The 42,656-nt window shown below is 65.0% G+C and carries 44 protein-coding genes and 2 pseudogenes; 27 read left to right on the plus strand and 19 right to left on the minus strand.

Annotated features, from left to right (window positions below; all coding sequences use genetic code 11):
* The 4 genes from istA to ACN0SE_RS19085 all read right to left on the minus strand — a co-directional run.
* Positions 1-658: IS21 family transposase (gene istA / locus ACN0SE_RS19070; RefSeq protein WP_417526121.1), on the minus strand; the 658-nt coding region annotated here is incomplete at its 3' end.
* Positions 659-1,130: 472 nt separating this feature from the next.
* Complete coding sequence (locus tag ACN0SE_RS19075) at positions 1,131-1,526, minus strand: c-type cytochrome (RefSeq protein ID WP_417526122.1); 396 nt, start codon at positions 1,524-1,526, stop codon at positions 1,131-1,133.
* 367 nt (positions 1,527-1,893) lie between these two features.
* Entirely contained in the window at positions 1,894-2,280 is a 387-nt protein-coding gene (locus tag ACN0SE_RS19080; protein ID WP_417526123.1) for a hypothetical protein, read from the minus strand.
* A gap of 195 nt (positions 2,281-2,475) precedes the next feature.
* A complete protein-coding gene (locus ACN0SE_RS19085) occupies positions 2,476-3,078 on the minus strand; it encodes a hypothetical protein (RefSeq protein ID WP_417526124.1) in 603 nt (200 codons plus the stop codon).
* 56 nt (positions 3,079-3,134) lie between these two features.
* On the opposite strand from ACN0SE_RS19085, the gene ACN0SE_RS19090 reads away from it, so the two are divergent.
* On the plus strand, positions 3,135-3,773 hold the full coding sequence (locus tag ACN0SE_RS19090; protein WP_417526125.1) for a GntR family transcriptional regulator: 639 nt from the start codon (positions 3,135-3,137) through the stop codon (positions 3,771-3,773).
* 221 nt (positions 3,774-3,994) lie between these two features.
* Here ACN0SE_RS19090 and ACN0SE_RS19095 read toward each other — a convergent pair whose 3' ends face one another.
* Both ACN0SE_RS19095 and ACN0SE_RS19100 read right to left on the minus strand, forming a co-directional pair.
* The gene (locus ACN0SE_RS19095; protein WP_417526126.1) at positions 3,995-4,828 is read right to left on the minus strand and encodes a universal stress protein; all 834 of its coding nucleotides are present in this window, start codon (positions 4,826-4,828) and stop codon (positions 3,995-3,997) included.
* Between the two features lie 88 nt (positions 4,829-4,916).
* Positions 4,917-5,969 carry a cytochrome C gene (locus ACN0SE_RS19100; RefSeq protein ID WP_417526127.1) on the minus strand — a complete coding sequence of 351 codons (1,053 nt, stop codon included), beginning with the start codon at positions 5,967-5,969 and terminating at the stop codon, positions 4,917-4,919.
* A gap of 215 nt (positions 5,970-6,184) precedes the next feature.
* Here ACN0SE_RS19100 and ACN0SE_RS19105 point away from each other — a divergent pair, with 215 nt between their 5' ends.
* From ACN0SE_RS19105 to ACN0SE_RS19135, 7 genes are all read left to right on the plus strand, one after another.
* Positions 6,185-7,501: a Na(+)-translocating NADH-quinone reductase subunit A gene (locus ACN0SE_RS19105; RefSeq protein WP_417526128.1), complete on the plus strand. Its 1,317-nt coding sequence runs from the start codon at positions 6,185-6,187 to the stop codon at positions 7,499-7,501.
* Positions 7,498-8,280 carry an RnfABCDGE type electron transport complex subunit D gene (locus ACN0SE_RS19110; RefSeq protein WP_417526129.1) on the plus strand — a complete coding sequence of 261 codons (783 nt, stop codon included), beginning with the start codon at positions 7,498-7,500 and terminating at the stop codon, positions 8,278-8,280. The genes ACN0SE_RS19105 and ACN0SE_RS19110 overlap by 4 nt, the downstream gene beginning before the upstream one ends.
* Positions 8,267-9,061, plus strand: coding sequence for an FMN-binding protein (locus ACN0SE_RS19115; protein WP_417526130.1), 795 nt, complete (start codon positions 8,267-8,269; stop codon positions 9,059-9,061). The genes ACN0SE_RS19110 and ACN0SE_RS19115 overlap by 14 nt, the downstream gene beginning before the upstream one ends.
* Positions 9,062-9,064: 3 nt before the next feature.
* Positions 9,065-9,730 carry an NADH:ubiquinone reductase (Na(+)-transporting) subunit D gene (locus ACN0SE_RS19120; protein ID WP_417526131.1) on the plus strand — a complete coding sequence of 222 codons (666 nt, stop codon included), beginning with the start codon at positions 9,065-9,067 and terminating at the stop codon, positions 9,728-9,730.
* Positions 9,727-10,341 carry an NADH:ubiquinone reductase (Na(+)-transporting) subunit E gene (gene nqrE, locus ACN0SE_RS19125; protein WP_417526163.1) on the plus strand — a complete coding sequence of 205 codons (615 nt, stop codon included), beginning with the start codon at positions 9,727-9,729 and terminating at the stop codon, positions 10,339-10,341. Before ACN0SE_RS19120 ends, nqrE begins: the two co-directional genes overlap by 4 nt.
* Positions 10,338-11,561: an NADH:ubiquinone reductase (Na(+)-transporting) subunit F gene (nqrF, locus tag ACN0SE_RS19130; RefSeq protein ID WP_417526132.1), complete on the plus strand. Its 1,224-nt coding sequence runs from the start codon at positions 10,338-10,340 to the stop codon at positions 11,559-11,561. Before nqrE ends, nqrF begins: the two co-directional genes overlap by 4 nt.
* 77 nt (positions 11,562-11,638) lie before the next feature.
* Entirely contained in the window at positions 11,639-12,031 is a 393-nt protein-coding gene (locus ACN0SE_RS19135) for a CBS domain-containing protein (RefSeq protein WP_417526133.1), read from the plus strand.
* A gap of 54 nt (positions 12,032-12,085) precedes the next feature.
* Here the strand turns inward: ACN0SE_RS19135 and ACN0SE_RS19140 are convergent, their stop codons facing one another.
* The 7 genes from ACN0SE_RS19140 to ACN0SE_RS19170 all read right to left on the minus strand — a co-directional run bounded on the left by ACN0SE_RS19140 (position 12,086) and on the right by ACN0SE_RS19170 (position 18,320).
* A complete protein-coding gene (locus tag ACN0SE_RS19140) occupies positions 12,086-12,493 on the minus strand; it encodes a universal stress protein (protein ID WP_417526134.1) in 408 nt (135 codons plus the stop codon).
* A gap of 115 nt (positions 12,494-12,608) precedes the next feature.
* The gene (locus tag ACN0SE_RS19145) at positions 12,609-13,202 is read right to left on the minus strand and encodes a cation transporting ATPase C-terminal domain-containing protein (RefSeq protein ID WP_417526135.1); all 594 of its coding nucleotides are present in this window, start codon (positions 13,200-13,202) and stop codon (positions 12,609-12,611) included.
* A 12-nt stretch (positions 13,203-13,214) separates the two neighbouring features.
* Positions 13,215-15,263: a cation-translocating P-type ATPase gene (locus ACN0SE_RS19150; RefSeq protein ID WP_417526136.1), complete on the minus strand. Its 2,049-nt coding sequence runs from the start codon at positions 15,261-15,263 to the stop codon at positions 13,215-13,217.
* 126 nt (positions 15,264-15,389) lie between these two features.
* Complete coding sequence (locus tag ACN0SE_RS19155) at positions 15,390-15,767, minus strand: SnoaL-like domain-containing protein (RefSeq protein ID WP_417526137.1); 378 nt, start codon at positions 15,765-15,767, stop codon at positions 15,390-15,392.
* A gap of 82 nt (positions 15,768-15,849) precedes the next feature.
* Positions 15,850-16,599, minus strand: coding sequence for a formylglycine-generating enzyme family protein (locus ACN0SE_RS19160; protein WP_417526138.1), 750 nt, complete (start codon positions 16,597-16,599; stop codon positions 15,850-15,852).
* A gap of 13 nt (positions 16,600-16,612) precedes the next feature.
* Positions 16,613-17,830: a copper-containing nitrite reductase gene (nirK, locus tag ACN0SE_RS19165; protein ID WP_417526139.1), complete on the minus strand. Its 1,218-nt coding sequence runs from the start codon at positions 17,828-17,830 to the stop codon at positions 16,613-16,615.
* 58 nt (positions 17,831-17,888) lie between these two features.
* On the minus strand, positions 17,889-18,320 hold the full coding sequence (locus ACN0SE_RS19170; RefSeq protein ID WP_417526140.1) for a pseudoazurin: 432 nt from the start codon (positions 18,318-18,320) through the stop codon (positions 17,889-17,891).
* A gap of 171 nt (positions 18,321-18,491) precedes the next feature.
* Here ACN0SE_RS19170 and ACN0SE_RS19175 point away from each other — a divergent pair, with 171 nt between their 5' ends.
* Positions 18,492-19,205 (plus strand): Crp/Fnr family transcriptional regulator, encoded by a 714-nt coding sequence (locus ACN0SE_RS19175; protein ID WP_417526141.1) that lies wholly within the window; start codon positions 18,492-18,494, stop codon positions 19,203-19,205.
* Here ACN0SE_RS19175 and ACN0SE_RS19180 read toward each other — a convergent pair.
* Positions 19,159-19,422, minus strand: coding sequence for a DUF1858 domain-containing protein (locus ACN0SE_RS19180; RefSeq protein ID WP_417526142.1), 264 nt, complete (start codon positions 19,420-19,422; stop codon positions 19,159-19,161). The genes ACN0SE_RS19175 and ACN0SE_RS19180 overlap by 47 nt on opposite strands.
* A gap of 121 nt (positions 19,423-19,543) precedes the next feature.
* Here ACN0SE_RS19180 and ACN0SE_RS19185 point away from each other — a divergent pair, with 121 nt between their 5' ends.
* From ACN0SE_RS19185 to ACN0SE_RS19220, 8 genes are read left to right on the plus strand one after another with little or no spacing between them, the layout of a single operon-like run.
* Positions 19,544-19,996 (plus strand): c-type cytochrome, encoded by a 453-nt coding sequence (locus ACN0SE_RS19185; protein ID WP_417526143.1) that lies wholly within the window; start codon positions 19,544-19,546, stop codon positions 19,994-19,996.
* A 24-nt stretch (positions 19,997-20,020) separates the two neighbouring features.
* Positions 20,021-21,370: a cbb3-type cytochrome c oxidase subunit I gene (locus tag ACN0SE_RS19190; protein ID WP_417526144.1), complete on the plus strand. Its 1,350-nt coding sequence runs from the start codon at positions 20,021-20,023 to the stop codon at positions 21,368-21,370.
* A 2-nt stretch (positions 21,371-21,372) separates the two neighbouring features.
* Positions 21,373-22,167 (plus strand): CbbQ/NirQ/NorQ/GpvN family protein, encoded by a 795-nt coding sequence (locus ACN0SE_RS19195; RefSeq protein WP_417526145.1) that lies wholly within the window; start codon positions 21,373-21,375, stop codon positions 22,165-22,167.
* 4 nt (positions 22,168-22,171) lie between these two features.
* Positions 22,172-24,058 (plus strand): nitric oxide reductase activation protein NorD, encoded by a 1,887-nt coding sequence (locus ACN0SE_RS19200; protein ID WP_417526146.1) that lies wholly within the window; start codon positions 22,172-22,174, stop codon positions 24,056-24,058.
* Between the two features lies 1 nt (position 24,059).
* Positions 24,060-24,233 carry a protein NnrT gene (locus ACN0SE_RS19205; RefSeq protein WP_417526147.1) on the plus strand — a complete coding sequence of 58 codons (174 nt, stop codon included), beginning with the start codon at positions 24,060-24,062 and terminating at the stop codon, positions 24,231-24,233.
* Positions 24,230-24,487, plus strand: coding sequence for an NnrT protein (locus tag ACN0SE_RS19210; protein ID WP_417526148.1), 258 nt, complete (start codon positions 24,230-24,232; stop codon positions 24,485-24,487). The genes ACN0SE_RS19205 and ACN0SE_RS19210 overlap by 4 nt, the downstream gene beginning before the upstream one ends.
* The gene (locus ACN0SE_RS19215) at positions 24,484-25,671 is read left to right on the plus strand and encodes an NnrS family protein (protein ID WP_417526149.1); all 1,188 of its coding nucleotides are present in this window, start codon (positions 24,484-24,486) and stop codon (positions 25,669-25,671) included. The genes ACN0SE_RS19210 and ACN0SE_RS19215 overlap by 4 nt, the downstream gene beginning before the upstream one ends.
* Before the next feature lie 3 nt (positions 25,672-25,674).
* The gene (locus ACN0SE_RS19220; RefSeq protein ID WP_417526150.1) at positions 25,675-26,343 is read left to right on the plus strand and encodes an NnrU family protein; all 669 of its coding nucleotides are present in this window, start codon (positions 25,675-25,677) and stop codon (positions 26,341-26,343) included.
* 102 nt (positions 26,344-26,445) lie between these two features.
* On the opposite strand, the gene rimK is transcribed toward ACN0SE_RS19220, so the two are convergent.
* Positions 26,446-27,351 (minus strand): 30S ribosomal protein S6--L-glutamate ligase, encoded by a 906-nt coding sequence (gene rimK / locus ACN0SE_RS19225; RefSeq protein ID WP_417526151.1) that lies wholly within the window; start codon positions 27,349-27,351, stop codon positions 26,446-26,448.
* Between the two features lie 655 nt (positions 27,352-28,006).
* Between rimK and ACN0SE_RS19230 the strand changes: the two genes are divergently transcribed.
* The 5 genes and pseudogenes from ACN0SE_RS19230 to murJ all read left to right on the plus strand — a co-directional run bounded on the left by ACN0SE_RS19230 (position 28,007) and on the right by murJ (position 33,817).
* A complete protein-coding gene (locus ACN0SE_RS19230) occupies positions 28,007-28,354 on the plus strand; it encodes a hypothetical protein (protein WP_417526152.1) in 348 nt (115 codons plus the stop codon).
* Between the two features lie 414 nt (positions 28,355-28,768).
* A complete protein-coding gene (locus tag ACN0SE_RS19235) occupies positions 28,769-29,734 on the plus strand; it encodes an endonuclease/exonuclease/phosphatase family protein (RefSeq protein ID WP_417526153.1) in 966 nt (321 codons plus the stop codon).
* A gap of 33 nt (positions 29,735-29,767) precedes the next feature.
* Positions 29,768-30,766, plus strand: coding sequence for a phosphatase PAP2 family protein (locus ACN0SE_RS19240; protein ID WP_417526154.1), 999 nt, complete (start codon positions 29,768-29,770; stop codon positions 30,764-30,766).
* Entirely contained in the window at positions 30,712-32,487 is a 1,776-nt protein-coding gene (locus ACN0SE_RS19245; protein WP_417526155.1) for an SLC13 family permease, read from the plus strand. Before ACN0SE_RS19240 ends, ACN0SE_RS19245 begins: the two co-directional genes overlap by 55 nt.
* 106 nt (positions 32,488-32,593) lie before the next feature.
* Positions 32,594-33,817 (plus strand): annotated as a pseudogene (gene murJ / locus ACN0SE_RS19250) (murein biosynthesis integral membrane protein MurJ).
* A gap of 453 nt (positions 33,818-34,270) precedes the next feature.
* Here the strand turns inward: murJ and ACN0SE_RS19255 are convergent.
* From ACN0SE_RS19255 to ACN0SE_RS19270, 4 genes are all read right to left on the minus strand, one after another.
* The gene (locus ACN0SE_RS19255) at positions 34,271-35,026 is read right to left on the minus strand and encodes an Asp/Glu racemase (protein ID WP_417526156.1); all 756 of its coding nucleotides are present in this window, start codon (positions 35,024-35,026) and stop codon (positions 34,271-34,273) included.
* 9 nt (positions 35,027-35,035) lie between these two features.
* Complete coding sequence (locus ACN0SE_RS19260) at positions 35,036-36,199, minus strand: M24 family metallopeptidase (RefSeq protein WP_417526157.1); 1,164 nt, start codon at positions 36,197-36,199, stop codon at positions 35,036-35,038.
* Positions 36,199-37,350, minus strand: coding sequence for an amidohydrolase (locus ACN0SE_RS19265; protein WP_417526158.1), 1,152 nt, complete (start codon positions 37,348-37,350; stop codon positions 36,199-36,201). Before ACN0SE_RS19265 ends, ACN0SE_RS19260 begins: the two co-directional genes overlap by 1 nt.
* Before the next feature lie 159 nt (positions 37,351-37,509).
* Positions 37,510-37,974 (minus strand): Lrp/AsnC family transcriptional regulator, encoded by a 465-nt coding sequence (locus ACN0SE_RS19270; protein WP_417526159.1) that lies wholly within the window; start codon positions 37,972-37,974, stop codon positions 37,510-37,512.
* A gap of 125 nt (positions 37,975-38,099) precedes the next feature.
* On the opposite strand from ACN0SE_RS19270, the gene ACN0SE_RS19275 reads away from it, so the two are divergent.
* From ACN0SE_RS19275 to ACN0SE_RS19295, 5 genes and pseudogenes are all read left to right on the plus strand, one after another.
* Positions 38,100-39,149, plus strand: a complete 1,050-nt coding sequence (locus ACN0SE_RS19275; RefSeq protein WP_417526160.1) for a pyridoxal-phosphate dependent enzyme — start codon at positions 38,100-38,102, stop codon at positions 39,147-39,149.
* Between the two features lie 22 nt (positions 39,150-39,171).
* Positions 39,172-40,221: a TRAP transporter substrate-binding protein DctP gene (dctP, locus tag ACN0SE_RS19280; protein WP_417526161.1), complete on the plus strand. Its 1,050-nt coding sequence runs from the start codon at positions 39,172-39,174 to the stop codon at positions 40,219-40,221.
* Positions 40,222-40,308: 87 nt separating this feature from the next.
* Complete coding sequence (locus ACN0SE_RS19285; RefSeq protein WP_417526162.1) at positions 40,309-40,845, plus strand: TRAP transporter small permease; 537 nt, start codon at positions 40,309-40,311, stop codon at positions 40,843-40,845.
* 61 nt (positions 40,846-40,906) lie between these two features.
* Positions 40,907-42,190, plus strand: a complete 1,284-nt coding sequence (locus tag ACN0SE_RS19290) for a TRAP transporter large permease (RefSeq protein ID WP_417526164.1) — start codon at positions 40,907-40,909, stop codon at positions 42,188-42,190.
* Between the two features lie 269 nt (positions 42,191-42,459).
* A pseudogene (locus ACN0SE_RS19295) lies at positions 42,460-42,656 on the plus strand (IS110 family transposase); the annotation flags it as partial.

Raw genomic sequence — 42,656 nt, forward strand, 5'->3', positions numbered from 1 at the left:
CCTGGAAGCCCCAGTGCCGGGCGAAGGCATGGAGCTTCGGGTTCACCACGACTTCGCGGCTGGCGACGTCATGGCTCAGGATCAGCGCGCGGGCATTGTCGAGCAACACCTCCTCCGGCACACCGCCGAATGCCGCGAAGGCGCTTTCCATTCCCTCGAACCAGTGCTCCTGGCGCTCGCCGGTGAAAGCCCGCACGTGGATGCGACGGGAATAGCCAAGCGTCGCCACGAAGAACGACACCAGCCGCGGCGCGCCGCCGATTTCGACCCGTCGCTGCCCGAAGTCGATCTGCAATTGTTGACCCGGTCGGGTCTCGAACCGCACCGTCGCCCGGGCCTCCGCCCGCAGTTCCTGACGCAGATGCGCCACCGCCCGCTCGACTGTGCGCAAGCTCACCTTTATGCCCTTCTCGGCCGCAAGTTCCTGACGGACCACATCGGCATTGCCGGCATGGCGCCGGAACCGAACTTCGATCCAGCTCTCCAGCCCGTCCAGGGCCTTCGGGCGCGAGGGCGGCAGGGGCCTGTGCCATCCCCCTTCCTTCAGCCAGCGCCGAGCGGTCGTTCGTGAACAGCCGAGCTCCGCTGCGATCCGGCGGGAACCCCAGCCGAGCGACTTCAGCCGCAACATCGCCGACACGTCGTCCGGCTCCTTCATATCGTCTCTCCGCAAACCTTCGGTCTGCGGAAGCTTCTCAGTCGTCGGAAAGGCCATCCAGTATTCCCTCGTGGCTCAGCGAGGGGACCAGTTCCTCGTGTCGCCAGAGGGCCAGTTTGTCATGTCGCCTGACACGACGTCCCCAAGATCGCCCACCAGGGCCAGAATTTCTTGGAACTTGCGTTCCGGAACGAGGGCCGCGAGGTGCATCGTGCGATCCAGCCTGTCCAGCACTGCTGGAAGGGCCGGGTCTTTGAGGGCTTGGTCCTGAGCGGCCGGCGTGAGGCAGGCACCGGGTCCAGCGACGAATTTCACCATTTCGTTTTCGCCGTGTCCGAATTCGATACGGACGACCTTCCGGGCGTTGGCTTGGCACCAGATTGTGAGCCCGGGTGGACGCTTCCGAAAATCTGCGGACGACAATCCGACCCCTTTATCCTGTCCATACAGCGAGCCCGCTGGCGCCAGCATATCACTTCTGGATGCTCTGCAAATAGGCGACCAAATCGACAATCGCTTGGCTCGTCATCACAAGAATTCCGTTCTCATCACGAACCGTGACTCCCTTCCCTTCGAAGAAATCACCATAGACCGGCATCGGGCTGCCATGGGCCACCAAAGGGTCACGCCCATCTATGCGCGCGATCACGTCAAATATCGGAAAGACGCCTTTGTTCAGGGCTGACAATTCGGTCAGGTCCGGCGGCGGGAGCATCGGGGCAAGAGTCATCGGACCATCGCCCGTCGCATCCTGTCCATGGCAGGCGGCACAATAATGAAGGTAGTCTTCTCGCCCCATGCCCACATCCTGAGCCGATATTGGGCCTGCAAGCACGCAAAGAGCGGTGAGTGCGGTTCTCGACAGCATGTCTAGGCCTCCTTTCCTGTCATTGTGAACAGGTCCAAAGTCCATCCATTTTAAGGTTCGCGCCATGATCAAGGTCAAGTTCGGCCAAGACACACACTGTGTGCGCCTGCAGCGTCTGACTCGCCGGGGTCCGTCGAAGCGTCCTGACCTGCGGCTCCGTTCGCCGCCAAGAACATCCCCTGACAAGGAACAGGACGCCTATTCCGGGATCGGTATCCTGGTGAGGTCGATGCGCTCACGCTGCGCCGCCGCCATTAGTTTTTCGAAGAATAGGCACACTGGCGGAGCAATGCGATCTTAGGCGATTTGGATTCAGGACATCTGGCGGGCTACGTCTACTCCCGTTCGACGTAACCGCTCAAGAATGTCACGCTGCCCTCAATTGCCCTTCTCGATCGGAGCGGTGCATCAACACCGCGAGACGCATGGCACTGTCGATCAACCTCTGGCGAAGATCCTGCGCCTCTTGGGCACAGGAACACGGCACGCTGGTCAAAAGCCTTTCGGTGCGCGGCGGCAAGGAAGGATGGTACTGGAATGTTACCGTGACAACGGCTTCGACGCGGCAATAATCCCGGTGTCGGCGAACTTGGTCAAACCGTGCTGCAAGGATCTTGCTTGAGGCCCCCCGGCGGGTCGCGACTTGGGCGTCCATCAGGGACACGCATTTCGACGTCTGCGACCCCGGTTGCGTCTTCTCTTCAGTCTTGCTGAACCACGTCGCTTTTTTGAAGCTTTTGCTTTCCGTGAACATTGCCATCTCCCTGCCCCGCAACCGCGGCGATTGTCGCCCAGTTGACCTGTATACATGTTGTGCAGGTAAATTGTGGTCGAAATGTGGCGAAAACATGGCACACCTGTGGCGCGACCGGACGCAGGGCGTTGATTTCCATATGAATTGTGACGCCCGCCAATGTTCTGCGGCCGCCCGATCAGATTTCACGCCGAATTACCCGAGGTTGTAGAGCCAGTTTTCCTGATCGTCATTCTCAATGGCTTCGTCGAAATGCTGCCGCACAAGTGCGATGGCGTCACCGGGTGTCATCCCCGCTTCGACCAGAAGCATGGCAGCCACCAGGCCGCTGCGCCCCGCCCCGTACTGGCAGCACAAAGCCAACGTGGAACCAGATGCGAGAACCCTGTGGTTCTCTTGCTGACGCTCACGCCAGGCCGCCATGAAGGTGCTGCTTGGCACTGAATAATCCTCGATGGACATGAAGACGAGAGAGAGGCCGGCCTCCTTGGCGATGTCGGACACGATCGGAAACGCGTCCTTCGGCAACTCGCTTTCTTCCGTCAGAATGATGACCGTGTCGGCACCAACGTCTTTCAACCCGGTCAAGGTCTCATGCGCGTGGCTTGGATCAATGCAGGGCGTGCCATCCAAGTCGGAGACCAATCCGGGAAACCCGGACATCCCGATATGCCCCCCCATGGGCGTGGGAATGACGGCCCGGATCGACGTGGCATCTCTGTCGAATCGGACAAGGGGCATGACAGTCATGACGAATTCGCTTGCAATGGTTACATCAAGAACAGTACTTGTATACATGTTCCCCGGAGGCTTCAAGTGCCCTCACAACAAAGAAAAATTGGAACCCAGCCTCAATGCAAGCAAACGAGAAATCCAGCGAAAGCATCGCCAACGTCTTGCGCGCCGATATCTGTCTGGGTGTCAGTGCCGATGCTGGCATGTTGCATGAAGGCCAACTGGCAAAACGCTTTGGTGTCTCCCGCACCCCGGTTCGACAAGCCCTTCAGCGCTTGGGCTACGAGCGCCTGATCACGGTGAAATCCGGGGTCGGGTCCATCATCGTTCCCCTGAACCCGCCGGAGCGCACAGGAGATGTTCTGGCCGCCACGGCCCTTCTGGAAGCCATCGCCAAATGCGCGAGCCGCGCGGCCGCGCCGAAACAGCACTTCATGGCACTCGCGGGCCTTTCTGGCATCCTGGATATGGACGACGTGACCAATGTCGAGGACTTCTTCGAGGTGCGAGCGCGGTTCCTCGCAGCGCTGTCGGATATGGTCGAAAACCCGATCCTCGACGATGCCTTCCGTGCAGCCTATTGGCGGCTGATACGATGGTCGGTGAAGGACTTCGCAAACGACCCTGAGGGCACGACCGAGCATCTCAGACGACTCTTGCGCGAAACGACCAAGAGCCTGCACGGCGGATCGGTCGCAGACGCGATGAGCAAGGTGGCGGCGATCGAGAGCGAGATGGCGGCCCCCACCGGGAGCTGATCTGGTCAATCTTGTTTGCGATGCTTGACCGATCATCGAAGGCCTATTTCACAGCCGTTCGTCTCAGGACCAAGCGAACCCGCTCTCTCCTCGATAATTTAAGGTTGTCTCGGACGCAGGGCTCACGACGCAGCAGTTGCCTTTTTGCACGCTCACCATGGCCCCTGGATACGGCGCGCCATTCCAAAAGGTTTCGACCTTAGCCGGGCGTTGCCTCTCGGTCAGTCGCCCGCTGCCTCTGTCGCCCCTGCGATCAACAAATCCACTCCCGGGTCACGGACCATCTCCGCCGCAAAGCTGCCCAATCCGGTGAAGGACAGGCTGCGGGCATGAGCACCAACCGCAATCAGGTCGGGGCTCCATTTCCGGCTCTGCCCGTCCAGGGCGTTTCGCACGCCGCCATGGACAAGCTCCACAGGTGGCAGATCTGCAGTGCCCAGAGCCGACCAGGCGGCGGACAGGTTGCGGGTTTCCCGCTCGACGGCGCGCGCCATGTCGGAATGTCTGCCACCGGTCAGCCCTTCGAACGGCGCCATCCAAGCATAGAACAGATGGAACTCGGCATCAGGCGCAATCTCGAAAGCCGTGTCGACAGAGCGCCGACAGGCACGAGAGAAAGCCACCGGTGCAAGGACACGTTGATAAGGCCCCTCTCCGGGCGTCACAACAAGCAGCACCGGCGTCAAGGCGTGCGCAACAACCCGTTCGACCGTGGTCGGGCGCCATTGGTCCAGAAGGCCACGGTGTCTGTGCCGACCGACAACAACCAAGTCAAACCGACCGTCTGTAACCATCTCGACGAGACGTTGGGTTGGGTCGCCGATCTCCACTTGGACATCGCAGGAGCGCCCTTCCCCGTAGGTCGCGACTGATGCCAGGTGATTGCGGCATTTGGTCAAGAGATCCTCGGCGATATGCGCTGGAAAGGCATCGTCGACAACTGACACCAAGGTGACCTCGGAATCCAGTTCAGCCGCAAGTGTCAGGCCCCGACGCAGCGCTCGGTCGGATCGTTCCGAAAGGTCCGAGGCAATCATGATCTTCTTGATGGTCATTCCGTTTCTTCCTTGTCTTTGATTGCGTCGCCAAGGCGGGACCATACCGATCCGCTTTTGCTCCGGGACGGATCGTCAGCGACCTCGACTATCGCAGGATCCCCAGCGCCTCGACATCGGTTCCCAGAGGGCCGCTCAGGTCTGCGATTGAATCGTACAGAAGTTCAAGCACATAGGCCGGATTGTGGGCGTAGTTGCCGGGATCGGCTGTCACCAGTTTCCAGTTATAGGCCGCGCGCAGGCTGCGCGGCGTCCAGCCGGTATAGGCGATCCGGGACCCATCGGCTTCGTCGGCAAAACCGTCCCCATTGGCATCGAGGAAGAAATAGGGGTAGCGCGTGCCGTCGTAGACGACCGGAGCGCCGGCCACGTCCGCAGCGTAGGAGCTGATCATCTCGAGCAGCAGCGCGGCGTTCGCCTGAATGTCGCTGTGGATACCGACCGAGGTATCGCCGCTGCCGTCATAGCTTTGGCGCGCGATGCGGATGTCCTGAGGAGTGTCGGCCTGATGGCAGGTCAGGCAGGGCTCGAAGGCCACCTCCAACGTGTGCGGTTCATGGCAGGAATTGCAGGTCGAGACCGGTCGCGCATGGAAGAACCGGCAGGAATAGGCCTGTGTGTCATAATGATACCCGGCCCCGCCATACTCTCCGAGCCAGGTCGCGGCGGCGGTGGCATAGTGCGAATTGATGAAGCGAAGCTCCGGGTTCGGCGTATCGATCTCCTGGTCGGCGATGGCCTTGCCGACGGTGACCCCGGCCGTTCTGCCCTGATGGCAGGTCAGGCAGGAGGCTTCGACGCCCTGAACCGGGTGGACCAGCCCGCTCGGGAAGGTGATCTCCTTGATCTCGGCCAGACCGACGTTGTGGCAGGTGCCACAATCCACGACGCCGCCCGGCTGGATAGGCCCGTCAACCACGCCGGCGGGGGTGCCGTCCAGCCCGTGGAAATCGCGGAATCCCGCGCCGGAGTGGCAGGTCGCACAGGCTGGCCGGATCGCCTCGTCTTCATCCCAATGGGTAAAGGCCTCGGCGGCCGCATCTGCATGGGCCGAACGAAACCAGTCCGAGATCGCCTTGTCGTTGCCGATCTTGATGTCGGCCGGTGTGAAGGGGCCGGCCTTGGGAAGGACAAAGGGCACCTCCGTCTGCGCATCCTCCGCAGCGGCCGACTGCGTTTGCTCTTGTCCGAGGGCCACTCCCGGAAAAAGCGCAATCGCCACGGCAAATCCGGCGGCGATCGTTGCAAGGCGACGGTGTTCAGGGGCAGGTCTCATGAGGTCAGCTCCATTTGCGGGGCCGGTCGGTGCCAGCCCTCCGGTTCGGGTCAAACTACCACTGGGCCGGGCGGTGCGATTTGTTCCAGATCAAGTCTCCCTCTCAGGAAACCGGCTACTGCAGGGGTATGTTTCTGTTTCATCCTGATCCCGGCCTCAGCCCGCGCGTCCCGTCGCCTCCCCTCAGTGATGCCTCGATTGAAACCGAGGTCACGGCGGAAGCCGGCATCACCCCCGGGGCGGGCCAGACGCTGCGAGTGACACCCCTCGTGGACGAGGGTGCGATCCTTGCACAGGGAGCGCCGGTCGCCTGCCTGCAGCAGGCACCAGATGTGCATTTCGTGGCGCCGATGGCTGGGCTCGTCGCCCGTCTAAGTATGCGGCCCGGGCGGAAATTGTCGGAAATCGTGCTGTTTCGGGAGGCCTTGGGGGATGTAGTGCGCCACGAAACGGCCCCGGCAGGTACAGAGGCCGGCCTGCGAAGGCTGATGCAGAGGGCCGGCGTCTGGCCCTGTATCCAGCGACGCCCTTTCGGCGGCATGCCGACACCCGGCGAGCGACCCGCCGCCATCATGGTGATGGCCGCAGACACGCGGCCCCTCGCGCCAGTTCCACGCCTGGCCCTGGCGCACCGCGAAGAGGCGTTGGACCGGGGGATTGCCGCGCTGACGCAGCTGACCGATGGCCCGGTGCTGCTGTGCGCCGAGGCCGGAGCCCCGCTCATCTCACCGAAGCCAGGCGGGCGCGTTCAGCTTGTCACCTGCGGCGGGCGTCACCCGCAGGGCTCTGGCGGCATCCGCATCCACCAAACCTTTCCGGCCACTCATGGGGCGCCGGTCTGGGAGATTCACGCCGAAGATGTCGCCTCGCTTGGAGACCTGCTGGCCACGGGCATCCTGCCGCAGAGCCGGCTGGTCAGTATCACCGGCGGTGCGCTGCGGCAGGCGCGGCTGGTCCACACCCAGCCCGGGGCCGATCTGCGGGAGCTGACGCAGCAGCACCTCAGGCCGGGGCAGCACAGGCTGCTTTCGGGCTCGGCGATCGACGGCCACAGGTCCCATTGGCTCGCGCCACGCGCCCGGCAGGTCACTGCCCTGACCGAACGCCCCGCCCCTGCCCCGCGCCACTGGTTGCTCCAGGCTCTGACACGCTCTGCAGGGCCCGGACCGGTCATTCCGACCGCAGCGCTTGACCAGGCCTTCGGCGGGGCGCTGCCCGCCGTACCCTTTGTCCGCGCTCTCAGCGCCGGAGATACAGAGACCGCCACCCGGATGGGCCTTCTGTCGCTGTTGGAAGACGACGTGGCCATGGCCGACTACGTCCTGGGCGGCGAAGCGGGTCTGGCCAGCCTTCTGCGCGGGATGCTCGATGACATCCAGCGGGAGGTCGCGGCATGATCAAGGGGTTGTGGGATCGCGAAACCGTGGCCTTGGTGCTCGTGGCGGCACATCTGCCGCTGGCAGGCTTCTGGTTGGTCTATGCGGCACCGGGCTCTCTTGCTCGATTGGCTCTGGTGATCCTCGTGCTTGCCATCTGGCAATTGGTCTTCCTTCTGGCCCGGGCCCAGCCGGCAACGCTGGCGTCAGGGGTGACCGCGCTGGTCATCGCGATGCTGGCCCCCGAAGACCTCGGGACCTTTCAACTCATCCTCGGCATCAGCTTCGGCACGGTGGTGGGAGAGCTGATCTTTGGCGGTTGGGGCCGCAACCTCGTCCCTCCAGCCACCGTGGCGCTGTCGTTTCTGGGCTTCGGATTTCCCGGCCTCGACTGGCCCGAGTTCGTCGCCCCCGTCGCCTGGGCGGCCCTGCCGGCTGCCGCGATCGGGCTGCTCTTTGGCGTGATGAGACCCGGTGTTCTGCTCGGCGCGGCGCTGCCGCTGGCTGCCGGCGTCGCCGCGGGGCTGCTGCCGCTGGCCACGGCCCAGACCGCGGGCCTGGTGCTGGTGCTCCTGGTCGCCGATCCCGCGACCAGCGGTGCGACGCCGCTGGGGCGCTGGTTGAACGGCCTGCTCTACGCCGGCCTTGTCACCCTGTTCGCCACGGGCTGGACCGGCGCCGCCGACGTGCAGCTCTGCGTCGCTGCCGCCCTTCTGACCGCGCTGACCGTGCCCCTGCTCGACGAAGCAGCATTGTCGCTCTGGTATGCCCAACGCAGGAGGCGTCATGGCCGGAACTGACAGAAACCCCTGGCGCCGCTTGCTGGCCCTGCCCAACGAGAGCCGCGCCAAGACGCTGCTGGTGGCCTTCCTCGTCTCGGCAATCTGCGCCGCGCTGGTCAGCACGGCCACGGTGACGCTGCGCCCGATCAAGGCGGCGAACCGGGCCGCCGAGGAACAGGCGCAGATCGCCGGGCTGGTGGCCGGCATTCCCGGAATGGCCGCCCTGCTCGAGCAACCGGGCGGCCAGCTGTCGCGCGTGGTGATCGCGCTGGACCGGGGGCGCGCAGCATCGGATGTCACGCCGGCGACGCTGGAGTCCGCCTTGGCCGATCCGGCCAATTGGACCGCGCTCGAGGCTGGCGAAGACCTCGCAGGGCTGGGCCAGCGGCCCGACTATGCCCAGGTCTTCCTGCGGCGCCAGGACGACCGCGTCGCCCTGCTGCTTCTGCCGATTGCCGGCCAAGGCTATGGCGGGCGGATCGACGCGATCCTTGCGCTCGACGGCGACATGAACACCATCGCCGGTCTGGTCGTCACCCGCCATTCCGAGACCCCGGGCCTCGGCGCCCGCATCGACGAGGCGTCGTGGCAGGCGTCCTTTCCCGGCACCGAGATCCGCGACCCTGGCGGCGCGCTCCGCTTTGGCGTTGCCCGCGGCACAGCCACCAGCAGCTACGAGGTCGACGGCATCACAGGCGTGACGCGCACCAGCACGGCGATAACCCGCATCGTGCGCTTCTGGGTCGGGCCCAGGGGCTATGGCCCCTTGCTCAGCGCGATTGCCAGAGGGGAGTTCTGAGAGATGGCCGGGCCTCAATCGCTGACATCCGCGCTCACCGCGCCCTTGATCCGGCAGAACCCGGTAACGCTGCAGATCCTCGGCATCTGTTCGGCGCTGGCGGTGACCACCACGCTGGCCACCGCGCTGACCATGTCGATCTCGCTGACCCTGGTGCTGACCCTTGCCGCCGGCATCGTCAGCCTGATCCGCCGCCACCTGCCTGATACCATCCGCCTGATCGTGCAGATCGTGATCATTGCCTCGCTGGTGATCGTCATTGACGAGGTGCTGCAGGCCTATTTCGCCGAGATCAGCCGCGCCCTGTCGGTCTATGTCGGGCTGATCACCACCAACTGCCTCGTCCTTGGCCGGACCGAGGCCTTTGCCCGCCGCAACCCGCCGCTGACCGCCATGGCCGACGCATTGGGCAATGGTCTGGGCTATTCTCTGGTGCTGATCACGATCGGCAGCCTGCGCGAATTGCTTGGCAAGGGGGAACTCCTGGGCCGCGAGGTGCTGCCGCTGGCCGAGACCGGTGGATGGTTCACGCCGCTCAGCCTGATGCTGCTGGCGCCCTCGGCCTTTTTCCTGCTGGGCGGGCTGGTCTGGGCGATCCGCACCGTTCTGCCGGAACAGGCCGAAGCGCCCGAGCACAGCCCGCCAGCCAGACCGGAGCCGGCGGACTGAGCGACGCCCTGAGCCTCTTTCTCTTTGCCGCGCTGGTCGACAACATGCCGTTGACGCTGTTTCTCGGGCTTTGCACCTTTCTCGCCCTGTCGCGCCGCACCGAAAGCGCGATTGGGCTCGGCCTTGCAATGATCGCCGTGCTGGGCGGCACCGCGCCGCTCAATCACCTTGTCTATCACGGCCTGCTTGCGCCGGGCGCATGGGCTTGGGCCGGGATGCCGGAGGTCGACCTGTCCTACCTCGCGCTGATCGCCTTCATCGGGGTGATCGCCGCGACCGTGCAGCTGGTCGAGATGCTGATCGACCGGTTCCTTCCCGCGCTGCATGCGGCCTTCGGGGTCTTCCTGCCGCTGCTGACGGTGCAATGCGCCATTCTCGCCGGCAGCCTGTTCATGGTCGAGCGCAACTACACGCTCGGCCAGACGACGGTCTATGGTCTGGGCAGCGGCACAGGCTTCGCGCTGGCCGTGGTGATGCTGGGCGCGCTGCGCCGCCGGCTCGCCTATGCCAACCTGCCCGCCGGGCTCAGGGGGCTCGGCGCGGCCTTCCTTCTGACTGGGCTGCTGTCACTCGGGTTTGCCGCATTCTCGCAGATGGCAGCGGCCCGATGACCGAGATCGTGCTGGCCAGCGGCGTGGTCGTGGCGCTTGTGATCCTGCTGACCTTCGGGCTTCTGACCGCCCGGCGTCGCCTGATCCCCGAGGGGGGCGTCGATGTCACCGTCAACGGGGCGGTGCACCTCGTGGCCCGCCGCAGCAGCACCTTGCTCGAGGCCCTCCATGGCAGCGGCCTCCTGATCCCGGCGGCCTGCGGCGGAAGCGGCACCTGCGGGCTCTGCCGGGTCACGGTCACCGGAGCAGGCGCCGGCACTCCCGGCGCCACCGAGCGTGGCACCCTCTCGCCGCAAGAGCGCCGCGCCCATGTGCGACTGGCCTGCCAGACCCGGCTGCGCGGCGATTGCACGGTGACCCTGCCCGAAGCCATCATGACGTCTGGCGGCGGGTTCACCTGCACGGTCGCCTCCACGCGCATGCTCGCCCCGCTGATCCGCGAGATCGTTCTGCGGTTGCCAGAGGACCGGCCGTTGAACTTCGAGGCCGGAGATTTCCTGCAGGTCACCGCCCCGCCCTTCCAGCTCGATTTCGCCGCCATCGACCTGCCCGACCGCTATCGCGAGGCTTGGGAGTTCGCAGGACTGCGGACGCTCAAGGCCAGATCGGACTCGGACGTCACCCGGGCCTATTCCCTCGCCAGCAGACCCGAGGACCAGGGACAAGCGGTCCTGAACATCCGTCTCGCCGTGCCGCCAGCCGGGCGCGAAGAGAACATTCCGCCGGGCATCGTGTCCTCCTGGCTGTTCTCGCTGTCACCCGGCGACCAAGTCACCACCTCAGGGCCTTTCGGTGAGTTCCATGTCCATCCAGGCGAACAAGAGATGGTCTTTGTCGGCGGCGGCGTCGGCATGGCGCCTCTGCGTGCGATGATCCACCAGACCTTCGGCCGTGGTACCAAGCGGCGGGTGCGCTATCTCTACGGCGCGCGCTCTGCGATCGATCTGTTCTATGCCGAGGAGTTCGACGCGCTCGCCGAGGCGCACCCGAATTTCACCTGGACCCCGGCCCTCTCTGATCCGGCGCCCGGTGACCGCTGGACCGGCGCCACCGGCTTCATCCACGAGGTTCTGGCGGCCGAGATGCGCGCACACCCGGCACCGGAAAGCTGCGAATACTACCTCTGCGGCCCGCCGGTGATGATCTCGGCCGTTCTCGCCACGCTCGACCGGCTTGGTGTCGAGCGAAGGTCGGTCTTCTTCGACGACTTCGGAAGCTGAAAGGAAATCCAGCCAATGGAAATTCAGAAAGAACGCAACTGCCCTGCCCGGCTCACAGCCTTCGAAGAGAGCGCATCATGACCGCCCACAAGGTCGGGTCGATCCTGCGCCGAGATGCGCCCACTCTGACACCTCTGACACCGATCAGAACGGCGGTTTCGGTGCTGGTCGAGGCTCAGGCGGATGGCGCAGCGGTTCTGGGGGAAGGCGGTGACCTCCAGGGCATCCTGACCCAGAAGGATTGCTTCCGACCGGCGCTGCATGCCGCTTATTATCAGAAATGGACAGGCGTGGTCGGCCATCAGATGACACGCGATGTCGTCACGGTGGATATCCACGACGAGGTCATCGAGGCCGCCGACATGTTCCTGAACCATCCGCACCGTCTTTTCCCGGTGATGGATGGTCCTCGGGTGGCCGGGCTTCTGTACCGGCTGGATGTGCTGGCACTGCTGGCGCGCCTTGGCTGAGGCACTGGTCCGGGTTATCGCGACCAGCGCCTTCGGTCCTGGGCGGCGTACAAGCTACCGGACGACATGCACCGAGCATTCTGCGTGGCGCACCACCCGCCCGGCGGTCGAGCCGATCAGGTAGTCCGCGAATTCGGGCCGGTGCGAGGCGACGACGATGCAGTCCACGTTGTTCTGCCCCGCGTACTCCAGGATCGTCCGGGCTGCATGACCGACCACGACAACCGGCTCGGCCTTCTCGATGCCCTTGATGACGTCCGAAAGCTCCACCAGCGCCTGAGCGCTCGCCTTTTCCAGGTGCTGCTCTCCGAGATAGGTTTCGACATAGGGTGAGACTTCCTCGACCACGTGCAAGGCGACGATCCGCCCTCCGGGGCTGCAGAGCGCCCGCGCTGCTTCCAGGGCCCTCTGTGCCGGCCGTGACTGATCCGGAACGAGTGCGACCAAAATTCGATTGTACATGACGGTTTCTCCCTTTTGAGACCTCCATCATGGCACGGCCTTGCTGTCTCTGCGTTGACCCGTGTCAAGGACTTTCAGGAAGCTCTTGCCCGGCGGAACACCTCCCAACATGCTATCAGGCAGGCGATCGAAGGGGAGCCGCTTCCCTCGGACCTACCCGCCCGCCAGCAAACGCCTGCCCAAGCACCAGTGGCAGGAAACTCATTAACAACGCAAACAGCAAACCGCTGGTGCCCGGCGTGGGCAGGCGCAGGATTTCGGAAAGCGCTGGCAACCAGAGTGCGAGGCCGATCAGCATCAGGCACAAAGCCAGCGCCCCCCAGACAGAGGGATTGCGCGTCACATCGTTGCGCAGCATCCCGGTGCCCCGGTCGCGAACGTTAAAGACATTCCAGAGCTGCGCCAGAGCCAAAGTCAGGAACGACACCGTGACCGCCTCTGGCGCGGCGAGTTCCAGCCAGAACAGGGCGATGGCAAAGGCCAGGAGCGTCGCCACCGTCAGCAGCCCACCGAGCACCGCGATCCGCGTCCACTCTTTCCTGCCGACGATGGGCTCGCTCGGCTCTCGCGGGGGGCGCGTCATTTCCTGCCCGTCGCCCTGCCCGAGGCCCAGCGCGAAGGCAGGAAAGACATCTGTCACCAGGTTCAAAAACAAGATCTGCAAAGGCAGGAGCGGCGCCGGCAGCCCGGCCCCCACGGCCAGCGCCACGACCAGCACTTCTCACAGGTTGCAGGACATCAGGTAGATGATGAACTTGCGAATATTCCCGAAAATCACCCGTCCTTGGCGCACGGCCTCGACGATGGTGGCAAAGTCATCATCCTTGAGCACCATATGCGCCGCTTCGCGCGCGACCTGCGTGCCCCTTTGCCCCATGGCCACCCCGATATCGGCCTTCCGCAAGGCCGGTGCATCATTCACCCCGTCCCCGGTCATGGCGACGATCTGGCCCCCCCGCTGGTGCAGAGCCACCAGCGCAAGCTTGGTATCCGGCGCCACGCGGGCAACGACATCGGCGGCCCGCAGACGTGTCAGCAGGTCGTCCCCAGCGGACTCGAGCCCAAGGATCTCCCGGCCTTCGACGACGCCTGAATCCTCCTGCGCAATACCGGCATCGCGGGCGATCCGGGACGCCGTGGCCGCATGGTCCCCAGTTACCATGACAACGCGGATCCCGGCGGCCCGGCAAGCCGCAATGGCCGACGGAATTTCCGGCCGCAGGGGATCGGCGAGACAGACGATGCCGAGGAGCACCAGATCGGTATAGGGATCAGCATCGGCCGCCGTGGCCTGCTTCATCGCGAGGCCCAAGGTGCGGAGACCCGACGCCGCCTCGTCCTGATTGCGACGGAGCCACTGCGCGCGCGCCGCATCATCAAGCGGGCTTATCCCCGTCGGAGCAAGAACCTGGGTACAAGCTGCAAGCACCGCTTCCGGGGCACCTTTCACGGCAACCAAAACGCCTTCTGGCGCATCGTGGACCGTCGCCATCATGCGGCGCTGTGGATCGAAGGCATGTTGGGCGAGCTGCTTCAGAGATATGCGCTCGCCCTGTCCGGTGGCCTCGGCCGCTTTCAGCAGAGCCAGCTCCATCGGGTCGCCGTTGTCCTCGCCGCCGTCGCGGCCCAATTCGGCCGTGTTGCACAGCGCGCCGATCTTCAGGGCCAGCTGAAAGGCTTCCGAAGGGTTCGGCACCGCGCCTTCTTCCAGATCGACCTCTCCGCCTTCCAGCAGATAGTGCACCGCTGTCATGCGGTTCTCGGTCAGGGTGCCGGTCTTGTCGGTGAGGATGAGTGTCGTGGCGCCCAGCGTCTCGACCGCCGAGAGCCGTCGGATCATCGCATTGCGGCGCGCCATCCGCCACATGCCCCGGGCCAGCGACAAGGTGGCGACCACCGGCAACCCTTCGGGGATCGCCGCAACGGCGAGCGCGATCCCGGTGCGTACCATTTCGGCAAATTCGTGCCCTCGGTAGAGCCCTGCCGCGACGGTGCCTGCGGCCATTACCAGGGTCAGCCAGATCAGCGTGCGCCCAAGCCGCTCGAGCCGCACCTCCAGCGGCGAGGCTTCGGCTGTTGCGCTCTCTGCCAAACGGCTGATCCGCCCCAGTTCGGTGTTCATGCCGGTGCCGACCACGATCGCCTCGCAAGCCCCTTGTGTAATGGACGTGCCCTTGAACACCATTGAAGGACGTTCGTTCGCCGCAAGGTCGCTTGATACCGTATACGACTTTTCGACCGGCGCCGATTCACCGGTCAGAACGGATTCATCGGCTTGCAGGTTGGACGCCGAAACCAGGCGAAGATCAGCCGTGACCACATCGCCGCCCTCAAGGAGCACGACGTCTCCGGGAACCAGGTCGCGCGCGTCGATGGTCTGCTCCTGGCCATCCCGCCGCACCCGTGTCCGGACGTCGGCCATCTTCTGCAGCGCCTCCATCGACCGTGCGGCACGCAGCTCGGTGAAAAAGCCGATCGCCGCGTTCAAAGCCAGGACCGTGCCAATCGCTGCTGCCTCGACATTGTCGCCGACCAGCAGCGAAAAGACGGCCGCGGCCGCCAGCAGCCAGACGATCACGGAACGGAACTGATGCCCCAGAAGGACCAGGGCGCTCACCGGCTTCTGTTCGCGCAATCGGTTGGGCCCGAAGCGCTCGCGGCGGCGTGCGGCTTCGCTCCGCGATAGCCCCGTACCCGGCGTCACGGACAGACGCGCTGCGACCTCTGCCGAGGTCAGGGCGTGGGATTGGTCAAGCTTGGGGTCCTGCATCGCGGCAAGCCTCCGGGACAAGATTGGTTGTCGGGAACGTCCCCTTTGCGGCGGGACAGATCGGAGGCCACAACACTGTCGAATTGCGCGACGAGACGATGGCTATCGCATGATGGACACGCAAATTCACTTCGGCAGCATGAAAAACTCTTCGCGGACGATCCGGTCATCCTCGACCGAGTAGATCGCGATCTCGCGCAAGGTCATCGATTTGCCGGAGGCTTTCTGGGTAACCTGGGCTTCATATTGCACGGCGAAGCGATCGGGCGGATGCACATAGGGGCCGTCGACATCGAGCTTCTGGATGTCATGGGTGGCAACCCAGTCCTCGCGTTTCGCCTTGATCGCATCGCGACCCTTGGCGATGCGGACGTCCCGTCCGGGCGGCACCACCGCTTCGACGGACTCGGCCCTGTCGGCGTAGATTTCCTCTACATGTCCAAGCCCCCGGCGATCTCGCATCGCCTGCACGAACTCCCGTCCTAATTTGACCAATTCTTCCATCTGTCATCCTCCCTGTTGAGGGCGATCATGGACGGGTTCAACCGCGGCGGCATTGACAGGGATCAAGGCAGACCCGTCGTATCTACAAAGGGTCGTCGGACACCAGGCGCATCCCCAGGTGCGCCGGGGGAACGCCGACAGCGCAGCCGCCGCGGGCGGGATCTCTGACGAGGTAGAACATCGCCGCGATGTGTTCGCCGCCGACGAAAAACGCCGGGCAGCGCGTGGGGTCCAGACCTTCAGCCGAACCGGCGTAGCAGTCATGCGTCCATTCCCAGACGCTGCCGTCGAGGTCGGCGATGCCTTCGGGCGAGGCGGCGAAGCTGCCCTGTGGGCGCAAGGCGCGGGGCGCCAGACCCTCCGTCAGGTAGGCGGACGCCCAGGTCAGGGCCGGGTCGGTGAACAGGGGATCGGCCTTGTCCGGCAGCACCGTGCGTGCCATCTGCTGCCATTCCTCGAGCGACGGCAAGCGAAAGGCCTGTCCGGTCGCGGAGTTGATCCAGCGGAGATATTCCTGCGTGTCGGCGTGGCTCAGCCCGGTGGCCGGCGTGATCGCCGGATCGAGGCCCTCGCGCGTGTGGATGGCGAGGCTGCATCCGTCCGCTGCGTGACAGCGGTTCCACTCGGCGACCGTGACCTCGTAGCGCTGGACATGAAGCACCGCGCCCGACGCGAGCAGGACCGGCACCTCGGCCATTTCCGGCAGTGGCACGGGCACGGAAGCGGGGCCGCGCTGTGTCAGCGCAGCCCCGAGGATCAAGGCCGCCGCGACGGCCAGTCCCGACGCCAGGGGTGTGATCCGGAGACGGTCAGGCAGGGTCGCGGCGGTCATCTCTCCCTCCCTGTCAGGTTGCGAAGGGACGCGGGGCCACGACCTGTTCCATCAGGTCGTTGTTCCACTCGCCGTCGACGATGAAGTGCGCGGTGGCCCCCAGCAGCGCCGCTTCGATCAGGTTGTGGTTCACATAGGCGTAAACCCCGGGCTGCTCGAAGGTGTACATCGCCGCCACCGCGCAGCCGCCACGCACGAACCAGGTCTCCACCCCGGTCTGAGGTGTGTCGGTGAAGGAGGTCTCCCAGACGAAGTTGCCATGCCCGCCGATCAGGTGCGGACGGGTGTCGCGGTTGGCCTGGTTGTGGATCATCAGCACCGTCTCGCCGACATTGAAGCGCAGGGCGTTCTCGCCGGTGAGCGCGCCCACCGCGCCGTTGAAGACCGAATGCGTCGGCGTCAGGGTGCGCATCGCGTCGAGGCTGTCGGCATAATCGTCGCCGGCCGACTCGTAGGTCTTGAAGGCGCCGGTTTCGTCCTGCGGCAGATAGTAGTCCTGCTCGCCGATATAGGCGATCTTGTCGTATTTCAGCGGGTTGCCCTGCGCGTCCTTCAGCCCGTCGCGCGGCAGCACCATCACCGCGCCGTTCATGCCGTGGGCCACGTGATAGGGGATCATCGCGCCGCCGGGGGCGCAGTGATAGGTGAAACACCCGGGCTTGGTGGCCTTCCAGCGCAACACCGCTTCTTCCCCGGGATAAACATGGGTCAGCCCCCCACCGCCCAGCGCGCCGGTCGAGGCGTGAAAGTCGATGTTGTGCTCCATCATGCTGTCGGCAGGGTTGCGCAGGGTCAGCTCGACCATGTCGCCTTCGTGGCAGATGATCAGCGGGCCGGGGACGGAACCGTTGTAGGTCAGCGCCCAAACCTCGGCGCCGGTGTCCTCGTCCACCACCATCAGGCGTTCGGTGGTGTCCATCGTGATCTCGATGATCTTGGGACCACCTGTCGCCACCTGCTCGTGTTCGGGGGCAAAGGGCGGCGCGACTAGCTCCTGCTTCACCCTTGTATAGCCCGAGAGATCGGCGGGCTTGGCGGTGCTGTCGGCCGCCGTTGCGCCTGCGGCCTTGTAGAGCCGGGCCGAGGCGGCATCCGCCGCTTTCGGCATCGGCGCGCGGCGGGTGGCCAGCGCGGCACTGCCGGTCATCGCGGCAGCACCGGCCAGAACCGAACCGCGCAACACGTTGCGGCGGCTGGTCTTTGCGAGACCCGGGTTGATGAACTTGGTCATGGCTTGCTCCTTTCGAGCTGGCTGTCGGGCGGCGGGCCAGCGGCCCGGACGCCTCGAATTACAGGTTGCCGACTTGGTCTTCGAAACGGCCCATCGCCTTTTTCGGGATGCGGCCACCGAGGAAGCCGTCGGGCATTTCGACGTCGCCCACGGCAATGGTCATCACCATGCCCATGGCGTAGTGCGGCTTGCACATGACGCCGTAGAGACCCTCGGTCTCGAGCGTGATCTCGATTTCCTCGTTGATCTTGCCGCCAAAGGCCTCAGCCCCGTCGGGCACCATGCCCTTGACCGTCTCGGCGTTGTGGCCCTTGTCGGCGGCGATGAACTTCACCACGTCGCCGGGCTGGGCGCGGACAAAGGCCGGCTCGAAGACCATGCGTTCGCCATCGGCGCCCTTGTTGAGCATCTGAACCTCGATTGTCTCTGCCATGGCGGTACCGGCGAGAAGGGCTGCGAGGGCAAGCCCGGTTGTCAGTCTGCGGATCATCGGATGGGTCCTTTCTGTCCGTTCTGTCTGTCGTCGAGGAAATATTAACCTTTCTCACGCAGCCGTTATTTGCGCTGGCGCAATGTGCGAAAAGAATCCCTCGATTTCGGGATCCGCGGCCGGCGCGCCGGATCTGGCGCGCTGCGAAAAAACCTGCGACACAGACAGAAGATGACAGACACCCTGCGCAAAACCCTGCCGCGGCTGGACGAGAGCCTGCTGGCGCATCTGCCGCCGTTTTCACGGCTCGGGCGGGCAGACATCCGTGCGATCCTCGATCAGGCCAGCGTCAAGCGCTACGACAGCGGCACCGCGATCTTCGACGAAGGCGCCCCGGCCGAGCGGTTCTTCATGCTGCTCGACGGCTATGTCCGGGTGGTGCGAATCACGCCCACTGGCGAACAGGTCACGGCGCTGCACATCCCCGCAGGGCAGCTCTTGGGCATTGCCCGCGCGCTGGGCCGCGAGACCTATCCGGCGACGGCGATCAGCGCGACCGAGTCTCTCGCGCTCAGCTGGCCGATGACGCTCTGGGACCGCTACGCCGCGCAGTACGACGGCTTTGCCACCGAGACCTACAAGACCGTGGGCCAGCGCCTGGGCGAAATGAACACCCGCCTTGTCGAGCTGGCGACCCAGCAGGTCGAACAGCGGGTGGCCAATGCGCTGCTGCGGCTGATCAACCAGACCGGCCGCAAGGTCGAGGGCGGCATCGAGATCGACTTTCCGATCACCCGTCAGGACCTGTCGGAGCTGACCGCCACCACGCTGCACACGGTCAGCCGGTTGTTGAGCGCCTGGGAAAAGCAGGGGCTGGTCGAAAGCCGCCGCAAGCACATCACCGTCTGCGATCCGCATGCGCTGATGGTGCTGGCGCAGGGCTGACCGCGCCCTCCCCCGCCACCGCCGCGCGCAACTCGGCCAGAAACGCCTCTTCCTCCAGCCCGTATTCGGCGCAGGCCTCGATACGGGTGTGGAACGGGGTGATCAGGCAGCCGACACAGAGCATCCGGTGGCGGACAAAGACCGCCACGGTCTCCGGCCAGAGCCGCATCATCTCGGACAGCGGCAGATCGGGGTCGTCGAGGGTCTTTCTTGGCACTGCGCGTTCCTTTCACCGCCCGAGCCTAGGGCGTGAAATCTCCTGAACTTTGCGCTGGCGCAAACTCCGCCGCCGCGCCCCGGGCTAGGACGGGTCATCCCGCATGACAGGAGGCCCGACAATGGCTGAAATTCTGACGAAATCGCGGGCGCGAAACATCTTCTACGGCGGCTCGATCTTTTTCGTCGTGGTGTTCATCGCGCTCACTGTCCACAGCCACCGCTACGTGGTGCAGACCTCCACCGCCGGCATGGAGCTGACCGAGGAGGTGGCGCTGGGCAAGCATGTCTGGGAACGCCATTCCTGCATCAACTGCCACAGCCTGCACGGCGAAGGCGCCTACTTCGCCCCCGAGGTCGGTAACGTGATGACCCGCTGGGGCGTCGCCGACGACCCCGAGGGCGCCTTCGAGACACTGGACGGCTGGATGAACGCCCAGCCCTCGGGCATCGAGGGCCGCCGCCAGATGCCGCTGTTCGAGCTGACCGAGGAAGAGATGCGCGCGCTGGCCGAGTTCCTGCGCTGGGCCGATCAGACCGACACCCAGGGCTGGCCGCCCAATGACGCCGGCTGATCCCGCGCGACAAGGAGAAAACACATGAGATATCAATCGCAACAGGTCGCTCTGGCCTATATCTACTGCGCGCTGGCGCTCTTTGGCGTGCAGGTTCTGGGCGGGCTTCTGGCCGGGTGGGTCTATGTCTCGCCCAACTTCCTGGCCGAGATCCTGCCCTTCAACATCATCCGCATGATCCACACCAACGCGCTGATCGTCTGGCTGCTGCTGGGCTTTTTCGGGGCAGCCTATTTCCTGATCCCCGAGGAATCCGAGCGCGAGATCTACTCGGTCAAGCTGGCCTATTTGCAGCTGGTCATCCTGATGGTCGGCACGCTGGGCGCGGTCGGCTCCTACCTTGTCGGCATCCACGGCGGGCGCGAATTCCTCGAGCAGCCGCTCTGGGTCAAGTTCGGCATCCTCGTGGCGGCGCTGATCTTTCTGTTCAACATCTCGATGACGGTGCTGGCGGGCAAGAAGACGGCGATCACCAACGTGCTGCTGCTGGGCCTGTGGCTCCTGTCGCTGCTGTGGGTCTTTGCCTTCATCAACCCCGACAACCTGTCGCTCGACAAGATGTACTGGTGGTTCGTCGTGCACCTCTGGGTCGAGGCGACCTGGGAGCTGGTGATGGCGTCGATCCTGGCTTTCATCCTGCTCAAGCTGACCGGCGTCGATCGCGAGGTGGTGGAGAAATGGCTCTATGTCATCGTCGCCACGGCGCTGTTCTCGGGCATCCTCGGCACCGGGCACCACTTCTACTGGATCGGCCTGCCGGGGTACTGGCAGTGGATCGGTTCGATCTTCTCGACCTTCGAGGTGGTCCCCTTCTTCCTGATGATGTCCTTTGCCTTCGTCATGGTCTGGAAGGGCCGCAAGAACCACCCCAACAAGGCCGCGCTGCTGTGGTCACTGGGATCGTCAACCGTGGCGTTCTTCGGCGCCGGCGTCTGGGGGTTCCTGCACACGCTGCACGGGGTCAACTTCTACAGCCACGGCACGCAGATCACTGCGGCCCACGGGCACCTCGCCTTCTACGGTGCCTATGTCGCCCTCAACCTCGCCTTCTTCAGCTATGCGATGCCGCTGCTGCGGGGCCGCGATCCCTATAACCAGGTGCTGAACATGGGCAGCTTCTGGCTGATGACCGGCGGCATGGCCTTCATGACCTTCGTGCTGACCTTTGCCGGCACCATCCAGACCCACATGCAGCGGGTGGTCGGCGACTATTACATGGAAGTGCAGGACAGCCTGGCGATCTTCTACCTGATGCGCTTCGGCGCCGGGGCCTCGGTGGTGCTGGGCGCGTTGCTCTTCATCTATGCCCTGCTCGTGGTGCGCAAACGCGAGGTCATCGAACCCGGCCCCGCCACCCCCGTTCCGGGAGAATGACGATGAACATGCTCAAGACACTCCAACTGCCCTTCTACACCGCGACCGGACAGGAATGCGCCCTGTTCGAGACCGCTCATGATCACGGCCTGCCCCTTCTTCTGAAGGGGCCGACCGGCTGCGGCAAGACCCGCTTCGTCGAACACATGGCGGCGCGGCTGGGCAAGCCGCTTTATACCGTCGCCTGCCACGACGACCTCTCGGCCGCCGACCTGATCGGGCGCTACCTGCTCAAGGGGGGCGAGACGGTCTGGGTTGACGGCCCGCTGACGCGCGCGGTGCGCGAGGGCGGCATCTGCTATCTCGACGAGGTGGTCGAGGCGCGCAAGGATGTCACCGTGGTACTGCACCCGCTGACCGACACCCGCCGCACCCTGATGATCGACCGCACCGGCGAGGAACTGATGGCGCCGGCGGGCTTCATGCTGGTCGCATCCTACAACCCCGGCTACCAGAACGTGTTGAAACGGCTGAAGCCCTCGACCCGCCAGCGCTTCCTGTCGATCGCCTTCGATTTCCCGGACGAGACGACCGAAGTGGCCGTGGTGGCGCAGGAAAGCGGTCTCGCGCCCGAGCGCGTGGTGCCGCTGGTGCGGCTGGCGGCGCGCATTCGGTCGCTGTCTGGCATGGACCTCGAGGAAGGCGTCTCGACCCGCCTGCTGATCTATGCCGCGACGCTGATGGCCGGCGGCATGGGCGTCGATCAGGCGCTTGAGGCCGCGATCATCCAGCCGCTCAGTGATGAGCCCGACGTGGGCCAGGCGCTGCGCGACCTGATCGCCACGATCTACGGGTGACACCATGCATCTGCTCGACCTCATGGAACCGGAAGAGACCGTCGGCAACCTCTGGCATGATATGGCCAGCCGGATTGCCGCCGAGGGCGGATACCCCGAGGCCGCGGTGACGCTGGCCTCGGTCCGCCCGAGCCTCGCGGTACTGTTCCGCGCCTTGGGCGGAGGGGCCGGCGTGGAATTGGGCGAAGCGCCCGCCACGCCGGTGCGCCACCGCCGGACATTGCGCCGCCGCATCGGCGCCGACCGAGAGCTGGAGTTCGTGGCAAGGTTCGATGGCGAACGGCTGGCCTTGCCGCCGGTGATCGCCTGCTTTCCCGAGCGCGACCTGAACAGGGCGGCGTTTTTCTGGCTGACCGCGCTGGCCGCCGTGACCGAGGTCGCAGCGCTCGACCTGCCGGCCGACGGCATGGCCGCCGACTGCGCGCAGATCGGCGCCAATGCCCATGCCGCCTACCGGGCCTATGCGCTCTGCCCCGGGTTGCGCGCCGCGTTCGACCTGATGGCGCACAATTGCGCCGAGACCCGCCCCGACACCCACCTGCCGGCCTCGGAGGCAGTGATCGAACAGGCGATCCGAGATCAGCTTTGTGGACGGGCCCGGGCCCGCCTGACCGCTGACAGCGCACGCGGCCACCTGCCTTTTGCCCCCGTGCCGATCTGGCTGCGGCTCGCAAAGCCCGGCTCCGGCACCGCCGCCAGCGAAGAGGCCACGGATGCCGCCGCCCCGCCCCCCGGCGCTGCGATGACCAACCGCAAGCTCGGCGAGCGCAAGGATCAGGACCAGGCCCGCCGCAAGGACAGTTTCATCGTGCACCGGTTTGAATCGATCCTGTCCTGGGCGCAGTCGATGAACATCAACCGCAGCGTCGACGATGACGACGACGAGAACGCCCAGAAGGCCGCCGACGATCAGGACCGCATCACGCTGACCAAACACGACCGCAAGACCGCGACCCGCCTGCGCATGCACCTCGACCTGTCGCCTTCCGACGCCGAGCACGAGGCGCTGGCGGGCACACATACCTACCCCGAGTGGAACCACCGCAGCCGCAGCTACATGGAGGGTCACTGCCGCGTTCTCGACGCCCCGGCCCGGCCCGACAGCGATCACCCCTACCGCCCCGATGCGCGCCGCATCCGCGAGGTCCGCCGCCAGTTCGAGGCATTGCGCCCGCGTCGCATCCTGCAACCACGGCAGGTGGACGGTGCCGAGCTGGACCTCGACGCGCTGCTCACAGCGCGCGCCGATCTGGCCGCGATGGGGCGCGGATCGGACCGGATCTGGCAAAGCGCGCGCCAGACCGAGCGCGACCTCTCGGTGGCCTTCCTCGTCGACACCTCGCGCTCGACCGAGGCCGCCATCGGCGACACCTCGGTGATCGAGGTGGCGCGCGAGGCCACGGCGGCGCTGGCCGAAGGCATCGAGGCCGCCGGCGACCGGCTGGCCATCTGGGGCTTTTCCTCGCTGCGCCGCGACCGGGTGTTCCTGACCCGCTGCAAGGAGTTCGACACCAAGATGAGCCCAGCGATCACCGCCAATATCGGCGCGCTGGCCCCCGGCCATTACACCCGCCTCGGCGCCGCGATCCGCCACGTCTCGGCCCAGCTGGCGCTGCAGCCCTCGGCGCGCAAGCTGTTGATCGTGCTGACCGATGGCAAGCCCAATGACCTCGACCACTACGAGGGCCAGCACGGTATCGAAGACAGCCACATGGCGGTGCGCGAGGCCCGGCGCAACGGCCAGAGCCTGCACGGCATCGTCATCGACGAGGACGGTCAGGACTGGTTCGCCCGCATCTTCGGCCGCGGCGGCTTCACGCTTCTGCCGCACCCCGAGCGCCTGACCCGCGCCCTTCCCGACATCTACCGCAGCCTGACACAGGAGAGCTGACATGCGCCTCATCCCGATGCTGATCGCCCTTTCCGCCGCGCCCGCCTGGGCCGCGCCCTTCGACCGGCCCATCCCGCAGGCGCAATCGGCCACGGCAGAGCTCTGGTTCGCTTTGGGCAGTGTTGCCCTGATCGCGGCGCTGGCCTTTGTGCAATGGCTGGTCTCGCGCCGATGACACTGCGTGCAGGCTGGTCGGTGACGCGGATCGCGCTGGTGCTCTACCCCTTCGGCGCAGGGGCCGCGGCGGTCAACGTCTTCTTCGCCGCGCTGATCTTCAGCTGGATCGGCGGGCCTGTGCTGTCGACCGGCTGGTCGATCCTGCTCGGCGGCCTCATCGGCGCGCCGGCAACATGGTTCTTTGCCCGTCACATCCGGCACCTGATGGACGTGGCCGACACCGGAGACCCGGCAAACAGGAGGCAGGAATGACCCAGACATCGGCGCAGCAGATGCGCGCCTGGCAGGGCGCGGCGCTGTTCAGCTTCGGATTTCGCCCGTTCTTCCTGTTCGGCACGCTCTGGGCGGGGTTTGCCATGGGGCTCTGGATCGCGGTCATCACCGGCGGGCACGTCTTGCCGACGCGGTTCGATCCGGTGGCCTGGCACGCGCATGAATTCCTCTTCGGCTATCTCGGCGCGGTTCTGGCCGGGTTCCTCCTGACCGCCATGCCGAACTGGACCGGGCGCCTGCCGCTGGTGGGCCGGCCCCTGATGGCGCTCTTCGGGCTCTGGGCACTCGGGCGTATCGCGGTGCTGTTCTCGGCGCATCTGCCGCAGGGGGTGGCCGTGACGCTCGACCTGGCCTTTCCGGTGGTCCTCGGCGCGGTGATCCTGCGCGAGATCATGGCCGGCAAGAACTGGCGCAACCTCCTGGTGCTGGGCCTTCTGGCCCTATTCACGCTGGCGAATGCCCTGTTCCATCTCGAGGCCGCTAGAGGCGGCGCCCCCGCGCAGGGCCTCGGGCTGCGCCTAGGCCTGGCCACCGCGGTGATGATGATCGCGGTGATCGGCGGGCGGATCATCCCGTCCTTCACGCGCAACTGGCTGGCGCGCGAGGGGCACCCCGCGCGCCCGGCGCCGCCGATGCAAAAGTTCGACAAGCTGGTCCTTCTGGCCAGCCTCGCCGGGCTTCTGTGCTGGGCGCTCTGGCCGGCCTCGCCCCTCTCGGGCCTTGCGCTGCTGGGGCTGGGCCTCCTGCACCTGACACGTCTGGCCCGCTGGCAGGGTCACAGGACCCTGCGCGAGCCTCTGGTCTGGGTGCTGCACGCCGGCTATGCGATGGTGCCCGTCGGAGCGCTCGCGCTTGGTGCGGCGATCCTGACCGGGGGAGCCTGGGCCGCAGCCGCGCAACACATCTGGATGGCCGGAGCGATCGGCGGCATGACCCTGGCCGTGATGACCCGGGCAACCCTCGGCCATACCGGCCAGCCTCTGACCGCAGGGCCCGCGACCGTCGTCCTCTACCTCGCGCTCTTCGGATCGGTCGCGGCGCGCCTTGGTGCCGGGATCACGCCCTGGCTCACCTCCCTGTCAGCCCTCCTGTGGCTGGCCGCATTCCTCGGCTATGCTCTGACTTACGGGCCGCTGCTGGCCTTCGCCAGAAAGGAGCACTGAGACATGGGTTGGACAGGTTTCACCGCGATCTTTGCGGCCTTCTTCCTGACCCACTCGCTGCCTCTGCGGCCCGCCGTCAAGTCCGGCCTCGTCCGCCGCCTCGGCCCGCGCCGCTTCACCCTGGCCTATTCCGCTGTGTCGCTGATGATGCTGGCGCTGCTGATCTGGGCGGCGGGCGAGGCCCCATACGTCGAGCTCTGGCCGCAGATGGACTGGCACCGGCACACCGTGCATCGCGGCATGCTGGCCGTCTGCCTGATGCTGGCCCTGTCGCTCGGACGGCCTAACCCATTCTCCTTCGGCGGGATGCACAACGACCGTTTCTACCCCGCCCGGCCGGGGCTCGTCCGCTGGATACGGCACCCGGTTCTGGTTGCCCTGGCGCTCTGGGCCGGGCTTCACCTGCTGGTCAATGGCGATCTCGCCCATGTCATCCTGTTCGGCGTTCTGGGCAGCTTTGCCGTTGCCGGCCAGGGGTTGGTCAACCGGCGCAAGCGGCGCGAGATGGGGACCTCCGCCTGGCAGGCTCTTCGGGCCACCGTCCGCGAGGCGCCTCCCCTGCACCCTCCGGTGTCCTGGACCGGGCTGCTCCTGCGCCTTGCCGCCGGCATAGCAGCCTTTGTCGCGCTCCTGGCTGCGCATCCTTTTGTGATCGGGGTGTCCGCACTTTGAAACTTGGAGTTTCCGGGGGATCATGAGGCCTAGAGATCGCGAGCCGAGGGGACCCTGGTCCGCCCCGGTGACAGCCCTCCCCCGGCACGTCCTTGTCCCGCGTCAGCCCTTGCCGCGCGTCTTGGTTGCGCCTTCCTTGGCGTTCTTCTCAAGGAACTCGATGATCTTGCCGGCCACGTCCAGCTCGGTGGCCTTTTCGATGCCTTCAAGCCCGGGCGAGGAGTTCACCTCCATCACGACCGGGCCATGATTGGCGCGCAGCATGTCGACGCCGCAGACGTTGAGCCCCATGGTCTTGGCGGCTCGGACCGCCGTGGAGCGCTCTTCCGGCGAGAGTTTGACTACCTCGGCGCTCCCGCCGCGATGCAGGTTGGATCGGAACTCGCCTTCCGCGCCAGAGCGTTTCATCGCCGCGATCACCCGACCGCCAACCACAAAGGCCCGGATGTCGGTGCCCCCGGCTTCCTTGATGAATTCCTGGATCAGGATGTTGATATTGGCGCCGCGGAACGCCTCGATGACCGACTGGGCAGAGCGGTCCGTATCGGCGAGAACCACGCCGATGCCCTGGGTGCCCTCAAGCAGCTTGATCACCGTCGGGGCGCCGCCTGCCAGTTTCAGCACTTCCTCGGTCTGCTTGGGATCATGCGCAAAGGTCGTGACCGGCAGCCCGATGCCGTCGCGCGCCAGCAGTTGCATCGACCGCAGCTTGTCGCGCGACCGACCGATCGCCACGCTTTCATTGAGCGGATAGACCCCCTGCATCTCGAACTGGCGCAGAACGGCCATGCCGTAGAACGTGGCCGAGGCCCCGATCCGCGGAATGACGGCGTCATATCGCGGCAGCTTGTCGCCGTTGTAATAGACCTCCGGTCGCCGCGACGCGATGTTCATGTAGCACCGCAGCGTCTTGATCATCTCGAAGTCATGCCCCCGCTTCAGAGCAGCCTCCTTCAGGCGCTTGTGCGAATAAAGCGTGTGGTTCTGGGCCAGCATTGCGATCTTCATGTCTCTTCCTTTCGTGGACTAGGGACGTTCCGTGGCGCAGGTTCAGGAGGGCCGTCGCCCGAAGGTCGGGCACGTCTGCCGCATCCGGCGATGGGAACGGGTCTGTTCAGAATGGGCCTGGAGTGAATAGACGAGGCCCTGTCAGTGTCGGCCAGGAAGCCGGGTGACGCGGTGATCCGCGCTGCGCTTGTGCCGATCGGGTCAGTGGCGGAGCCATTGGGAAGGTCTGCGCCCCCTCGCCTCGAAGAGTGCACTGCACGCGGGATCGTTCAGCAGGCGCACGGCCCAAACAAATTTTGCTTGATGCAAAGGCCCCGGACCCGGCGGAGTGTGGCGGCGCGGCCAATGTCTGTTGAGAACCCCGGGTCCGAACAACCATAAGGTCAACATCGTGGCCAGCGACAATCCTGATCGCATGAGTACGGGCTCCACCGCTGATGACGTTGGGGCGCAGATCAGGTAATGATCTCCTGAGGTTCTCCATGGCCGCAAGGGTACCGGCGGATCGTATGTGAGGATAACGAATAATATTTACCGATAAGGTGATTTATTCTCACCTTATGCAAACCGATCTATCTGAGCGTGGAAGGGTTTGTTTCGCGCCGGGGCATGCCGTGAGAGGCACCCTGAAGTCGCCGCCGGAGAAGGAGTGTGAATGTCACTGACCCGGAAAATAGCGCTCATCGTCCTGTCCCTGATGAGCCTCGCTGCCGGGATCGCCAAGATCCTGCAGACGGAACAAGAGGTGCAGTTCTTCGCCGAAGCCGGGCTTGGCGTCATGCCACTCATGGGCTTGGGGCTCATCCAAGTTGCCGGCGGCTTGCTCTCCTGGATCCGGCGGTTCCGGCTGCCGGGACTGCTGCTCATCGCCCTTGGATTTTTCCTGTCGGTGGTGATCATCGCGGTGACTGGGGAGTTCGTTTTCGCTGCGCTCTCCATGCTGCCGGTGCTCGCTAGCCTGTGGTTGAGTCGGCTGGAAAGAAGTGACGTCGTAGGGGCGTAGTGGGAACTGAAGGGCCGCCGTCAAGGCCTGCCCTCAAGGTCGTTGCCACTTAGGCAACGCGGCTTGAGACCCGGCTTGACTTGCAGGACATGGGCGGCGGACCAGACCAGCAGACCTTGGAAGCAGACGCTTTCCGGTCAAAAATGCAGAGCCTTTGCGTCCTCGCATCGGGCTGGATGTCCAGGTGGCCTAGGCCGCTGGGCGACAGATAGCAGACCTCCTTCACCTTGGGTCACCTGCTCTCATCATGTCGCCATCAGGAACCCCATCAGCCTTCGCAACGTTCGTTTAGACCAACAGCGAAGGAGACAGGTGGTGAAATATCTCGGCCCGGGACTGCTTACTCTGGCCACTCTTGCCCTCGCCGTTGCCACCTTCGGAGCGCTCTTCGAGACAAATTCCTGGTGGCTGAGGATGACCGACTTCCCCCGGCTGCAATACCTGATCGGCCTTGCATTCGTCCTCATCGTCATCGCGCTGGCCCGGTCGGCAAACACCAGGCTGCGCGTGACGTTGGCCGTGATCGCCGTCGCGGCGCTGGGCTACAATACGATGAAACTGCTCCCTTACCTGCCGGAGAGTGATCGCGCGGACAGCGAGCAGGCCTGCAACGGCGCGCGGTCCTTCTCGGTCATGGTGGCCAACGTCAAGATGGGCAATCGCAGCGCCGAGGTGCTGATCGAGCTGGTCCGAAGCCGCAGCCCCGATCTGTTCTTGGCACTGGAGACCGACGAATGGGGGGACGCCGAACTGGCCACCCTCGATCGCGAGATGCCGCACAAGGTCCAGCGTATCACCGGCGGCTATTTCGGCATGCATCTGTTCTCGCGGCTGGTGCTCAGCGAAACCAAGACCATCTTTCCGGTCGAACAAGACGCGCCGGCGATCCTGACCAAGGTCGCGCTTCGGTCAGGCCAAGAGGTCTTCTTCGTCGGGCTCCACCCCAGGCCGCCACATCCGGGGCAATCCTCGATCGGCCGGGATGCACAGCTGCTCTGGGCTGCGTTTCAGGCGCGGGACGCCAAGGCGCCGGCCCTGATTGCCGGTGACCTGAACGCCGTTCCCTGGGAGCAGACCGTCGAGAGGATGCAGCGCGTCGGCGGTCTCATCGATCCGAGAGAGCGTCATGGCTACCAGGCGACTTATGATGCGCAATCCTGGTGGATGTCCTGGCCGCTTGACCACTTGCTCCACCAGGAAGGTCTGACGGTGAGTTCTTTCGACGTGCTGCCCGGTGTCGGCTCTGATCACCATCCGATCGAGGTTACGCTTTGCCACGGGCCGAGCGGCGTGCCAGCGCCGCAGATACAGGACGGCGATGTTGAACGCGCCGAGAGGGATATCGACCTCGCCTTGCGGTCGGCGGGTGAACGGCAGTGATCGGGCGGGAGCCCCGCAGCGGGCGGCGACCAAGTGGATTTCGGAACCGAGCGCGCCGGGCGGCGTTTTGCTCTCATGACCTCTGCCACCAAGTTGTCCACCCGGCGATTGGCCGTGATCCAATGGGTCCGCTCCCATGTCGAAGTGACGACACTCCTTCTGCTGGGCGTGATCATTGCGGCGATCTGGGCGCTGGCCGAACTGGTCGACGAAGTCTTCGAAGGCGCCACCCTGGACCTTGACCGAGACATCCTTCTTCTGCTGCGCACGCCCGGCGACCTGTCGGACCCGATCGGCCCTTGGTGGCTCGAGGAAATAGGGCGCGACCTGACGGCTCTGGGCGGAGTTGCGGTCCTGACGCTCACGACGCTGGTTGTCTCGCTGTTCTTTCTGCTGCGGCACCGATGGACCTCGATGCTCTACATCCTTGTTACGGTCGGCGGCGGCATCGCCATCAGCGGCGTCGCCAAGGAGTATTTCGACCGCCCCCGGCCAGACATCGTTCCGCACGGATCGCTGGTCCATACCGCGAGCTTTCCCTCAGGCCATTCGATGATGGCCGCCGTCGCCTATCTCTCGCTGGGGGTCCTGATCGCACGCCTCCAGCCCCGGCCCATCCTAAAGGTCTACATCCTGTCCGTGGCCGTTCTGCTGACGTTGCTGGTAGGGGTAAGCCGCGTCTACATGGGCGTGCATGGGCCAACAGATGTGGCGGCCGGCTGGCTCGCCGGAGGCGCCTGGGCAATTGTCTGCCTCACGGTGGCCCGTGGACTGGCCCGGCGGGGCCATATGGAAGAGGACGCGCAGGACGAAGCGTCTTGGCTTGGAGACTTTCGGAAATTTCGCGGCCATCTGCAGCCGGGCTCCCAATCCCCAAGCAATGCCGATGATCCCCAATTGACTTGGCCAACCGATCTCGCCTACCAAGGTGCGTTTGCCTGCGCTGCATTCTGCGGTGCTCCCCTGGTAAATCAACCATGCTCTTCGAACTCGGCCCACTTGCGCCATACGGAGCCCTCCTTCTCATTATAGCGATATTCGCGCTGTTCCTCAGCGAACGCCTCCCGGCAGAGGTGGTGGCGCTCACCGGGGTGGCGGTTGCGCTGCTGCTGGGGCTGGCGGCGGTCGACGACGTCCTGAAGGCGCTGAGCAACCCCGCCCCGGCGACCATCGGCGCCATGTTCGTGATCAGCGCGGCGCTGGTGCGGACCGGCGTGGTCGACACCATCGCCGAACGCCTCAGCCAGCAGGTCTCTCGCCGCCCGGTGCTGACGCTGCTGGGCTTCTTCGCGCTCGCCGGCGTGGCCTCGGCCTTCATGAACAACACGCCGGTGGTGATGGTGCTGATCCCGGTGGTTTTCGGCCTGTCGCGCGAGCTGGGCACCAGCGCTTCGCGCCTGCTGATCCCGCTGAGCTATGTGGTGATCCTCGGCGGCACCTGCACACTGATCGGCACCTCGACCAACCTGCTGGTCGACGGCGTGGCGCGAGAACTCGGGATGGTGCCCTTCACCCTGTTCGAGATCGCGCCGCTGGGCATCGTGCTGGCCTTGGTCGGTGGGGCGTTTCTGGCCGTGGCGGCGCCCCGCCTGCTTCCCGGCCAGAGGGCGCTGAGCGACCTGACCGCTCTGGGCGAACGGAAGTCCTGGACAGTCGAGCTCTTCGTTCCTGAAGGCTCTGACCTGATCGGCAAGGACATCGGCGACCTGCCCGAGTTTCGTCGCCGCGACACGCGGGTCATCGACCTGATCCGAGGCGACGTCTCGCTGCGCCACGCGCTGGCCGGGATGACGCTGGCCACCGGGGACCGCATCGTTCTGCGCACCTCGGATACCGAGATCATGGGCTTTCGCGAAAGCGACCCAAGGGTCCGGATCGCCGGGGCGGAGCTGGCCTCTACCCGTCAGCATCGCGTCATCGAGGCGATTGCCAAGACCGACATGGGCCCGGTGGCGCAGCTTGGCTGGCGTCGGCGCTACGGCGTCTATCCGATTGCCCTGCATCGGAGGGGTGAGGCCGTCGACATGGGCCGGGAGGCGCTGCACCTGCGCCCCGGTGACACTGTCCTGCTTGACGGACCCGTCGAGGACATCGCGCGGCTCGCCCGCGAGGAAGACCTGATCCCGCTGGCGCCGATCGCCGCACGCGCCTTTCTGCGGCACAAGGCGCCTCTCGCCCTCGCCATCCTCGCGGCCGTGGTGCTGGGGGCGGCGCTTGACCTCGCGCCGATCCTGCCGCTGGCGATCATCGGCGCGGCGCTGGTTCTGGTGACGGGCTGCGTCGGCCCGGACGAAGGGCTCGGGGCCATCGACGGCAAGCTCCTGCTGCTGATCGTCGCGATGCTGGTGCTGGGCACATCGCTGGACAAGACCGGTGCCATGGCAATGATCGTGAACGGCCTTTCCGGGCCGCTTGCGGCGATGGGGCCGTTGCTGGCGCTTGCGGTCATCTATGCGATCACCTCGATCCTGACAGAGGTGGTCACCAACAACGCCGTCGCAGTCATCATGACACCGATTGCGGCAGGGATCGCCGCGCAATTGGGGCTCGACCCCCGGGCCTTTGTCGTCGCGGTGATGTTCGCGGCCAGCGCCAGCTTTGCGACGCCGATCGGTTATCAGACCAACACCATGGTCTACAGCGCCGGCGGCTACCGGTTTTCGGATTTCCTTCGGATCGGCCTGCCGATGAACATCGTGGCAGGCTTGGTCACCGTGCTGCTGGCGCCGGTGATCTGGCCGCTGACCCCGTGATGCGCGCTTGACCGTGAAACCCCGCCCGCTGGCGCGCTGGCACAAGGCCTTCGGCCTTGTCGCCGGGCTGACCCTTGTCAGCCGCATCCTCGGCTTCGGCCGCGACGTGCTGCTCGCGGCCATCCTCGGCACCGGACCGGTCGCGGTCGCCCTGATGCTGGCGCTGAGGCTGACCAGCCAGCTCAGAGGCATCCTCGCCGAGGGCGCCTTCACCGCCGCCTTCCAGCCGATCGACGCCGGGTTCCCGGCACGCAGCCCCGAGGCCGAGCGGTTCCGCGCCGAGGTTCTGGGCTGGCTGATCCTGGTGAACCTGCTGCTGCTGGCCGGCGTTCTGGTGGCACCGGGCGCCGTCCTGCTGGTCTTTGCCCCCGGCTATTCCCCCGAAGACGCCGTCTATCCGATCGCCCGGGACCTCCTGCGCATCACCTTTCCCTACCTGCTGTGCATTTCGGTCATGGCCTTCTTTGCCGCGCAGCTCAGCGGACAAGGGCGGTTTGCGGCCTTTGCGCTGGGGCCGAGCCTGCTGAACCTCTGCATCATCCTGGGCCTCTTGCTGGAAGAGAGGTTGGCGCTTTCGGGCCATGCGACCGCCTGGGCGGTCTTTGCTGGCGGCGTGCTGCAGGTCGGGCTGATCCTGCGCGCCAGCGCCTTTGCGGGGATCGGAGTGACATGGCCGGCGCTGGGTCTCGGCGCGGCGACGCGGCGTTTCTTCCGCAACCTCCTGCCGGCGGTGCTGAGCTCTGGCGCGCTGCAGGTCGCGGTCATGCTGGACACGATCCTCGCCTCGATGCTGGCCGAGCGGACCCTGGCGCATCTCTAATTCGCGGATCGGCTCTATCAGTTGCCCATCGGGCTGATCTCGGTGGCTTTGGGCACGGTGCTGCTGCCGGAGCTTGCCAAGCGTCGGGCGGTCGGTGCCTCGCCCGGCCGCAATCCCCTGTCGCAGGCGCTGCTGATCTGCGCGCTGGTCGGAGTGCCTTTGTCCCTTGGCCTTTATGCCTTTGGCGAGCCACTCCTGCGCCTGCTGTTCGAACGCGGTACTTTCACCGCCGCCGACACGCGCGCCACGGCCGCCATCCTCAACGGATACGTCCTCGGGCTGGTCCCGGCCCTGATGGTCCGACCGCTCGTGGTGGGCTTTCAGGCGCGGCAGGACACCACCACGCCGTTTCGACTGCTGCTGATCTCGCTCGCCGTTAACATCGCCTGCAAGGTCCTGCTGATCGGTGATCTCGGCCCCGTGGCCCTGAGCCTCGGCACCTCGGCCGGGATGGCGGTCTATGCGATCCTGCTCGCGGTCATGGGGTTGCGGAGATCTTTCGAACGGTGAGACCAAGGCCGAGGGCCAGGCCAGCCACATCGGTTCGTTGTAGACCTCTGAGCAGACATGAACTTCCTCATAGCCTCGCCGCTTCCGGCAGCGCCCAATGAGGAGGTTTCGCGCCAGGACACTGCCGGCACCTGGATGCATCCCCCTCCCTTACACGCCCCTTTCTAGGACTTCGCAAGGCTCCGATGTGCACGTGGGCCTGTACCGGGAGATCGAGGCTTTCCTGTTTCGGGAACGGACAAGATCTCAGGCCGGGCGAGCCAAATCCAATACTGCGGTCTCGTGTGCGGTGAGGACGAGGTCGACTTCCACCACGCCACAATCTCAGAGCCACACCACCTTGCGAAGGTGCCCGTATGCAAAGCAACGTCAGGCCTGACAACGTGAAGGCCTCGTACCAATTCACGGTTGCTCGGCAAGGAACGCACCGCCCGGTATAGGCAAACGGCGCCTTTAGACCGTCCGGCGCCGCTTGAACAACTCCCCGAGATCCTCCGAAGTGTCCTCCACCCCCGCCATGCGCAGCATGTGCCAGGCCAGCGCCGTATTGCTCGAAATCACCGGAACGCCGATCCTGGCTTCGGCCTCGGGGATGATATCGAGGCAGCGCAGGTTGGTGCAGGAGACGAAGACCGCGTCGCAGGGTGCCTGGGCCGCGACGGTCTCGATGGCCTGAAGGATCGAGTCGGCGGTGATCCGGGCGACGACGCGGTCGTTGCCCTCCTCGAAGGATCCGAAGCCCGCGATCTCGAAGCCGGCCACTTCGAGCTTCTGGCGCATTCTGGCCGAGACCTCGGCGATGTAGGGCGTCACGAAGCCAAGCCGCCGCACCCCCAGCGCGCGGCAGGCTGCGATGATGGCGGCCAGTGGGTCGGTGACCTTGGCGCCGGGGCAAGCGGTGCGCACGGCCGCGGCAACGTTGTCAGAGCCGATCACGGTCGAGGCCGAGGTGCAGCCGAAACCGATGGCGTCGAACTGCAGCGACGGCGGCAGAAGGCGGGCCGAGGCCGGCAGGTCCTGCTCCATCAGCATCAGCGTGTCAGGCCGGATCTCCGGCGCCATGGCGATCCGGGTGTGATAGAGCGCCACGCCCTGACGGGCCATGATCCGGGCGAATTCCGGCTCCATGGTCTCGTCGGTTTCAAGCACGATCACGCCGAGGTTCGCGCGCGTTCCGATGCCGCGGTCGGTCTGGAAGTCGAGTTTCATGGCGGGTCCTCAGATGATGGGAAGCTCGGGCGCGGCGCGCTCGGTCAGCAATTGCGCGCCCTGGCGGCGCACCACGATGTTTTCCTCGTGCACCATGATCCGGCCGGCGCCATAGCTCAGCGAGGGCTCGAGCGTCAGCACCATGTTCTCGGTCAGCTCGGTGGTGTCCCAGGCGGCGTGCGACGGCCATTCGGTCAGTTGCATGCCCAGCCCGTGACCGAGCCGTCCGACGTCGCCGCCCTGGTCGTCCAGCTCGGCAATCACATCCTGCATGGCGCGAAAGAGATCGCGGCAGGTGGCGCCCGGTTGCGCGGCGGCGATCCCGGCCTCGGTCGCGCGCCAGAGCACGTCATAGGCGCGGCGTGAGGCGTCGTCGGCGGCACCGATGGCAAAGTTGCGGTCGAAATCGCAGAAATAGCCGTCCCAGGTGGCGCCGGTGTCGAGCATCAGGATATCGCCCTGCGCAAGAGGCCGGCGCGACGGCGGCGAGATCACGTCACTGTAGCCGCCGGTGTCAGCCCCGCCGACGAGATAGGGTACGTCGTCCGCCCCCTGCGCCAGCGCTTCGCGGCGGAAGGCGCGGAACAGGTCTTCCATTGGAAGGCCGGCCTGAGCGATGTCGGGCACCTGCGCAAAGGTACGCGAGCCGATAGCGCAGATATGGGCGATCTTCTCGATCTCGGCCTCGGATTTCACCATCCGCAAGTCACGGATAATGCCGGTGGCATCGGCAATGCGCAGACCGGGCAGACCTGAGAGCAGCCGTTCGTAGTCATTCAACGGCATTCTCAGGTGGGTCTCGTGGCCTTTCATCAGGCCGATGGTCTCGCCGCTCTGCGCGTGATCCGAGAGCAGATCGGTCAGAAGGCTGATGCCGTCATCCTCCGGCGCCGGCGCGCTCCAGGTACGGATATCCTCGATCCAGGTGCGGCGCATCAGGTCGGCGCCGATCTCGGGGATGATCGCGATCGGCTTGCCGCTGCTCGGGACAAACAGGAACCAGGGCCGCGTCGGGCTTTGCCAGAACAGGGTGTGATAGCCGCTGAAGTAGCGCACTTCCGGCTCGGTGGTCAGCAGCAGGCCGGCGAGGCCAGTCTCGGCCATTCTGGTTTGCGCTCGGGCGGTCCGGGCGGCGAATTCGTCTTCGCGGAACCCGCGGTCAGGGGCAGTCATCAGAGGGTGTCCTTTCGCACGGGCAGTCGGTCCTTGACCAGCTGCACCCAGAAATTCGCGCCGATCGGCAGCAGGGCGTCGTTGAAATCATAGTCGGACGCATGCAGCGGGCGGCCACAAGCCCCGGCCTCGCCGTTGCCCAGCAGCAGAAAGCAGCCCGGAACCGCGGCAGAGAATTGCGCGAAATCCTCGGAAAAGCTCATCGGCGCGCGGTCGCGGATCAGCGGGCAGCCGGCGGCCTCGGCGGCGCGGTAGACCGCTTCGACGGGCGTGGCGGCGTTGATCGTCTCGACGAACTGCGTGTCGAAGGTGACCTCTGCGGTGATCCCGTGCGCCGCGGCGACGCCTTGGGTGATCTGGCGCATGAAGCTTTCGATGGCGATGCGATCCTCGAGCGAACGGGCGCGAAAATCGCCCTTGAGCGTGGCATGGCCCGGCAGCACGTTGCGCTGGCCATCGGTCAGGAATTCGGTCACCGACACCACGGCCCCCGAAGCTGGCGCCAGCTTGCGCGCGACAACGGTCTGCAGGGCAAGCACGATCTCGGCGCCGACGGTCAGCGCATCGACACCGACCTGTGGCATGGAGGCGTGGCCGCCACGACCCTTGACCGCGATCTCGAACAAGGTCTCGCTGTTGCAGATGATGCCGGCCCGCGTCGACACCTGCCCCACCGGCGCGCCCGGCAGATTGTGGATGGCAAAGATCTCGTCGATCGGAAACCGCTCCAACGCGCCTTCATCGATCATCGCGCGCGCGCCAAGCCCGTGCTCTTCGTTGGGCTGGAACAGAAAGACCACGGTGCCGTCGAACGCCGGGTCCCGCGCCAGCTGCTCTGCCGCGCCCAGCAGCATGGTGGTGTGGCCGTCGTGGCCGCAGGCATGCATGGCACCGGGCGCGGTGGACACATGGTCATGCGTCGAGGTCTCGGTGATCGGCAGCGCGTCCATGTCGGCGCGCAGGCCTACGGCCTTGTTGCCGCCGCCGGAGCGAAGCACGCCGACAACGCCGGCACCTTCGTGAACCTCAAGCCCCAGAGCGCGCAGATGGTCGGCGACAAACGCCTTGGTCCGGGTCTCCTGAAACCCCAGTTCGGGATGTCGGTGCAGATCCCGCCGGATCTCTGTCAGTCGCGTCTCGAAGTCTTTCATCCTGCCACCAGCCAGTTGTCCTGATGGTGATACAAAACGGGTCTGCGCAACAGGCATCAAGTTTCGGCCCGATCGCGAGAATTTTTCTCACCAACCGGGCTGGTCAAGATCGGTTTTTACAACCGACCCGGTGCCGCGCGGCGACTCGGGGCCCGCCGGTCAGATCGGCAGATGCAGCCCGACCTTGGCGCGGTCCATTGTGATCGAGGTGCGGAAGCGGCGGACATTGGAGTTCTCGAAGAACAGCCGATGGGTCAATGCTTCGAAATCCTGCATGTCCTTGGCGGTGCAGACCAGGATGAAATCGGCCTCTCCGGTGACATAGTAACACTGTTGCACCTGCGGCTCGGCCTTGGCGCGTTTGCGGAAGAGATCAAGCTGTTGCAGCGTTTCCCGGTCCAGCTCGACCAGCACGATGAAGGTCATCTTGTAGTCGAACTGCGACGGATCGAGGATCGCCACCTCTTTCTGGATCAGCCTGGAGTCCCTCAGCCGCTTCACCCGCCGCTGCACCGAGGGCACCGACAGGTTGCATTCCTGCGCCAGCCGCTCGAGCCCGACCCGGCAATCGTCCTGCAGCACCCGGAGAATCGTCAGGTCGGCGTCGTCAAGTTCGGCTGCCATGAGCATTTCTCCCGCTGGTCTGGGGCGATGTGAAAGAATTTATCGAAGATAGGGCCAAGAACGAAAAATGGGAAGTCTCCGGCTGGGGTAAAAATTGCGCCATGACCTCAGTGGATACACCCGACATGCTTGATAAAGACACACTCAGCTTTGACCCGAACGTGGCCCGCGCGATGGAGTTCTTTCGATCGCAGGAGCACTACGACGTGTCTCCCTTGATCGAGATCGACGGGCCGGGCGGGGTGAAGGTCCTTGCCAAGGACGAGACCGGGCGCATGGGGCTTGGTGCCTTCAAGGCGCTCGGCGCACCTTATGCCGTGGCGCGCATCCTGGCCGAGGCTTGGGAGGCCAAGACCGGCGAGGTCCTGACCCCGGCGCGCATGGGCGACGCCGATGTGCGCGACTTTGCCGCGACGCATACCTTCGTCTGCGCAAGCGCCGGCAATCACGGCATGGGCGTCGCCGCCGGTGCACGTGACATGGGTGCCAAGGCGCGCATCCACCTCGCCGCCACGGTGCCCGCAGGATTTGCCGACCGGCTGAAGGCGTTGGGGGCGGAGGTGGTCCGTTCGGGCGATGTCTACGAGGAAAGCGTGGCAGAGGCGATTGCCGATGCTGAGCGCAGCGGCGCCACGCTGCTGGCCGATGGCACATGGGAAGGCTACACCGAGATCCCGAAATGGGTGATGGAAGGCTATTGCGTCATCGCCGAGGAGCTGCGCGCCTCCTTCGAGGCGTCGGGCAACTGGCCCACGCATGTCTACCTTCAGGCCGGTGTCGGCGGTCTGGCCGCCGCCATGGCGCATATGATCCGCCTCAACTGGGCCGAGCAGCCTGAGCTGATCGTTGTCGAGCCTGAAGCCGCCGCCTGTCTTCAGGCCAGCCACAAGGCCGGCAAACCGACCCGCGGCGAAGGGCCTGAATCCAACATGGGCCGTCTCGACTGCAAGGACGCCTCGATCGTGGCCTGGAGCGTGCTGGAACGCTGCGACGTACGGTACGAGACGCTGACCGAAGACGAAGGCCAGGCCGCTGCCGACGAGCTTGCCGCGCTTGGCGTCGCCACCACCCCATCGGGGGCCGCCGGATACGGCGCCCTCTGCAAACGTGCTGCCGCTGCCTCGGCCGGCGCCGAACCCCGCCCGCTTGTTTTCATTTCAGAAGGCCCCGCATAAGCGGGCCAATCAGGGACCAACCATGAAATACACCATTGGCAAGTTCATCTTCCCGGCGCTGCTTGCCGCCGGTCTCTCCACCGCGGCTGCCGCCGACACCTGGAAATTCGCCTCGGAAGAAGACAAGGGCGATGTGCAGGACATCTTTGCCCAGGCCTTTGCCGAAAGCATCAAGGCGCAGTCCGACGGCGACATCAAGGTGCGCATCTACTACTACGGCCAGCTCGGGACCGAGAACGACATCGTGGAACTGGCGTCCAAGGGCACCATCCAGTTCGTCTCGGTCGGCACCGGTCACCTCGGCTCCTATGTGCCCGAAGCGCAGGTTCTCGACCTGCCCTACGTGCTGGGCGGCGATGTGGACGTGATCCGAGAGGTCCTGACCACCAGCCCGACGATCTACGAAGACCTGAGCGGCAAGTTCGAGAAGGTGAACCTCAAGCTGCTGACGATGATTTCGGAAGGCGAAATGGTCTGGGGCGCGAACAAGGAAATCCGCAACCCGGCTGATTTCGACGGCCAGAAGATCCGCACCTTCACCTCGACCATTCCGGTCGAGACCTACAAGGCCTTCGGCGCCAACCCGACGCCCCTGTCCTGGGGCGAGGTCTATGGCGCGCTGCAGCTCAAGACCGTCGATGGCATGGTGAACCCGATCTACTTCATCTACAACGCCAAGTGGCACGAAGTGCAGGATTACCTGATCTTCCCGGCCCAGCAGCCCTATGTCGGCACCGTGTCGACCAACAGCGCCTGGTTCAACGATCTGCCCGCCAATGAGCAGGAGATGGTGACCAAAGCCATCGCCGAGGCTGAACAGGCGGCGCATGACTACCAGATCCGGATCAACCAGGAGAACCTGGACAAGATCAAGGCCGAGCGCCCTGACCTGCAGATCGTCACCCTTAGCGAAGAAGAACGCGCGGTCTTCGAAGCCAAGAGCACCGCGCTCCACGAGACCTTCTACAACGTCGTCGAAAACGCCTATGACGCCGCCGACAAGGCCGCGGCACGCGAAGGCGCCAGGAAGATCCTCGAAGGTCTGCTTCAAGAGGTCGCTGGCAACTCGTAGCGCCTGCGAAACTTGCCGGAAGGCGCGGCTCTCGGGCTGCGCCTTTCATCCGGGAGGGGGCGCAAGGCGTCCGGGGGAGTGAGACACATGAAAGCCGTACTGCTGGGCCTGAGCAAAGCCACGGAAGCCATCGAGAAGACCATCATCATTGCGGCGATCCTGCTGATGATGCTGAACTCGACCGCCAATGCCATCGGGCGCTATGCCTTTGGCAAGAGCCTGTTCTTTGCCGAAGAGCTGAACCAGTTCCTGATCGTCGGCGTGACCTTCGTGGGATTTGCCTATGCCGTCCGCAAGGGCCGCAACATCCGCATGACCGCGGTCTATGACACGCTGAGCCGCCGGTCCAAGAAGATCATCCTGACGCTGATCTCGATCACCACCGCGCTCTTGCTGTTCTTTCTCGCCTACAAGTCGGTGTTCTACGTGCTCGAGATCAAGGGCCTGAACCGCCTGAGCCCGGCGCTGCAGTTTCCCGTCTACATCATCTACGCGGTGATCCCGGTGGGCCTGTTCATGGCGGGGCTGCAATACCTGATCGCCTTCGTGATGAACCTCACCCACCCCGGCGCCTGGCATTCCTACGAGATCGAGGATGCGCAAGCCGAGGACATTGGAGTCTGACATGTCGGGTATCTTCGAATTTCTGGGCGACATCGTGAACGCCGAGCTCGACATCTGGGTCATCACCTTCACGCTGGTGGTGGCGATGGTGATCCTGCTGTTTCTCAGCTTTCCGATGGTGGTGCCGCTTGCCGTGGCGACGCTGATCGGCCTTGTCCACTTCTCCGAGATCGACACCGGCGTCATCCTGCAGCAGATGGTGACGGGCATTTCGCCCAACGCCTTGATCGCCGTGCCGATGTTCATCCTGGCCGCCGACATCATGGCGCGCGGCCATACCGCCAACAACCTGCTCGGGCTGATCGAAGCCTATTTCGGTCACCGTCGGGCCGGCCTGCCGATCACCGCCTGCATCAGCTGCACGCTGTTCGGCTCGGTCTCGGGCTCGACCCAGGCGACCGTGGTCTCGATCGGCCAGATCATGCGGCCGAAGCTGCTGAAGGCGGGCTACAAGGACAGCTTCGTCATGGCGCTGATCATCAACGCCAGCGACATCGCCTTTCTCATTCCGCCGAGCATCGGGATGATCCTCTACGGCACTCTGGCCAACACCAGCGTCGGCGAGTTGTTCATTGCCGGCATCGGCCCCGGGATCGTGCTGGCGGTGCTTTTCTCGATCTATTGCTACGTCTACAGCAGCCTGCAGGGCGACACGATCACCCTTGTGCCCAAGAAGACCGGTGCCGAACGGCGCGCGGCCTTTCGCAAGGCGATCCTGCCCTTGGGCTTCCCGGTGCTCATCGTCGGCGGCATCTATTCCGGCGCGGTGACCCCGACCGAAGCCGCCGCCTTTTCGGTGCTCTATGCGCTGATCGTCGAATGCGTAATCTACCGCGAGCTCAAGCTCGACGACGTGCTGCAATCGGCGCTCGGCACCGGCCTGATCACAGCGGTGGTCTTCATCCTCGTCGGAATGGGCCAGGCGTTTTCCTGGTACATCTCTTTCGAGCAGATACCGCAGGGCCTGCTGGAGCCGCTCAACCTCGAAGGCGCCTCGGACGAGTACATCCTGTTCATCATCGCGCTAAGCTTCTTCGTGGGCTGCATGTTCGTCGACTCGCTCGTCGTGCTGGTCATCCTGACACCGATCTTCGTCCCTATCGTCGACGCCTCCGGGCTCGATCCGGTTCTCGTCGGGGTCATGGTCACGCTGCAGATGGCCATCGGCTCGGCCACGCCACCCTTTGGCTGCGACATCTTCACCGCGATCGCCATCTTCAACAAGTCCTACATGGATGTCATCCGCGGCACCCTCCCCTTCTTCCTGATCCTGGCCTTCATGTCGGCCTTGCTGATCTACTTCCCGGGCATCGCGTTGTTTCTGCGGGATCTGGCGGCGTTCTGAAGTCGGTCTGAGCCCTGCCGTCAAATGTGGCGGGGCTCGACATGCAGAGAGAGTTGATCGCGAAGCAACCCATCCAAGATGTGCGAGATTGTCGGCTCTAAGGTCATCTTCTGAGTCAGCTTGGATCCGCATAGGCCCATGGTGCATCGTTCCGAGATGGTCGACTTCATCATAATGCTCAAGACATTACCGTTGAGCTAATGGGATGAACTGCCTTCCCACCAACCCGCTGCTATCGTGGCAGGCATAGGTGGAGAGAGGAGCATCTGATGGACATCAAGGTTTTGGGAATAGACCTGGGCAAGACCGTTTGCAGTCTGGCCGGGCTGGATGAATCAGGCGCGGTCGTGTTTCGCAAACGCCTCCAGCGGCATCGACTGCTGGATTTTCTGGATTGGCTTTCACCTTGTGTTGTTGCGATGGAAGCCTGTGGCGGCGCACATCACATTGGGCGCTTTTGTCTTCA

Source organism: Marinovum sp. (assembly GCF_048263515.1).
Classification (GTDB): Bacteria; Pseudomonadota; Alphaproteobacteria; order Rhodobacterales; family Rhodobacteraceae; genus Marinovum.

Bases quoted from the DNA above. Each gene is read 5' to 3' on its own strand.
- ACN0SE_RS19075 (WP_417526122.1), bottom strand. From the start codon at position 1,526: ATGCTGTCGAGAACCGCACTCACCGCTCTTTGCGTGCTTGCAGGCCCA.
- ACN0SE_RS19080 (WP_417526123.1), bottom strand. From the start codon at position 2,280: ATGTTCACGGAAAGCAAAAGCTTCAAAAAAGCGACGTGGTTCAGCAAG.
- ACN0SE_RS19085 (WP_417526124.1), bottom strand. From the start codon at position 3,078: ATGTATACAAGTACTGTTCTTGATGTAACCATTGCAAGCGAATTCGTC.
- ACN0SE_RS19090 (WP_417526125.1), top strand. From the start codon at position 3,135: ATGCAAGCAAACGAGAAATCCAGCGAAAGCATCGCCAACGTCTTGCGC.
- ACN0SE_RS19095 (WP_417526126.1), bottom strand. From the start codon at position 4,828: ATGACCATCAAGAAGATCATGATTGCCTCGGACCTTTCGGAACGATCC.
- ACN0SE_RS19110 (WP_417526129.1), top strand. From the start codon at position 7,498: ATGATCAAGGGGTTGTGGGATCGCGAAACCGTGGCCTTGGTGCTCGTG.
- ACN0SE_RS19115 (WP_417526130.1), top strand. From the start codon at position 8,267: ATGGCCGGAACTGACAGAAACCCCTGGCGCCGCTTGCTGGCCCTGCCC.
- ACN0SE_RS19120 (WP_417526131.1), top strand. From the start codon at position 9,065: ATGGCCGGGCCTCAATCGCTGACATCCGCGCTCACCGCGCCCTTGATC.
- nqrF (WP_417526132.1), top strand. From the start codon at position 10,338: ATGACCGAGATCGTGCTGGCCAGCGGCGTGGTCGTGGCGCTTGTGATC.
- ACN0SE_RS19135 (WP_417526133.1), top strand. From the start codon at position 11,639: ATGACCGCCCACAAGGTCGGGTCGATCCTGCGCCGAGATGCGCCCACT.
- ACN0SE_RS19140 (WP_417526134.1), bottom strand. From the start codon at position 12,493: ATGTACAATCGAATTTTGGTCGCACTCGTTCCGGATCAGTCACGGCCG.
- ACN0SE_RS19150 (WP_417526136.1), bottom strand. From the start codon at position 15,263: ATGCAGGACCCCAAGCTTGACCAATCCCACGCCCTGACCTCGGCAGAG.
- ACN0SE_RS19155 (WP_417526137.1), bottom strand. From the start codon at position 15,767: ATGGAAGAATTGGTCAAATTAGGACGGGAGTTCGTGCAGGCGATGCGA.
- ACN0SE_RS19160 (WP_417526138.1), bottom strand. From the start codon at position 16,599: ATGACCGCCGCGACCCTGCCTGACCGTCTCCGGATCACACCCCTGGCG.
- nirK (WP_417526139.1), bottom strand. From the start codon at position 17,830: ATGACCAAGTTCATCAACCCGGGTCTCGCAAAGACCAGCCGCCGCAAC.
- ACN0SE_RS19170 (WP_417526140.1), bottom strand. From the start codon at position 18,320: ATGATCCGCAGACTGACAACCGGGCTTGCCCTCGCAGCCCTTCTCGCC.
- ACN0SE_RS19175 (WP_417526141.1), top strand. From the start codon at position 18,492: ATGACAGACACCCTGCGCAAAACCCTGCCGCGGCTGGACGAGAGCCTG.
- ACN0SE_RS19185 (WP_417526143.1), top strand. From the start codon at position 19,544: ATGGCTGAAATTCTGACGAAATCGCGGGCGCGAAACATCTTCTACGGC.
- ACN0SE_RS19190 (WP_417526144.1), top strand. From the start codon at position 20,021: ATGAGATATCAATCGCAACAGGTCGCTCTGGCCTATATCTACTGCGCG.
- ACN0SE_RS19195 (WP_417526145.1), top strand. From the start codon at position 21,373: ATGAACATGCTCAAGACACTCCAACTGCCCTTCTACACCGCGACCGGA.
- ACN0SE_RS19200 (WP_417526146.1), top strand. From the start codon at position 22,172: ATGCATCTGCTCGACCTCATGGAACCGGAAGAGACCGTCGGCAACCTC.
- ACN0SE_RS19205 (WP_417526147.1), top strand. From the start codon at position 24,060: ATGCGCCTCATCCCGATGCTGATCGCCCTTTCCGCCGCGCCCGCCTGG.
- ACN0SE_RS19210 (WP_417526148.1), top strand. From the start codon at position 24,230: ATGACACTGCGTGCAGGCTGGTCGGTGACGCGGATCGCGCTGGTGCTC.
- ACN0SE_RS19215 (WP_417526149.1), top strand. From the start codon at position 24,484: ATGACCCAGACATCGGCGCAGCAGATGCGCGCCTGGCAGGGCGCGGCG.
- ACN0SE_RS19220 (WP_417526150.1), top strand. From the start codon at position 25,675: ATGGGTTGGACAGGTTTCACCGCGATCTTTGCGGCCTTCTTCCTGACC.
- rimK (WP_417526151.1), bottom strand. From the start codon at position 27,351: ATGAAGATCGCAATGCTGGCCCAGAACCACACGCTTTATTCGCACAAG.
- ACN0SE_RS19230 (WP_417526152.1), top strand. From the start codon at position 28,007: ATGTCACTGACCCGGAAAATAGCGCTCATCGTCCTGTCCCTGATGAGC.
- ACN0SE_RS19235 (WP_417526153.1), top strand. From the start codon at position 28,769: ATGACCGACTTCCCCCGGCTGCAATACCTGATCGGCCTTGCATTCGTC.
- ACN0SE_RS19245 (WP_417526155.1), top strand. From the start codon at position 30,712: ATGCTCTTCGAACTCGGCCCACTTGCGCCATACGGAGCCCTCCTTCTC.
- ACN0SE_RS19255 (WP_417526156.1), bottom strand. From the start codon at position 35,026: ATGAAACTCGACTTCCAGACCGACCGCGGCATCGGAACGCGCGCGAAC.
- ACN0SE_RS19260 (WP_417526157.1), bottom strand. From the start codon at position 36,199: ATGACTGCCCCTGACCGCGGGTTCCGCGAAGACGAATTCGCCGCCCGG.
- ACN0SE_RS19265 (WP_417526158.1), bottom strand. From the start codon at position 37,350: ATGAAAGACTTCGAGACGCGACTGACAGAGATCCGGCGGGATCTGCAC.
- ACN0SE_RS19270 (WP_417526159.1), bottom strand. From the start codon at position 37,974: ATGGCAGCCGAACTTGACGACGCCGACCTGACGATTCTCCGGGTGCTG.
- ACN0SE_RS19275 (WP_417526160.1), top strand. From the start codon at position 38,100: ATGCTTGATAAAGACACACTCAGCTTTGACCCGAACGTGGCCCGCGCG.
- dctP (WP_417526161.1), top strand. From the start codon at position 39,172: ATGAAATACACCATTGGCAAGTTCATCTTCCCGGCGCTGCTTGCCGCC.
- ACN0SE_RS19285 (WP_417526162.1), top strand. From the start codon at position 40,309: ATGAAAGCCGTACTGCTGGGCCTGAGCAAAGCCACGGAAGCCATCGAG.